This is a genomic window from Archaeoglobaceae archaeon (assembly GCA_038734275.1).
In the GTDB taxonomy this organism is placed as follows: domain Archaea; phylum Halobacteriota; class Archaeoglobi; order Archaeoglobales; family Archaeoglobaceae; genus WYZ-LMO2.
This window is the reverse complement of the sequence record JAVYOO010000003.1, coordinates 1-55,595: the sequence shown is the minus strand read 5'-3', so window position 1 is coordinate 55,595 and position 55,595 is coordinate 1. Positions and strand designations below refer to the sequence as shown.

The window sequence follows — 55,595 nt, the reverse complement described above, 5'->3', positions numbered from 1 at the left end:
AATTAATATCCTTGGGGGCCATAACTGGCGATAGCAGAGTTCCTGAAGGGTTTTACACTGAAGAAAGGCAGAGAGCAACAATTGTGCCAAACAGAAATATGATTCTGCTTTCCATAGCGGTTGGCTACGCTGTTAAAATTGGAGCAAAAGAAGTTCACTATGCTGCACACAAGAGCGATTACAGCGTTTATCCTGACTGCAGAAAAGAATTTGTAAAGGCGATGGACACCGCAATCTATCTGGGCAATCTATGGAACGAAGTTGAGCTCAGAGCACCTTTTATTGACATGAGTAAAGCTGAAATCGTAGCACTGGGTTTAAAGCTTGGAGTGCCGTATGAGCTCACTTGGAGCTGTTATCGTGGCGAAGCCCGACCATGCTTGAGCTGTGGAACCTGCGTTGAGAGAACTGAAGCCTTTTTGCTAAATGGAGCCAGAGACCCCTTGCTAAGCGAAGAAGAATGGAAGAAGGCTGTTGAGATTTACAGAAGCTTTAAAGAAAATGTGCCTCGGGAGTAACACCGTCATTCACCGCAAGCAAACGCTCGCTCATGACGTTTGACCCCCCGAGGGCTGTCCCATGTTCGGGTTGCCCCAGAATCATTGCAAGCATTTTTGCTCGCTCTTCAGGGGACCTATCAACATGGCATGTTCCCCCGAGCTCGCAGAAAGGCTTCATCGCAAGCTCCGCTTCCTCCGCCTCTTCCCCGTTCGGGGGCTAAAAATAGTCTGCAAGAGATATTAAATCTTATTCTATTTTCTTCATAATATAGAAAAGATGCTTAATTCTGTCTACACGTTTAAAGAAAACCGCAGGAAATTCCGATTTCGTCACAACAATTCTGCTCGTCTCAAAAGTTCTTTTTCCATCAACAACCGCAATTCCGCCTGCTTTGGCTTCAAGCTCAACAACCCTATCAATTTTAATCACTACTGGCTTCCAGCCAAATCTGAAGGGAGCAATGGGCACTATGAGCATCGAGCTGTGATAAGGTTCCACAACAGGACCGCCAGCGGAGAATGAGTAAGCGGTTGAGCCTATTTGCGTTGCCACTATTATTCCATCACATCTGAGCCTGTCAACCTCAACGGAATCAATCTTAATCGAGAATTCTGTAAGCTTTGCCCTTTCTTTGCCAAGAAAGGCAATTTCATTTAAAGCTAAGCATTCCCCATTATCGCAGGAGCATTTTATTCTGTCAAACTTCTCAGTCTCGAATTTTACAAGTGCATTTCTAAGCTTTTCTTCAAAGTCCGCCGAATTTGAGTGTGTCAAGAACCCAATTCTCCCAGAATTTATGCCAAAGATTGGAGGGCATTTCCTGACTTCTTGAAGAATTGAGAGAATTGTGCCATCACCACCTATGCTGACTATGAAGTCAAAGTTCTCAAGCGATTTTGAGGGCTTTGAAAAGCTTTTAACTTCGTGACCAAGCTCCAAAATGACCTTTTCAACCTTTTCAAGGATTTCGGGTGACTTGTAAACTATTGCGGACTTCATACAACCAGCTCCAGCAATTGCCTATACAGCTTTTTGTTCGTGGCAATAACATTTACTCTCTCCGCGATTTCAAACTTCTTTTTCTCCAATGAATTGCCCTTCTCATCTACAGCAATTCCTCCAGCCTTTTCAAGAATATATACCCCACCAGCGATGTCAAAGATCCTCAACATTCCCCTCAGATCTATGAAGCAGTCGAAAATACCCTCAGCAACAAAGCAGGTTTCAAGTGCTGCACTGCCAAGGGCTCTTATCCTCTTAAATGGCAACATGCGATCTGGGTAATAGACGATTGCATTCAGCTCTTCTAATTTCTCCTTCTCTCCTACCTTTATCTCCTTTTCGTTTTTGTAAGCCTTCGAGTCAGCATAATATTCATCGCAACTGCATAGATTGAAAACATAGCCAAAGAAAGAATCGCCAAATTTTTCCGAATCAGAGAAGCATAAACTTACCGAATAAATTGGAATCCCGCGAACTGCATTAAAAGTTCCGTCAAGAGGATCAAGAGCTACAAAAACGTCCCCTTCACCAACATATCCGCATTCTTCGCTTAAAATTCTAAGCTTTTCTTTTTTTAGAACTTCCAAAGCTGCATTTTCGGCAACCTTATCAACAAGCTTTGTTACCCCGCTTTTACCAATCTCATAAAATTCTCCTCTTCTTCCTGCGGGAATGCTGTTAATAGCTTTGAGGACATTCTTTGCAACCTCTCTTGAAAGACTAAGTGCGAGCTTTTCGTCCATGCTAAAATTTCAACTGCGAGGACAAGATATACTTTACTGAATGATCAGCGATGGCTGTCAAAAGCGGGACGGAAAAATTGTCCTGAAGGTAAATTCCGTTAATTTTTCTAATTCTCTCAACCACAGTCCCGCAAAGAACCGCAATTAATGCAGAAATTTGAAGCAATTCCAGAAGAGCTAAAGCGATTGTTGAGGATAAAAACATCGTCAAGCTTGCAAAATTGTCTTTTCCAGAAATTTTTCTTGCTATCCCCGCAGTCCCATCTCCCACAATTGCGGTGATAAGAGCCACAAAACAGGAATCTTTCGGAAAGAGAGCTGTAACAGTCAAAATTGCAATAAGAAAATACATGTAAGCACCGAGCTTCTTTTTTTCATATTCTCGCGCTAAAAAGCGAAAGTAGCCCCTCTTAAGCCTGAGGAATTCAATCGGTAAAAGGATCGCTATTACGAAAATCAAGGACAAGATTAAAAGCTCTTTGCCAAGAAAAAGATATGCGGGTATGTATATAAGCCCGGAAAAATGGATTGATTTTCTGAGGAGCTCTTTTCTAAGCTCACTCAACAGAAATCCTCTCTAACTGGCTCGCAAGGTTCCAGATCATTGTTCTAACGTGCATTGGAATATTTGGATCCGAAGATATGTCTTCCAAGACCGTTATTGCCGAGGCAGCTTCCACCGAGACTTTTTTGCTGGAGAGCAGTTTTTCCTTAATTTCACTTGCAACTCTCCTGACACTTCTCGGGACAGTATCGTCCTGTATAAGTCTGTCTAACGTATCTAAAACACTCTCAGGCACCTTTTTCGCCATCCCCATCACCTCAGAATGGCAACTTTTTAATATTCTCTGGGACACTGAATATCGTGAGTAATAAAAAAATTTCGGATGAGAGCATAATTGACGCGGCTCAGCTCTTACGCAAGGGAGCAAAGATGTTATCCTACTACTGCCCCGAATGTAAGTTCCCACTTTTTGAGGCAGAAAATAAAATATTTTGTCCAAATTGTGAGAGAGAAGTAAAAATAGAGAAAAAAGAGGAGACTTCTGGTGAAATCATTGAGAAAGGAGAGAGGAAAATTCTTGATGAGAAATCAGGATTAATTTTCACCAAACTTGAATCCGCAATTAGCAAAGTTTGCGATTTGATTCTGCAGGCAAACTCCGCAGGAGACGTAAAAGCTCTTTCAGAATCACTTGAAAAGCTCGTGAGCATTCTCGAAAGAGTCAAAAAGCTTTAAAAATTTTACAATATGAAATATATTATTTTTCTATATTTTGTGTCGAACTTATCCCTAATCGGGCAGAAAAGCTTATATCTTTTGGGATTTACTTTTTCTTAGATGATAGTAGTTGGGGAAGGTGAAGATCAAGAACCGCCAGACGATTTTCTTAGAAAGAGCGTCAGGGATACGGTTTTAAATCTGCTTGGAGATTACCGATATCTTTCAAAAGGGTATTATGTTTCTCTGCATGCCGAAGAGAATGGTTGCGTTGTTTATCCAAGCGTTAAAAACGCTTTGGACATCTACAGAGCTCCAGTTTTTGTTGAGAGATTAAAAAAGGCAGGTATTGAAACTCCAGAGGTTTTTGCACTCAGAGATCCAAACCCGGAAAGATGTGTTCTCGTTCCACTCAACCCCTTCTCGAGAAACTCTGCAAAGATTATCAGGAGCGAAAGTCAGTACGTCAAATACTTCAGGAGCCTTAGTATGGATTACCATTACCCAGTTGTTCAAGTTCGTGCTAAAGGAAATGTGGAGGAATTCGAATTCTATATGGGTAGAACCAAGGGGTATGATAACTGGGTTTTCCGAAGAATTTTCGAAGTTTTTGGAGTTCCGCTGGGGAAAGTGCTTGTTGAGAGAATTGGAAATAAAATCCGACCATTCTATTTTATGCCTATAATGAAAAATGAAATCGACTTTAACTTTTTGAAAGAGGTGTTGAATGAGAATTGCATGCTTTGTAGAAAGTTATAACTTTACGCAAAAGCAAGAAGTCCAAGCACTGCAGATTTTCTCTGAGACTGCAAAAAAAATGGGTCACGATTTTGAATTACTTGGAAAGGAGATTCTGGAAAGGATAGATAGATTTGACTCAGTCTTCATCAGAGCTACAACTGATCCGCTCTTTACAGCTTATACAGTCTCAAGACTTGCAGAAGAGATGGAAAAAAGAGTGATAGATGACTCGGAAAGCATCAGAATTTGCTCAAACAAGATTGCAGTTTATTACAAGCTCAAAAAGGCAAATATCCCAATGCCAGAAACGAGAATAGTTTACAGTCTCGACGAGCTTGAATACACTGCGGAAGAACTCGGATATCCGCTTGTCGTAAAGAGCCCGAATTCGAGGTTTTCGCTATACGTCGAGAAGGCAAACAACTTTTCAGAACTATCAACTATTGTAAGACGCTTCATGCGCAGAAGCAAAGCGGTTCTGCTTCAGGAGTTCATGCCAACTCCCTTTGACTGGCGTATTGGAGTTCTTGGGGGCGAGGCGATTTACTCTTGCAAATACCTCATTCCAAAGGGTGGCTGGAGAATCAGGGATTACGTTGGCAACAAGAAAGTCTGGGGAGATGTTATTGCGATAAAGCTCGATAATATCCCAAGAAAACTAAGGAAACTCGCTGAAGACTCTGCCAAATGCATTGGCGACGGTCTTTATGGCATAGATATTAAGGAGTTCAATGGCAAATACTACGTGATCGAAGTGAACGACAATCCAACGATCATGCACGGTTGTGAAGATACCAAGAACCCTGAGCTTTACGAAAAGATCATCGAAGCTCTTTCAAATTAACCTCAAATATTTTTTCTGTCTCCGGCTCTTCAATTTTCAGGATCTCTTCAAGCTCTCCCTTTTCAAGTTCCCTTATCAAATCGAGTATTTTCTCAAGGGCTATGTTCATGTGCTCCTTTAAAACGTCCTCATTCTCTTTCAGGAATTTTACGAGTGGGCAAATGGTCTCTTTTTTTATGTAGAGTTCGAGCTTTCCTTCTCTAATGTCAAAAGTTATTGGACCAGCGACGCATGTTTCAGGCTTAATTCCGTGAATTTTGCACTTCCCGTTATCGAAGAAAACACAATAACCGTCATTTTTCAGCTTTAAATGTTTGTATTTACCAAATTCTACAAAATCAGAGCTTATTCCATTTTCAAGCAGAATTTTAAGCCTTTTATTCGAGATCGGCGGTTTTGCTTCGAAACAGCATTTCCCCCCGCATTTTGAACAGATCTCAATGAAGTCCATAAATCGAATCGCTCACCGATTTTTAAATTTGTTTCTAAAAAACAAAAGATTAGATCTCAAAACTCATGTTTTCAAGGCTTTCAAGCTCTGAGAGGATATCTTCCATCTCTTTCAGGTCTTCTTCAATGTCATTGATCCCGAGATCTTCCGTGCTACCAGAAATTGGTGTGGTCTGGCTTGGGATAGCAGGAGTTTGAGTCTGGGTTTCGGGGATTGGAGTCTGAAGTGGGGTTGTTTTGGGTGTCTCAGTGCTCTGCTCAGGAGCGGAACAGCCCATTAAAAGAAAGCAAAAGAGCAAAAAAATTGGGAGTAATTTCATGTCGTGCACCCGAATTCTATCGTTACGCTATCGTTAAAGCTCCCAGTCGTGAACTTATCGTTAACGCACTTCTTGTATGCGTAGCTTCCGTTTCCATCCATAATGAGAGTTCCGTTGCCGTGTGCTATGATCTTGAAGCTTCCCTCGCCTTGAACTTCTGCATTTCCTCTGACTACAATTGCAACGGTTGTGCCATTTGCCTGACTAACCGCACTTTCAGGATTTACGCTAACATTTCCGCTTCCCTTGATCAGTGCATTCAGGTTCCCACTAAGAGTAAATGTCCCGTTAACGTTCGCATTCACAAACCCATTGGTTGGCTTTGGCTTGTATTCTTTTGCAAGCTTCTTAGCTTCGTTAAATGCAAGATCGATCTTCTTCTTCAGTTCTTTCAAGTCTTTGAAGACGTCCTCGCCGTTGGCAAGCTTTTCCTCGATCATTGCAAGCGTTGAATTTGCATCATTTATGGCATTTCTTAACTGAGTCGTATCGAGTCCATAGCTTTCAAATCGATCCGCAAGCTCTTCAAGCTTTGCGATCACATTCTCCATCTGTGATATCGCATGCTCATAAGCAATAAGTCTCATTTCCTTGGACATGTTGATCCATAACTTCCCGGTTTCCTTCATCGCACCCCTGAGCTCATCGTAGTCCTTTGCATTCGAGATCTGAATTCTTATCTGCTCCATTTTCTGATCTAAATTTCTTATTCGATCTTGAATTCTGAGCTTCGATTCCTCACCGAGATTCGATGCGTTCACTTTTTCTCGCATTCTCTCTATCCATTTCTCGCAGTTCTGAACCCAGTTCATCATTCTTTCCTTGTTCTCATTGAATATTCTCTCTCTCCAATCTGGAGCTTTGTCAGTCAGTGGTTTACCATCCATTCCCTTATTTGGAGGCGTCGCTACCGCCAATCCCGCCGCCGAGATCAACATAGCGAGCAACACCAAACTCATTATGAGCCATCCCGCCCTCATCTTTATCACCAACATTGAGTCGACTTCTTTAAATATAAGGAAACTTTTCAATCAAGTGGATTGAGTTCTATTTAAAATCTTCCGAAGTTTTACAAAACTTTAAGAAACTTCATTTTGCTTTTTAGATGATTCTAATTACTCTTCCAACTGGCATAAAACTTTAAGAGTCTTCAGACCATCATTTGTAAGCATGTATTTTCCCTCTGGCTCCTCCTTAGCAACGTAGCCCGCTTTAATCAGGGTTCGAAGATGAAATTGCAAGTGTCCGCCCTTAATGGATGTTATGCGTTCCAATTCAGCGTAGCTCTTTTTACCTTTCGCCAAAGCCTTAAGGATTCGAATCCTGAGAGGGTTTGAAACCGAAGATAGCTTTTCTGCAAGCCCTTCACTAAGCAACGAAGGGTCTAATTTCTGAATTATTTCCTTTCTCAAATTCAACGCTTCTCTCTCTTTCATGGATCTTTCAAGAATTCTTTCAAGAGCTTTGAAAACTTCTATCGCATTTTCCATACAGCTCTCATCCTTGCAAACCTCTCTGTATTTTTCAACAGCTTGAAGCTGTTTTCTAATCTCCTTGAGCCCGTCTTCAACTCCATTCTTCGCTATTATTTGCAGAATTCTGAAGGAGACTTTTTCCATCCTTTTGGTGCAGATCTCCTTTAAATTGCAACCCTTCGAGCTTTCAGCTTTGAATTTGTCGAGTTTTTCGTTTATTTCAGCTGTAACACTGTATATAAGCTCTCTTTCATTCATCTTCATGCTTGTTGCTTCAATAACTGCGTTTAACTGCAAAATTGCATCTTGAAGTAAGTTTACGGCTTTAAGTATCTCATCAAGCTTTTTCGCAATTTCTTCGATCTTATACTCAAGGATGCTCTTCATAACTCCAGTCGTTTACGACTATATAAAACTATAGCAAATGCGATAAATCTATATAATATCCAATCAAATTGCTTCGAGGTGAGAAAATGCATCACTCGCACCATTTGGAGATTTACGAAAAACTCAGGGAAAAGCTTGACAAAGCTCCGGTGGGGATGCCTAAAACTGTAAGTGGAGTTGAAAAAGAGATTTTGAGCGTTCTGTTCAGCGAAGAAGAAGCAAAGATTGCTTTGCAAATGCCATTTATTCCATTCACTGCTGAACAGCTTGCTGAAAAAACAGGGAAGAGTTTGGATTACATCGAAAGAATTCTGAACGAGATGGCGAAAAAAGGCACGGTATGGAAAGGCGAAAGGAAAGGCAGAGTGGAGTATAGGCTCTTCCCAACTGTTGTAGGACTTTTTGAGATGCAATTTTTGCCTGGGCCAAGAAATGAAGAGATGCAAAGAAAACTTGCTCCGCTTTTCTGGAAATACCATAGAGAAGGATTTTTACATGAGCTCGGTGATAGAAATCATGCGGTAATGAGAGCCTTGCCTGAGAGAGACACGATTTCCGAGAAAACTGAGATTTTGCCTTATGAAGATGCAGTAAGGCTTGTAAAAGATCGTGACTACCATGCGGTTGGCTATTGTGCGTGCAGAATCATCTCAAAGTTCCATGGCGAGGGTTGCAGGCATTCCTTGGAGAACTGCCTTCATTTTGGCTCACTTGCAAAATACATGGTCGAACATGGCTACGCGAGGAAAATAACCGCAGATGAGGCAATTGCAATTTTAAAGCATGCGAACCGCGAGGGGCTTGTGCACACCACTGAGAGAAGCCAGGGACCAATAAGCACGATCTGCAACTGCTGTAGCGATTGCTGTGCCTTCTTTAGAGCGGTGCATGAAGCGAAGCATCCAAAAACTATAGCACATTCAAGCTACATTGCAAGCGTCGATCTTGGCAAATGTCTTGCTTGCGGTATTTGCATGCTCCGCTGTCCGATGAAGGCGGTCAGGGTTAAGATAAATCGAGAACCTGCGAGCATCGATGCTGAGAAATGCCTTGGTTGCGGGGTTTGCGTTCCAACTTGCCCAGTTGAGGCTATAGAGCTCGTTTTAAGAGAAGAAAAGCCAGATATTCCAGATCACAGAACCTACATTCAGCAACTATTGGAAGACAGGGGGAAAGACTTTTCAGCTTTGCTTTAAAATCTCAGCATATTTTAGAGAGTTTCTAAAAACTCTTTAATTTTGTCAATAGATTTAATTTTCGAAGTTAATTTTGAAAAATCCTCTCTAAGTCCGTATTTTTTCTTGTAGTGTTTGATTAATGCATTGAACTTTTGGGGATCAGTTATAAAAGTGCAGTCGATTACATGGAGCAAAATATACCGATTCGTTTCAGTTTTGAGTTCTTCATCCTTATCAGGAGTTATAAATATTATTTTCGTATTTTCGGTTCTATCAGATTTTTCGAGTTCTCGCTTCCAAAAGGCTGTTTCTGTAAGTCTCTCCCTTAAACTTGTTTTGCAGGAAATAATTGCTTTGACCCGTTTGGTCTCCTTTCTCAGAACAAGTATATCAGCATCAGGCAAAATTTCGTTCCAGTTCTTAATCGCTATTTGCTCTCTATATTGAGCAAGAGCTTCATCCCCGGTTGCAATTTCAAACCTATCTCTAAGATTAGTATCATTTTGTATTACCTGATTCAAACATTAAATACCGCATATTCGTAAAGCGTTCCTTTGCAGGTTTTCCATGCTTGGTCTAAACTCCTGGAAGTATTGTAGAACGGATTGAGATATCTACGCAATTCTTTCTCGGTAATATCGTCAAATTTCTGAACAGCAGTTAAATAGTCCCCAAAAAACTCCCTCACAACAATCTTATTGTATTCCTCAATCAAAACTTTCAGAATTTCTTCTTTACACTTAAACCCACGTCTCATATCTATTCTTCCAATTGAGTCTCTATCAATTTTTTCTGGTGGATTCTTCCTTCGCTTATCAATCTTTTTTTGGCAATCTCACAGTATTTTCTGTCGATTTCAACTCCAATGCCAATGCGATTTGTTAGGGCACAGGCTATCAGTGTAGTTCCACTACCCAAAAATGGATCAAGCACAACGTCGTCAACAAAGCTGAAAAGTTTGATGCATCTCATGGGGAGCTCGAGCGGGAATGGAGCCGGATGTCCAATCCTCTTTCTATTCTCCCCCGGAAAGCTCCACAGACCATTTGTCCATTCTATGAATTCCTCTCTGCTTACATCGGATTTTCCTTGTTTTGCTTTTTTCCATTTTTCTTTATAAAGCAAAACTATGACTTCCACTGGAGCTATAACGTAAGGAGCGCTTGCACTAAGCCAAGAACCCCATGCGGTTCTTCGCGATATGTTGCTTTCATTCCATATTATCGTGCTGAAGTATTTCCAACCTACTTTTTTTGCAATTTCCAAGATGTCAGCGTAAACGCTCTGAAATCCCTCCTCCTCACGACCTTTACTTTTGTCGAGCGGTATGTTCAGGCACATTCTTCCGTCTGGTTTTATTAAGTCCAAAGCTTTTCTCAGCCACTTCTCCGTGAACTCAAGGTAATTTTCGTATGGAATGTTGTCTTTAAAGGAGTCGTAATGGATATCGACGTTATAGGGAGGAGAAGTAACAATGAGATCAACAGAGTTTGATGGAATCAAAGCAGTTGTAAGGAAATCGTCGTTCAGAATTACAATTCGTCCATCTTCACTTTGAAAGTATACTCTTTTATCATCCTTCTTTAGATATTCTTGTGTAGCTTCCACAACCATGGCGATATAATCTGATATAAAAATACTTTCTTAAACTGGTCAAAAAGCCTATCAAGGTATTTTACAGTTCTTTGACCATCCTAACCCATTTTCCGAGTTTTCCCGCTTCTTTAAAATCCTTGCCAATGTAGAACTTTTTAGCCTCGTAATTCGTTTCGCCAACCCATAACTCTGCTAAGCTTCTTCCACGCTCAATTGCGTAGCTTAAAGCAGAACTGAGAAGCTTTGAGCCTATTCCCAAACGTCTGTATTCAGGCAGAACAAAGATTTCATGAATCTCGCCCACTCTCTTAAGCTCAAAGATGCTTATCCAGTTTGTATCGCATGCGACGAAGCCAACCGCTTTTCCGTCTATTTCAGCAACCATGAATCCACCATGGTCTCTTGCAAAGAGCCATTTGAAGTAGCCCTTAATGATTTTCCTGCTTTTGTAAGCGTATCTTTCCAGTCCACGGTAGCTTTCGGTGTATACCTTCACAAAACTCTCAAGATCTTCTTTGGTAACTCGCCTTATTTCCACCAACAGTAAAGCTTTAATTTCTGTTTTTAAACTCTTTTGAGTGTTGCTGAAAAAGCTTGTAGAGATTCAATCGGTTAGCGGACATGAAAAAGAGCTCAAGAACTTTGTGAGGGATTTTCTTGAAGAACACGGTTATGAGATTTTCGAGCACGAGCTTTTCATTGTGGCAAACCCAAAAAGCGATCTGATTGTGGCGACCCATTTGGACACTGTAAGCATTAAATCTGAATTCAGAACTGACGGAATAAAAGCCTATGGGACTGGCGTCGCTGATGCGAAGGCGAGCATTTCCGCAATGCTTCAAGCAGCTTCGAAAGGTGTAGACTTTACGCTTGCATTTTTCTGCGATGAAGAGGTTAACGGAAGCGGCTCAAAGGCTTTTATCGAGCTCTGGAATCGTGGAAAGTTTGCAGTAGTTATGGAACCCACCAGCCTCAAGATAGCGAAAAAACACCTTGGATGCATAGAAGCAGACCTGACTTTCAAGGGCTATCCCTGCCACGCTTCAATGCCAGAAAGCGGTGTTAATGCAATTCATAGGGCTCTCAATGCTTATCAAAAGCTTTCTGAAAAGTTCAGAGTGAGCATTTTGAAAATAGACGGTGGAAGCTGGGAATATGTCATTCCAGAGCATTGCTTCATGAGGCTTGACTTTCTGCTTGAACCCGGAGAACTAAATGAAGCTCTTGAGGAACTAAAAAAAGTTGATGCAGAATTAAAAATTCTCGAGTCTGCAGAGGGTTTTTACAGCGGAAAAGTCGTAGAACTTTTGGCTAAAGCGATGGAGCTTTCTGGTTTAAAGCCAGAATTCAGCGTTATGCCATCATGGACTGATGCCATAAATCTTGCCAAGAAGTTCGATGTCGTTGTCTGGGGACCTGGAGAACTAAAGGATTGTCACACAAACAGAGAGTTCGTCGATTTGATTGAAATCGAGCTGGCTAAAAATGTTCTGCTAAAGCTTAATGAGATTTACAAAAGCCTATAGAAATCCAAAGTTCAGCTCACGATCTTGAATGTAGTTCTTTCCAAGTCTCAAAGCGATTTCAGCCTTCATGAGCTCTCTGCCCAGATAGCCAGCGTGGTCAAGCCTTGAAACCAGACCAAGCTTTAAAACTGTGTCGAGTATTTCTTTGGCAGTTTTTCCAGCAATTATCGCCTTTTCGTGCTTGCAAAAGATCTTCCCGTCTGCGATGAAGATTATAAAGTCCCCGCATGGATCTCGAATGAACTCATCGCTTTTCTTTGCTTCAAGGAATTCTTTTGACTTTTCGGCAGTCTCATACTTCACTTTTTCTTTCAAAACAAGCATCGAAATTCCAGCGTCTTTTGGTGGAGAACTTCTTATTTTTGCAATCTTTGCCAAATAGCTCGCTCTCTTAAGCTCTTTAACGCTTCCAGTAGTCTTTGGGCTCGCTTCTGTTGTGAAGAGCAGATTACAACCGATCTCTTCTGCAATGAAGGCAAGCAAAGCGTTAATACCAACGCTGTCCGCATCACTGAGCTCTGTAACATTGCCAACACCAAAGAGCAGTGGAGTTGCTTTGTCGAGTTTTCTAAACTCCAAATACCTTTCTATAGACTCTGCAACCTTAAGTGGAGGATCGAGTATCGGATCAGCGATCACCTTTTCAGTCTTTGCTCTTGCAAGCTCAATTAGTCTAAAGAGTTTCTCAAGATCCCTCTCAGCAACTACAACCGCCTGATCTTCAATCAAGTCAAGTATTTCAGTATTGGAGCTCGAAAGACTCATGATCATGTCGACTCCATGCTTCACCGCGATCTCAATGGCTTTGGGGCTAAAGGTGTCAACGCTTATCGGCACTTTTGAATGATCCACTGCAATCTTGATTGCCTTGCTTACAAGTTCACTCTCAAATACAATTGGAATTCCGAGATCCACGATGTCTGCACCACTTTCAACGTAGTAATCAATTCTCTCCCTGAGATCTTCAAGTTTCAGCCTGTGGATCTCAGCAACGATCTTCATTCTGCTGTTTCCACCAATCTTCACATTACCTATTTTGAAAGTATGATCTTTTTCGAGCTCATCAACCGCCTTGATTGCTTCTTCAGCCCTCTTGCCCTCAATTAGTCTGCAGGCGGGAATTTTATGCGAGAACTCGATTTTATCAACGTAATTCACCACCTCTCGCAGATCGTATGCATGCAGGGGACCAAGACGAACTTTAACGCCTTTTCTACGCTCAAATTCCGCCCAGTTGCAGTCTGCAGTCAGTCCAGGAACTAAAACAAGATCGTAGCCCTCAAGTGGTGCCTTTTCAAGTAGCTCTGGGGTTATGAATGCTGCAACGTCTATGTCGCAAATGTAAACATCAGTATTTGGCGAAGAACTGCGAACGAGGCTTTCAGCAAGTTTTCCAGTAACAACAAGCACATTCATAATATCCCATTGAATAAAAAGCAGAGAATTTTCTCCAACTCTTCACGTCGAAAATTTCTGCTAATCCTTATAAAATTGCCATCAAAAGCGATGGAGCCATTCTTGAACCTATAGGCATTCTTAAATGGATAGATCTTACACTTTTGCCCGCCCAATTTTTCAAGGTCTTTGGTTGGAATCTTAAAATCCAGTTTTAGTGTGAACGACAGATCGTCGCCAACCGCAACAACCCCTTCAAATTCTCTTCTCAAAACACTTTGAAGCTCCCAAGGCTTCCATTTTTTCGAATTTGCTAAATCGTATAGCTTTAAGATTAAATCTTTCGTAGTTTTTTCACCTCTTCAACGATTTTCGGCAAAATTTCTCCAACTTTTCCTTTTATGATATAGTCCGAAACACCTTCGTGAGTGAGCGGTGTTTCTTCGAAGTTCACTTCTATAACCTTTGCTCCATGCCTTTTAGCAACCCGCGGAAGCTCTGCAGCGGGATAAACGACCGCAGAAGTTCCGCAGACGAGCATTAAATCGCATTTCATCGCTTCTTCAAAGCTAAGCTCGTAAACATCTCTTGGAATTGGCTCAGTGAAGTAAACGACGTCCATTTTTAGCGGGCTTCCGCATTCTTTGCACATCGGGATTCTTCTATCTTCGAGATCTTTTGAAAATTCTTCTCTTGGAAATCTACAACCACAGTAAATGCATCTCAACTTTGAAATGCTACCATGGAATTCTAAAACTTTTTTGCTTCCTGCCTTCTGGTGAAGCCCATCGATATTCTGCGTTATCACAGCCTTAATTAGCCCCATTTCTTCGAGTTCAGCCAAGGCGTAATGAGCGGGATTTGGCTGGGCTTTTTCGAGAATGCTGTAAAAAGGAGATCTGAGAGCTTCATCCCAGTATTCCTTTGGGCTTCTCAGAAATTTGCCAAAGATCTCATAGGATCTCCTTTCCGCCTCAGGATCTCTTGTCCAGATCCCAGAAGGTCCTCTGAAGTCAGGAATACCGCTCTCAGTCGATATCCCAGCTCCGGTGAATGCAATAGCATATTTAGCATTGACAAGATCTTCTGCGGCTCTCTTTATCAGATCCATATTTACTTCTCGAAGATCAAATTTATTACTTTAACGCATAGTAGACATAATGATCTGCAAAAGATGCGCCGAAAGGCTAAAAATTTTTCCAGCAGGAAGCGAAAGCTGTTCATTTTGTGGTGGTATTTTTGAGAAAATCGACGATATCTCAGAGGAGATCTCAAAAAAGCTTGATTTCGAGTTTGAAAGCTTTCAAGTCGGTATAAGGAGTGAAGGTAGCTTTAGAGCTTTGCAGGAATTTTTTGAGCTTATAGGAATTGATTACGACCTCAAATCGGAGATAAAGAATGAACTGCAGTCAAAACTAAAGTCGATAACTGGTAAAAGGCTCTCTATTGATCCTGACGTTCTTATAATTTTCAATCCAGAAGATTTAAGCTTTCAAATAAATATTAAGCCAATATATATTTACGGGAGATATATAAAGAGGATAAGAAACATTTCTCAGACAAGATGGCTTTGTGGAAAATGCAAAGGCGTGGGATGCGAGATCTGCAATTATACAGGCAAAAGATATCTTTATTCCGTTGAAGAATTAATTTCAACTCCCGCAATTGAGCTCTTCGATGCAAGAGATGCGGTTCTTCATGGATCTGGCAGAGAAGACGTGGACGCAAGAATGCTTGGCAATGGAAGACCTTTTGTTCTTGAGATCATCGAACCAAAGAAGAGAAGGGTTGATTTGAGCGAGCTGGAGAGAAGAATAAACGAGTTCTCAAAAGGAAAGGTTGGAGTTAAGCAATTGAGCTATGCAAATTCTGAAGACGTTGAAAGAGTTAAGGAAGAAAGATTTAGGAAAGTCTATAGAGCAAAAGTCGTTTTTGATAGAGAAGTGAGCAAAGAAGAGCTTGAGAGAGCACTTAATGAGCTTATTGGTGAAATAAGGCAAAAAACTCCAGAGAGAGTTCTTCATAGAAGAGCGGACAAACTAAGAATCAGAAGGCTTTATAAGGCTGAAATTTTAGCCCATTTTGGCAAAATTGCAGTTCTAAAATTCGAAGCTGAGGCAGGACTTTATATAAAGGAGCTCGTAAGCGGAGATTCTGGCAGGACTGAGCCAAGCCTGTCAAAGAATTTCAAGGCTTTTGTTGAAAAACTCGACGTGATCGATGTTTTGGAGTCGGAAAAATAAGAAGATATATATGCTCAAAATAGGGATAATTTGATGCAAAATAAAACCGATAATAATATCCTCATCACGCTAATTGGACTATGGATTGCTATTTTAGGGATTTGGGCTTTTATATACTTTTCACGCCCCAACATGAATTTTGATGTTGAAGATGTCTTTATTGAGGGGCTTCTGTTCATACTCGCACTTTTTCTGCTTTTCTTAATTCGGAATTTCAAGCCATTAATTCTTGGCTGGGGGATTTTCACTCTTGCACTTGGCATCGACTTGCTTGATGAGTTCATTCTTGATCCAGAATTTTTTGGAACTTTCGTTGAGGGCATTCTTAAGGCATCTGGCTTAATACTGCTATTTGCTGGAGGAATTAAATTCGTTGGTAAACTTCAGGAAAGAGGGGCTACTGCGGAAGAGAACCTTGAATGGTTCAGAAAGCTTGTCGATCTAACACCTGTGCCTTGTATCGTTTACACCGAAGGAAAATTTGTTTACGTTAACAAAGCTGTGGAAGAAGCAACAGGCTACACGAAGGATGAACTTTTGCGCGGAATTTTCTGGGAGCTCTTTGATGAAGAAGAAAAGGAAAAGATGAGAGAAGTAATGAGAAAAAGGCTATCTGGAGAGCCAGTCGAGCCATATTTGCTCAGAGTGAAGCGAAAAGATGGAAGTTACCGAATACTAAAAGCCTTTGGAGTCTCGGATATCTGGCAAGGAAAAAGATTCGGAATTGTAGCATTTGCAGACGTTACACAACTTGAAGAAGAGAGAAAGAGAAACGAAGAGCTTTCAAGAATGATCTCGCTCATAAATAGAATTCTTCGCCATGACACGCTGAATGCTCTCACGACCGCTCTTACATACATGGAAATTTACAAAGACACGGGAGAAGAGACGTTCTGCCATAATGTAAGATCACAGATCGAAAGGGCGGTTAATATCGTAAAGAACCTTAAAAACTTTGAAGAAGTCGTTAAATTGGGAGAACTCAAGATAATGAGCGTTAAAAGCGTGGCTGAAGAAGTGGCGAAAGGTTTTGGCATTCCGATCAGCATTGAAGGGGACTGTGAAGTCGTCGCAGATGATGGTCTTAGAGTGATATTCGAGAACATTTTCCAGAATGCGGTTCAGCATGCTGAGACAGAGCGAGTGGAAGTGAAAATAAAGAAGTCTGGAACTTACGCTGAGATCAGAATTGCAGACTTTGGCAAGGGTATTCCAGATGAAGTCAAGCCTCGAATTTTTGAAGAGGGCTTTACCTATGGTGAAAAAGCCTCCACAGGCTTGGGGCTTTACATAGTCAAGAGACTTGTTGAAAGATATTCTGGAGAGATCAAGGTTGAAGATAATAAGCCAAAAGGAACAGTTTTTGTTATAAGGCTAAGGGCGGTTGAAAAATAAGCAAACCAAAACTTTGATAAATCGAAAGTCCAAAGACTTTTGAAGCCCCGTGGGGTAGCGGTCAATCCTGCGGGACTCTGGATTCCGCGACGCCGGTTCGAATCCGGCCGGGGCTACTTATTTGATTTTTTGGAACTTTGGCAAGAGTCTACTACTAACCAAAATCGTGGTGATTTTCTTGAGAACTAAATAAAACCATTCTCCCTATACCAATCAACAGTCTCTTTCAATCCAGTCTTTAAATCGTATTTTGGTCTGTATCCAAGCTCTCTTTTTGCCTTCTCTATCGAGTAAGCTCTATCTTTGGTTATGGAATCCACAGTTTTTACATGCCACATGAAGTTCTCTCTTCCAAGAATTCTGTTTGCCAATTCGACTGGGAAGATCATAGCCTTCGCCATAAAAACTGGTATATGGAATTTCGGTGCCTCTCTTCCTAAAATTTCTGCAAGGATCCTGTAAACTTGGTTGTAGGTGTAAGCTTTATCCTCGCTTATAATATAAGTCTGATTTACCGAATTTTGTTTTTCAATTGCTAATAGGAAGCCATTTACGACATCGGAAACATGAACAAACTGAATTAAATTCTCACCGCTCGAGACGATGAACTTTGTTGCGAGAGAATTTTTTGCAAACGATGTTATGAACCAGTAGGAAACGTCATCGACATTGTATGGACCATATATTCCAGAAGGTCTTAGAATTGTAAACTCAATGCCCTTGCTTGCATAACTCCTCACAAGTTGCTCTGCTTTTAGCTTTGACTTCCCATATTCGTATTCTGGATTGGGTGGCATGCTCTCATCTGCTGGAGGATTTTTTACGGGTCCTATGACTTCGGTAGTGCTACAGTAAATAAAGCGTTTAACTCCATTTTTTAGCACCGCTTCAAGCAAATTCTTCGTCCCCTCAACGTTTATCTTCTGGTAAAGCTCCTTTTTGCCATAGAAGGTGTAGTATGCTCCAAGATGAATTACTATATCGACGCCTTTGGTAGCTTCTTTCAGAGATTCGTAGTCCAACAAATCCGCATATCTCTTATCAATTCCCTCAAGTCGCGACGTATCGCTGGTTTTTCGAACCATGGCAAAAACATTGTATCCTTCATCAGCCAATTTTCTCGTTAGATGTCCACCAAGAAATCCAGAAGCCCCAGTAACGAGAATTTTCTCCATAAAGCTACACCATTGTCTTTTCTCTATAATAAACAGGCTTTGTAAAGGCTCGGGGAAATAGAATACCATCGTATGGCTCTAATGGACTTCTCATGAACATGTCCTCTATTGGAACTATTCGATGAACCGAGCTTGCAAGCTCCTCTAATAGGGAATTTTTAACTTCAGGTTTAACCGCAATACCAACTGTCTGGACTCCATCAACGCCACTGTAGGATCGAAGTTTTGGTATTTTCCTCACCCATTCCACAATTTCGAAATAATCGTCAAGAAGGACCATTTCAATGAATCTTCTACGCACAAATATAGAGAATTCCGGATATAAATCGAAGTGATCTTCAAAAAGACTCGTTTTCTTTGATAAAACTACAGTCCAAGGGTTTTCTGGGGTTTTTGAAGATTCCAAAAATGCCCCCTTGAAAATTAACGCCCTTTTTACTTTTTGAAGCAGGTAGATATATGAGTCACTTGCCTTCATAGGCAACTCCATGCCGATTCTGTCGAGATTTTTAGCCAGAAGCCTTAAAAAGTCTTTTGCATTTTCGTATTTTCCTACAAGAAAAGCAACTGTTGGAGAACTGCAAAGTTGCTGATCGTATAACACCACATTTTTAGCCAAAGCTTCTGCAGTTTTTTCATTGAAGTTGTCTTCATCAATCACAGCAACTCCCGTCAATGGACCGTTTATGAGAATCTCTGGACGATTTGGATTTTTTGCTACAAGCTGACAGATCTGGTCTCTCGCCTCCCCCGCGCCCCAAAAGTTAACCACTCCTAACTTAGCCTCAGTTAGGAGATAATTCAAAGACTCGCTGTTGTGCGTGAAATAGCTCAAAACAAATGCTTGGAGCATTTTGCTTGCAAATTCTGTCTCTAATTCTTTCAAATAGGAAAAAACGGAGAAAATCACTTCATAGTTAACAACCGACGGTTTCAGGATTGTAAAATTACCCGTTAGAAGGGAAATCACTGTGGGTATTAAGGCGGGAATCGAGGAGTTTCCAGATCCAATTATAAAGACTGGTCCTTTTGGTAAATATCGAATGTATTCCCCATCTTCTATTTGAAAAAAGGATTCAAGAGCCTTTAATTCGGTGCCAAAAGATGCTTCAATATTCTTTTTTAGCGCCTTATAATCAAAAACTGAGGGAATTAAGGAGAACTCAAATTCCACCATTTTCTCGCTGTATCCCGTTAGAGCGGAAGTTCTGCTTATCAGAGGTTTCAAAGAGCCTTGCTCAAGTTTTTCAAGCCAAATTTTTCCCAACTCAGAAATCGTTCTAAGCCTATCCTCTATTGGAGTTCTGGATAGCAAATTTTGGATTTTCCCGCTCCCAGAAATCAAACTTTGCAGAGCTTTTTTGCTTACTTCCAATGTCTTTGCTCCATTTACCTCTTTCTCTATAAAATCAGAATTCTCTGGAACAAGTGGCTTCAACATTTTACTCCCTCTTCATCATCTCTTCCAGTGTTCCGCCACATGCTCTCTGCAAACTCCAGCCTTCCTCAACCGTTAGTCTTCTTACGTAAACAAATTCCTTGCCATAGTAGCAATTCGAATCATGTGTCCTCATTATATCTCCTGGATAAAATACCTCAAGCCAAGAAGTTACAAATGGATTGAATATTCCCAAAATGCCCTCTTTTCTATCCTCTTCCATGTAATCGTAAGTTTTCGGGTCGAGCAAGAATACTTGCGAGAGAGGGTGAGGAACTTTGTCCATATATCCGAATCTGTCTATCAAAGCGGTTAAAGTCTCCGTCATGCCCAATACATCCATGAACGGGGTTGGCACATCCTTTCCATCTCTATCTTTGGCTTTGAAGAATTTTCTTGAAACTTCCACTATTTCTCCATAAGGAGGTAGTTCATAGCCCTTAGATCCACCGCCCGTGACAATCACTCCGCCCTTTCCAAGATTGGCGGGTGGTGCACCAGATAAAAGCTTATAAACAATTCTGCGGAGAACTCCCATGTTTTGGAATCTCTGAGAGAGGAGGTAAACTCCTGCTGGGGCTGTGAAAAACAATTTTGGCTCTTCTTTGCTTTTTAAGAATTTCAATATATTTTCCCTATCTGGTTCGAGCTTCTGCCATGCACTTTCGCTTCCATCGATCAATTTCATTCCGTAAAAAAGCGGTATTTTCTTGTTTTCGAGAGTCAAATCGACGAAAGCGACAAAGCTGAGCCTATCTCTAAGCTCTGGAGAAGCAAGAAATAATGCTACACCCTTTCCTTCTTCCAAAACATCTCCATATACATACTCAAAAAGATCCGTGTTGGCTTTTATCATTATAGCCAAATCCAATGGGCTTCTGTAGATCTTAACTGGGTTGCTTTTGGTGGTGCCACTCGAGAAGAAGTATTTGCCCCCGCTCTCGACGTCTTTGATCAGGAATTGCTTTTGTCCCTCTCCACGGAGGATGTCTGAAGGAACCGCAAGTTTAGCTAAATCTTGAAATTCAGCATTCTTTGGATTTAGATCGAGGCGTTCAAAAAGCTGGGCATAGTAATCGCTATGCCTACTAAAGAAGTCTAAGCATTCTCGAAGTAATTTTCTTCGAAGCTCAAGAAGTGCGTCTGGGGATTTTTTAAACAGAGAAGTGTCATCTATTAGCTTCCATATTTTCGAAACGTAAGGATCGTCGAGAAGTTTTGATTTACTTGCTAACTTGAGTATATCCGAACATTTCATGATCTCTCCTCAGAAGGGGCACGCCATATGACTTAAAAAAGTTACGTGAAAGACTTTATTACCACTCATAACCGAAAAACTTCGTGCTCGAAGATCTTTTCTGTCCCAAGTGCAAGAGGCTCAAGAAGAGGTGTATTTGCGGAGGCACGGTGAGGGACAGAAATCTGGAATTGCTGAAGAGGAATTATAAGGAATTTTTGAAGCCAATTTTTGATTGCAATGATCCGATCGTTTTTTACGATGTTTTCCAGCCATTCGACGAAGTCCCAACTGAACCCATTGAGTTTTTACCGATAGCATTGCAGAAAGCACTCAAGAGCAGGGGAATTGAAAAGCTTTATCCTTTCCAGAAAAAAGCTATAGAACTGCTCAGAAATGGTAAAAATGTCGTAATCACCGCTCCAACTGGTTTCGGAAAAACTGAAGCCTTCACGATTCCGATGCTTGAAAGAGTTTCTGAAGGCAAGGCAATGGTCTTTTATCCTACAAAAGCCCTTGCCAGGGATCAGGAGCTGAAGATAAAACACTACGCAGAAAGCGTTGGACTGAAGGCTGTGCGATTCGACGGAGACTCAACTCCAGAAGAGAGAAGAGCGGTTCTCAGCGGTTCAGCTGACATCGTGCTTACAAATCCTGACATGGTTGATTTTCATCTCCGCAACACTCCCGCATTTCGCTCCTTTGCAAGGCAAATTGTATTCGTTGCGGTTGACGAGCTTCACGTCTACACAGGCTTTTTTGGCTCAAACATGCATTATTTGATTAAAAGGCTGTCAAGATTTGCAGATTTTCAGATTGCCTGCGCTTCTGCAACGCTTTCCAATGCAAAAGAATTTGCAGAAGAGCTTTTTGAGAGGGAATTCATTCATGTTCATGGAGAGCACAGAAAAACTCCATTGAACTTCATAATGCGGGAATGCGGTAGCGTATATTCCGCAATTCTCGATATAGTTCGTTCTTATCCTCATAAGAAGATTTTGATCTTTGGAAACAGCTACAAGACTGTGGAGACAATAAACTGGATGCTGAGAAAAGCGGGAATCAACTCAGCGGTTCATAAAAGTGGTTTAACGAAAGATGCCCGAGACAATGTCGAGAAAGATTTTAGGGATGGGAAGCTAAAGGTGGTTGTTGCAACGCCAACGCTTGAGCTTGGCATAGACATTGGAGATGTCGATATTGTGCTTTCAGAACTCGTCCCTTATGCTCAATTTTTGCAGAGAATTGGTAGGGCGGGGAGAAGGGGGCAGGAAAGCATCGGAGTGCTTTTGCTACGCTCAGATGATCCGATTTCGAGTTTTTACAAAAGTAATCCTAAGGACTACTTCCTAAATGAGGCAAATGGCTACGTTGAGAAGAAGAACGAGGAGGTTATGAAGTTTCAGACTCTCTCGATGATCGTAGAGAAGCCAACTAAAGCTGAAGAGATCGATCAAACCCTATTGAAATATCTGATCTCTGAAGGCTATGTTAAGCTTGGAAATTATCTTTCGGTAACAGAAAAAGGTCATAGCTTCATTCGAAGTTTTTCAATGCGTGGAATTGGCGATAGGGTGAAGATGATCTGCGAGGGCAAAGATCTTGGCGAGAGGGTTTTGCCAATAGCGATCAAAGAACTTTATCCAAATGCACTCATAATCCACGATGGCAGAAAGTATAGATCAAAGTCTCTGAACTTGGCAGAGCTTTACGCTGAGCTTGAGCCTGCTGAAGGCGAAGAAATAACGGATCCACTTTACAACTCGATTCCGAGAATTATTCAGATCGAAGAAAGCATAAAAGAGCCTGTAAACGCTATCTATACGACACTTGAAGTAACGATCTCTGTTTACGGATACATAAAGCGTGATCTGTTCAAAGAGAAAAAGAGCGTTTATTACCTTGATGAGCCGGTGGAGTATTCCTATAGGACGAAAGGTTTCGTCTTTTCATGTCCCTTCCCGGAATTCGAAGAGCAAGAAGATTTCTTCGCGGGGAGCTTTCATGCTCTTGAGCACGTGCTCATTGAGTCAAGCAACGCTTTAACGGGAGGCGGTAGCAGAGAAATGGGTGGCATTTCAACTCCAGAAGGGGATATTTTTGTCTATGATGCCACCATTGGAGGCAATGGACTGAGCAAACTCCTATTCAGAAAGCTTAAAAGGGGTTTTGAGATTGCACTTCAGATTCTCGAGAATTGTGAGTGCAAACGTGTTGATGGATGCCCAAGATGCACCTATAGCTACCAGTGCGGTAATAACAACAAGCCTTTGAACAAAAATGGTGCTAAAGAGGCGATCAAGCTTATACTCAGCGGAGAGAGAAGGGAAACAAACTGGAAAAAATATATGGAATCTGCGGATTTTCGCTACTTCCCCTAATGTTCTGCAATCGCAATTCCCTTAACCGCCTGACAAACTCTTTCAAGTTCTTCTTCTCTGCCAATAGCTTTCATTATGCCATAGCAGAGCTTCATTATGGCATCTCTATGCTCAACCTTCTGCCTGAAAATCTGCACGGGCAGGATTTTCATCGAATCGTATTCGTGGAAATACTCGTTTTCGATGCCAACCGACTCGAAAAACTTTTTTATCTGAAACAGAAGAAGATGGAGATGCACAATCTCTTCCTTTCCAAATTGCCCGGACATATTGTGATGTCTATTTTTAATATATAAAACTATCGTTTGATAAGTTTTTAAAAAGCTTTTTAAGCCGAACAAAGGAATCTAAACTATTAATTCGAGCTATTGGAGCGCTAAAATGGCTAAGATTCCCAAAATTAGCACTATAACTGGTTTTAGTAATATCAAGTAACACTTATACATGTCAGCTTTAAAAAATTGAACCGTAAGGGCAAAGCAGAGATGAAAAGGCGAAAGTATAACACCTACGAATCCGCCAAGAACTAAAAGCATTAGATTGCTCGGCTCTCCAACTGATCCAAGAAAAACTGGCAAAACAATCGAAGAATAACTTAGCTCTATGCCAGTTGAAAAGCCCACGAGAAAAGCCAACAAGAACAGGATTATGGGAGTTGGTAAATTCGACAACTCATTGGAGATCTGCTGGGCGAGATTGCTAATTTCTATTATGTTTTTGTATCCCATAACCGCAAAAACAAGGATTATGAGTCTCAGATCGAGTGCTTTGGCAACGAACATTTTTAGATCCGAAAAATCTGGTCTTTTATCGAGTAAAAGCAGTGCAATTGCCAATGCAACTCCGAGAATAAGATTTCTCGTGGCTAAATAAATCGCTATTAGGGTCAGAATTGGGTATAGCGCTAAAATACCGTCTCTCAAATTTTTCGGTTTGAATGAAACTTTGAGCCCGTTTAAAAGTATAAATCCCGCAAAAAACGAAAAAAGAGAGATTGGAAAAACAATAGAAGCATAGTAGCCGTAATCCTTTCCCAAAACTGCCAATGTTATAATGACTGATGGATACAGTGGCCATATAGTAGTCCAGACGTGCCTAAACCAGTAATTGATAACTGTGAGCCTTTCTGCAGAAATTTTATCACTTTTTAGCATCGGTAAAAGCATCGTTGCTGAGACAAGAGCTCCAGCGGGCATAGGAATCAGTCCCACGATAAGAGGGATCAAAGCCAAGCTCAGGGCACCGAAAGAGGAGCTGAATGAGTTAGATAATCTCTCCAGAAAGCCAAAATGATCCATCGATTGAGCCAAAAAGTATGTTAGGATTAGCAAAATCAGGACTTCAAAGCTTTGGAGCTGAAAGTAACTCTGAAACAGGTCTATCGATAACCCAACAGTCGAGAAGCCAAGAAAAAGCGAAGCAACTAACAATGCAGAACCTATTCCAAGTTTTCTCGCAAGAATCAAGGCTATTAAAACCGAGAATAAGAGTGTGATTAGCATCCAAAAAATCAGACGAGAAATCTAACCATTCCAGTTCTCCAAACTTTCTCAGCGTCATCCAGATCGCACGAAAAGCTTCCAAAGTCAAGCTTATTCCCTTCACTGTAGCCCAAGTGCTCTGCTTTAAGCCCTTTACCCCTTAGAAAATCAAGATAGCTTTCCAGATCTTTTTCGTCGATCTCAACAAGCCATCTCGTGTTTGACTCCGAGAAAAGCTCAATGAAGTTTAGTTTCCTGATGGCTTTAAATCCGATCCCCAGTCCAAAGCTCATCTCTGCAATAGCAACCGCAATTCCTCCTTCAGAAACATCATGGCAGGCTTTAACGTCGAATTTATTGAAGGAGTCGAGCAGAGCGTTTGAGTAAGCTTTCAAGCTCTCAGGTGAAGTTTTCGGAACATTGTAGCTCTCGAATCCCATAACTTTTGAATAAAGGCTTCCTCCAAACTCTTTCTTTGTTTCACCCACAAGAACAACCGCTCCACCCTTGAAGAAGCTATCCTTAACCTTTCTAATGTCATCAACTATTCCCACACCTAAAAGCGTTGGAGTAGGAGGAATTGCTGAAAACTTGGTTTCGTTGTAAAAACTCACATTTCCGCTAACGCATGGCAATCCAAAATTCTTTGCCATCCATCCCAAGGCTTTGACGCTCTCAACAAATTCCCACATCCTGTCTGGCTTTTCTGGGTTTCCAAAGTTCAGACAATCAACGTAGCTGTGCGGTTTTGAATTTACTGCAACAAGGTTTCTTATGAGCTCGTCAAATGCACTCGCTGTGCCCCAGTAAGGATCTGCTTTTGTCAGCCATGGGTTTATCGCTACCGCAATCGAGAGGCCGCGGTTCGACTTCGTTGGCTTCATGACTGCAGCATCTCCATGGGTTTCAAAGTTAACTCTGCCCTGCAAAGGCTTAAGCACTGTGCAAGCCCGAACTTCGTGATCGTATTGCCTTATAATCCAGTCCTTGCACGCTACATTCGGATGTGAGAGCATTTTTATAAAAACACTACGATAGTCCCTTGGTTCAGGAATTTCTGGCTCGATCTTTGGCATAGGCTTTGCAGTGTGAGTTCTGCAATACTCCACAGCCCCTACGATGAATTCGATCTCCATCTCGTAGATCTTGTAACCCTTGTAGAATATGCGAAGCATTTTATCTTCAGTAGTTTTTCCTATGACCGATGCAGGTAGATCCCACTTCTGAAATACGTAGAGCACTTCATCGACCTTCTCTGGTTTTACCGTGAGCATCATTCTTTCTTGGCTTTCAGAAACCCATATTTCCCAAGGAGCCATGCCCTCTTCTTTAAGCGGAACCTTATCAAGATGGATCTCTGCACCGAATCCAGCTGAAAAAGCCATTTCTCCGACTACACAACTCAATCCTCCGCCACCAAGATCCTTCAGCCCAGTTATAAGCCCCTTCTCAACGACTTCGAGACAGGCATGGATCAAAGGCTCTTTAATTATCGGATTACCAAGCTGAACCGCACTTCTTTCCTCCTCGCTTTCTTCGCTAAGCTCTGCTGAGGCAAAGGTGACGCCATGGATTCCATCTCTACCTGTTTTTCCACCAACAAGAACAAAAAGATCTCCAACATTTCCCGCTTTGCTTGGAACAATTTTGTCCTTTTTAGCAATGCCAACACAGCCCACATTTACGATGCAGTTGGTTAAATATGCCTCATCAAAGAAAACCATTCCTGAAACCGTGGGAATGCCAACCCGGTTTCCGTAATCCCTTATACCAGAAACAACCCCGCTGAGCAGATACTGTGGGTGTCTTACACCTTTGGGCAGTTTCTCGTATGGTGTATCGAGATTAGCAAAGAACAGCGGATCAATCAAGGCTATTGGCTGTGCACCCATACAAAGAACATCTCTAATTATACCACCAATCCCAGTAGCAGCACCTCCATATGGCTCTATAGCTGAGGGATGATTATGACTTTCGATCTTTATCACATAGGCATACTCTTCGTCGAATTCAACAACTCCCGCATCTTCCTTGATTGCAGAAATCACGTATGGATAACGTGAGTAATCGTCGACCAAAAACTGCTTCAGGAAATACTTTGAGCTTTTATAACAGCAATGCTCACTCCATGCCTGCCCAAGAGATTGCAATTCGATATCATAAGGATTTCTGCCCTTTCTTTTAAAGTATTCTCTGATGAGCTTCATTTCCTCCAGATTCAGCCCTAAACCCATCTTTTCGCTTATCTCAACAAGCTCTTCATCCTTTGCCTTGATTAATTCAACCTCGTAAAGCTCAAATGGAACATCGACTTTTTTAAACATCAAATCACCCGATCCAGTTAATCCTGAACTTCTGGATTACGGGATTTGCAAGGAGCTTTTCGCACATTTCTCTTATTTCCTTTTCAGCTTCTTCCTTATTTTTTGCATCGATCTCTATTCGAAACACCTTTACGGTTGAAACCTTTTTAACCCTCTTAAATCCGAGCAATCGCAAAGCTTTGAGAGTTGATTCGCCTTCTGGATCTGCAACACCTTCTTTCAGCTCGATGTAAACGTCAGCAATCATAGAATTGCATTCAGCTCTCAGATTAAAAACTTAGTGAAAAATGAAATTTCAGGCTTTTGTGTTTCGTGAGTCCACTGCTACTTTAGGGTTAGGAAATCTCATTGCTATCGTATCTGAATCGATAAGTTCAACTCTGCCACGATACTTTTCCACGAGTTTTTTCACTATGAATAGTCCAACCCCCGAACCTCCTTCTGTGTAAATTTCCTTGAATACCTTCTCTCTTACAGTCTTCGAAAAACCTTTACCGTTGTCGCAAACCTCTATTAAGATTTCATCATTTTTTAAAACCTCTACAACAACTTTGCTGGCTTTTCCATGTCTTATCGCATTCTCAATCAAATTGCTAAAAACCACATAGATGCCCTCATCAGCTAATACTTCAGCATCACCCCTTGTTTCAATCTGGATCGGGAATTTGTCCCGTAATTTTTCGATAACCTCTCCGATGCGCATCGCCTTCAATTCTCCGCCTTCAAGCTTTTTTATAATACTAATAATATCCATCGCTCTATCAAGCTGTTTTTCTGCTCTTTCGAGGTTCTCCAAGCTCATCTCGGTTTTGCAAGCGTCAATATGCATACTCAAAGTTGTAAGAATGTTTGCGAGATCGTGCCTCAGAATCCTGAGTAAGAATCTGATCTCTTCCTCATCCTTTGCAACTCTCTGTAGCATAGAGGTTATACTTTCAGCAAGATTTTCCAGTTCTTCAACCCCTTTCAACTCAATCTTATCTCCTGGTTTGGCACTGCTAACAAATTTATCGAGTTTTAAAATTCTCGATATCAGAGATCTGTCCACAGCAAAGATTGCGATTAGATAAAAAGAGAAAGTAATAACAGAGAAGGAGAAAATAAAAAGAAGGATGTTTTGAATATGAGCCGAGTAGTATGGATTTAGTGTTTCGATTTCGAGATCTATCTCTCTTCCGAGTATATCTCTAAGTGTAAATTTTGCAGTGATAACCTTTCCATAGCTTTCGGGAATATTTTGCCCGATAAGGACTCGTGCATTAAGAACTCCTCCGATTTCGCTCATCCATTTTTCGTCAAATATTCTACCCACTAAAAGATAGCCTCTTGGTTCTCCACTTAAGTCGCTCTTTAAAATTGGTTTCGAGGATATGGCAACGATACTGCCATCAAATTCTAAAAAACCCGTTTTGTTTATCAATTCACGGCTAAAAAACAATCGAGGAATTTCCTTTTCTTCCCAGTTTGCATCGTAGAACTTTGAATAAACAACACTTCCATTATCATCGAAAAAGACCATTAGATTTATTCTCGAGTTTCTAAAACCGCTTTCACCAAGGTTGGAGATTATATACTCTTGATCTTTGCTCTTAATGAATTCATACGTATCGTCCCAAAAAGCCCAGTCCATGTCAAGAATTTTATTTAAAATTTCTATTTTTTCTTTTGCATAAATTTTTGCAAGATTTTCCGTTGAATCTCTCTATTGAAATTGTGGAATAGCTCAGAACCAGAAACAACAACAGAGCGACTGGAATCGCGATGATGAATAGTTTCTCCCTCGCTTTCATAAAGACTAACTTCTTGGTAACTCAAGAGTAAAAAATTTTGCTAAAAAGAACGATTACTTATCTAAGTGATTTGATCTTCTATGATTGCATACGGGACAAAAAGGATGAGGCTCGAGCGAACACCTGAAATAGAGTTTATTTAATACTCTAAAACCCAAATCCTGGTTTTTAGATACTAAAAATGATACTGAGTTTAAGAATGTCGAATTGCTAAACTGCTAAACTCGAAAGTATTTTTAACCCCAAGACAGCAAGACAGCATGTCGGGCCGGTAGCTCAGCTGGTAGAGCGCCGTCTTGGCATGGCGGAGGCCTGGGGTTCAAATCCCCACCGGTCCATGATTCGTGGCATTCCGATATTTTCGAACGACAAACGTTAAAAACTACATTATTCCGGCCTTCTCAAAGCATCCTCAATTCTTGAAATCCTCGAATTTATTTCCTTAAGGTTTGTTTCCAGATAATCCCTGAAATCAGATCTCAGTATTTCAAGCTTCTCATTCGTCTCATCGAGCTTCTTTCCGAGTTCCTCCCTTGTCTGATCCACTTTCCTTCCCACTTCCTCTATTTTCCTTCCGAGTTCCTCTCTTGTCTGATCAACTTTCTTTCCAACTTCCTCTATTTTCTTAATCGTCTCGTCCTGTTTTTGCAGCATCAAATCCTGCCTTTCAAGCATCTTAACTCCAACCTGGACAATCTTCGAAAGCTGCGAAGTGTTGAAGCTCGCTCTGCACTTCTCAATGTCTCTAACTCTGCCTTTGAACTCCTCAACGCTTATCTCCTCTACCACAGCCATTTCTGGTTTATTGCTTTTCACGAATTCAACGAACTGCTCCAGCTGCTCCTTTTCGCCGTCAATGAGAACGATTAAAGCTTCTTTCCCATCGATTTTAACATTTCTTACATCGAAGCATGGGATGAAAAGCGAATCGGCTTCTTCAAGAAGAAACAGGCGATAGCCAACGTCGTGAACCCTGCCCCTGATTGTGATCCTGATCGCCATAAAAGAATTTTTTATAAGTCTTTAAAACTCTTTCCATGAATATTTTAATTACCCGTGAAGATCATGGAACCGATCTTATGGTTAAACGTATTCCGTTCGCTTTCTTCATAACAGAACTTCACAAGCCAAGGATCTTTGTTGAACTGAGTCCACAAAGGAAAGTCCTTTTCCGGTTTCTGTCAAGCTCTGGCTTCCTACTTGTAGTAAAAGACAAGGCTTTCAGGTGTAAAGACATGGGTCTTATATACAATCGTATAAATGAATATGTAAGAGAAAGGTCGTTCCGGTATCTCTTCCCAGAGGGCTTGTAAGGTAGACAGAATCTTTTCTTCGAGAAGCCCTGAGATATAGAGCTGGACTGGTTGCTCTATTCGAGGATCATCAACTTGCTGGAGGGTGTATGGTTTTGGTTCGGTGGAGCCGTGAAGCTATAAAGATGATGCCGGATCCGATCTTTCAATGGCCTTTATATTGCGCCACCAGAAGGTTTGCCTTCTGAATTTAACCTCGCCTTTAGAATTAACCCAATCGTTCCTAAATCCTCTAATAGGTTCGCTTCTAAGGAGCCCTTGCTATTCAAGCTTACTCTACCTTTTCCTAACAGCATTGTAACATAGGCTTGGTTAAAGATTCTTTTAAGTTATCCAGAATAGTCTGAAATGCTAGGTCCCAATCCTCTAAGTTTCGCTCTCAAAGCAATCTAAGGGATTACTGTGACGAAAGTGAATTTGCGCTGATATCCCTGGGCGAGGAGGAGATAAAGTCGATGCCTAAAGGGTCAATATCAGCAATTCTGGAGCTTTTAGATCGAAAAGCGTAGAAAGTGTTCCAGTTCTCAAATACTTCACAGAAGATCTTTTGCCTGTAAAAAGCGACAGGAAGATAAAAGAGCTGCTTGAGATAAAACTTGAAAGTCTACGAGTATAGATTGAAAGCAAAAATGAGACGAGATTTTAACTACGACACACAATAGATTAATCCAAAAATAAACGAATTATTTAGCTCAAAAACTTCAGCAATATCGCCTTTTGCATATGCAATCTGTTCTCAGCTTGTTCGTAGATCACTGAATTTTTGCTTTCTATGACTTCATCCATGATCTCTTCTCCTCTGTGCACGGGCATGCAGTGCATAATTATGGGATCATTTGCTAATTTAACGATCTCCATCGAGATTTCGTAGCCCCTGAAATCCTTAAGTCTCTTCTCCTTCTCCGCTTCCTGCCCCATTGAAACCCATACGTCAGTGTAAAGGACATCAGCATTCTCAACAGCCTTTTTGGGATCTCTCTCGATCCTCACTTTACCGCCGATTTCCAGCGCTTTAGAGAGCAACGCGGGTTCATAGCCCTTTGGACATGCTACGACCATTTCAAGCCCAAGAATTGCTGAAAGCAGAATCAAAGAGTTGCAGACGTTGTTTCCATCTCCGAGCCAAGTGATCTTTGCGTTCAGACCTTTATGCTCATAAATCGTTAGCAAATCAGCAAGAACTTGACAAGGATGCTCCAAATTGCTCAAACCGTTTATTACGGGTATAGAAGAGAATTTAGCCAATTCAACAATTGTTTCATGCCTTCTTGCCCTGATCATGATCCCGTGGACATATCTGCTCATAACCCTTGCAGTGTCCTTTATCGGCTCCCCTCTGCCAAGCTGTAGATCATTCCAGTTCAAATAAAGCGCATTTCCGCCAAGTTCGAGCATTGCAACCTCAAAAGAGATCCTTGTCCTCGTTGATGGCAACTCAAAGAGCATTGCAAGAGTCTTGTTCTTCAGCTTCTCATCAAAAATCCCCTTCTTTCGATCATTCTTTAGCTTCACTGCAAGCTTCAGCAATTCAAGAATTTCCTCTTTGCTCAGATCTGCAATGGAGATCAAATGCCTCATGCCGAAACTTGGCTATTTGCTAATTAAACTTTCCGTTAGTGTAGGAACTGTGGCAGAGATAATTGCCAAAAAACTTTTGGCATTTGGAATTTAGTTCATTACTTGCTTAGGCTCAAAGTTTATCCTAAAGCTCAAAAAAGAATTTATAAAGCTACTCTATACCAGCAACGAGAGATATGGATGCGATGCTGATTCAGATTGTTTCGATTACTGGTCAGATCTTTGCGGTTCTGAACCCAGTAGGCGTAATTCCGACTTTTCTATCACTAACCGAAGGTATGAACCCCGCAAAAAGGCACCAGATCGTTAGAAGATCTATGTTGACAGTTTTAATGCTTGCGATCGTTCTTGCCATTGGTGGAAGCCTGATTCTCGATTTCTTCAGAGTCAGCATTTTTAGCCTGCAAATCGGTGGTGGAATTCTTTTAATGGTAATTGCAATAGATATGCTCAGTGGATTGCCAAGAACCAAAGCTGTAGAGAGCGAACAAGAGATTGCAATTGTGCCGATTGCAACACCGCTTCTCTTAGGCCCGGGAACGATGACAACTATTATCGTGCTATCAAAAACAGTTTCGATGCTCTCTCTGATTATAAGCGTCTTTATCGTTGTTTTGCTGGCTTATTTACTGCTTAGATACTCAGAACTTCTGATAAAAATCCTTGGAATAAACGGAATAAGAGCAATAAGTAGATTTATGACAATAATAATCGCCGCATTCGCAGCTCAGCTTCTCTATGGTGGTTTCACGGGCTGGATGAGTTCTTGGGGTCTTATTTAAGGGTGAACAGAACTTATCTACCAAAATCTTTCTTTTTTGTTTTCTCCTCATCTTTCTCCAACTTTTTTTCTTCCAGCATCTCTCTGTATTCGCCCTCGGTCATTTCAAGGATAAAACTTCCAATATAACCGCATTTCCTACAGCGGTATTTTCCAGTGTAGCCTCCAGTGTCGAGATCGATTTCGTTGGAATTACATATCGGGCAAACAAGCATTTTCTTCATGAGTAAACTTAACCCATGGGAAGATAAACCTAATCCCGAAATTATCCTTTCTAATCAGCATTTCTCCGCGGGTAGATCGTTCAGATCTCTTAAAAAAGTGCTATAGGTGAGAAAATTACGTATTTTAGGGTTCCATTCCTGAAAAGCTAATCACTCGAATTCAGAACCTTTATGCCTTTGACGATCAGCTTCAATGACTGCAAGCTCCGGAATTGCAGTCTTTACGGAAAGCTCAATCTTTTCCCATCCTCCTTCTTTCAGCAGAATCATTGCAAGTGCTGAAGCGTCAAGAACGGTCACGATCTTCCCTCACAGAAGATGCAGAAAAGCCCCGCTCAACTCCTTTTCTGTTGCTCAAAATCTCCATTGCCTCCTTTATGCTCTTTTCTCTTTCAAATTCGTTTATTCTCTGCATTATGAACTCCCTTATTTCCTAACTCCAGTTCATGTCCACACTTTTTACAATTTCTTTTCGAGTATTTAAAACGTTAAACTTTGCTTCCGTGCATCTAACCTTCGAAAATATGCCGGGGGCGGGATTCGAACCCGCGACCTACAGATTATGAGTCTGTCGCCCCAACCAGCTAGGCTACCCCGGCTTAAGTAAGCATGGACTTTCAACTTATAAAGATTTTTGATTTTACGGGATCTTAGGGAGACGATTTAAAGCAAAAAAGGAGTTCTAAAGAAGTTAAGCTATGTCCGAACAAATTTTATATTCCGCCCTTAAACTCCACTCATGGCTCGAAAACTTGAGAAGAGATCTGCAAGGATCCTTGCGTTAATACTCGCATTCATCATGCTCGGCTCTGTTTTCGCATACATGTCTGGCGGTTCAAAGGTTGAAAAAAGAGAAGTCAAGCTTTATATGGCGGATTTTAGGGAATGGGCTGATTTCGCCCCTGAAGGGGGGCTTTTTTACTACTTCAATCTTACCGAGTTAAACAATCTCATGAAGAAGCTTGGAAAAAATGATCCGCTTGTTAATTTCACTGAGATGGGTGCAAGTGATGCCCTCAGCACTGGTTACCTTCACAGCAGTATAGTTCAGTTCACGCATCCAATAAAGGAATTCGTTTATGCAAGCTATGGTGGTTATCCAGTTTATTTTATTGATGAGAATACCTCAAAGGTTTATTTTGCAAGTTCGGGTGAATACACCATCGGGAATTATAAAATGCAGGTTTCAAAATTCGGTGTGGCTATTATCACTGAAATCTCGCCACTTATAGTTGGGCATTATTCTCTCGTAGCAGAAATAGCAGAAAATGCCACAACAGGCAATAAAACTGGAATCAGCAATTACCTCTCAAAGCTCAACGAGACCTATGCCTTTGCATTCTTCACCCATGGAGACCTTGCTGGACAGATTTTCAGGATGAATCAGACAAACGAGAGCATTGTAGACTTCTTCTTCCAGGGCTTCAGATATAACTTCACATCACAGCAATACGAGAAGGTCTGGGGAGCGCACTTCACCCAGAACTACTTCTTTACCGAGATTAACGAGACTGAAAAGGACTTCGAGTATTACTACTTCGAGAACTTCGAAGATGGTTTCAGCATCGCCATAATGGGGGACAAGAACTTTACGAAGGTTCTCGATGCGAAGCCAAACGTTATGGGGCTCATCATAAAAGAAGTCGAAAGTCCTGAGTAAGTTCAAACTTTCGACATCTCAACCCTAATCCACGAGAAGGCAAAAATAGCTGATATAGCATCTCCAAACACTACGCCAAGCAAAACTCCCTCGAATCCGATTCCAAACTCCAAGGCAAGAAAATAAGCCAATAAAACCTGAATTGAGACCCTAAGAAGTGTTAAAGCTAAAGCTTTCTCTCCCTTGCCCATTCCCTGAAAAGTCGAGCTTGTTGCGATGCCAATCGGAGCGAAGAGAAGTATGAAGGCTAAAATTCTCAGCGAACTCACAAGACCATCGTAGATCAAAAGGCTCTCTTCAGTATAGGCAAAAACGTAGGAAATTTGCGGAGCGAAGAGTAACAGGAATGCAAGTATTAAGGTGTTTATCCTTATAGTGAGCTTCAAGGCATAGTAATAGGCTTTTCTGAGATTTATCGCATTCCTTGCTCCATAAGAAGCACCTGAAACCGCTGTTAGGGCGCCAGAGATTCCAAAAAGAGGAATAAAACCGATCTGCATGAGTCTCCAGACAGCGGTGTAGATCGCAATCCCTTCTTCGCCTCCAGTTGCAAGAATTATCCGATTTATGAAAATGAGCGACGCTGACATTACAATCATGCCAATCGACGCGGGAATTCCAACTCTGAACAAATCAAAAGCCATCTTCCAGTTCCATCTACCAAAAGAGGGTTTAATATGGCTCTTACCATTGTAAAACCAGTAAATGAATACAAGCGAGGAAACGAAGAGCGAGATGACGCTTGCATACGCAGCGCCAGCAACTCCAAGCGAAAGAACGTAGATGAGAACTGGATCGAGAACTATGTTCAGCGTTGAACCCATGACATTTGCAATCATTGCCCTTTTTGCATTCCCCTCGCCATTAAGCAAGCCAGCGCTTACGCTGTTGAAAACAAGCAAAAAGGAACCGAGAACCATTATGCTTCCGTATTCAATCGATAGCCTCAGAACCTCTTCTTCCGCTCCAAGAATTCTTAGAGCAGATTCAAGATTGAAGATTAGGCTCATTATCAACACTGAGACGAATACAGCCATTGCAAATGCGTGCATTGCAACCATTCTTGCCCCCTGTAGATCCTGAGCGCCGATTTTTCTTGAAATAGCAGAACTTGAAGCGACGCTTAACCCGAAAGATAGGGCAATAAAGATCATGAAAAGTGGGAAAAAGATCCCGAGGGCTGCAAGCGCATTCGCTCCAAGTCCCGCAACCCAGATCCCGTCTGCGATGTTGTAAAGTGTGAAAACTACGTTGTTGACTATCATCGGTGCGGAAAGCTTAAGCAAAGCCCTTCTTGGGCTTGCAGTGAGAATCTCAATCCCTTCTCTTTCCTTCACTCCAGAAATCGCATCAGCCCTTGTTTAAAAAAGTTGCCAATTATTTCTGCTTTTAAGCTTATAGAGTTCATTCAGCCTTTTCCTCCTCTACTGCTATTCCTGACTGCCTTAAAGCTTCCTTAACCTTATCTTCAAGCTCGGATTTGCTCAACTCGCCATCGCTTGCTTTGAGCGAAACTTCAATCTCAAAAGAACTGAATTTTCCCTTCAGAAAGTATACGAGCTTTACCACATCGGAAATCTTCGTTGGAGGGACTTTTAATCTGTATTCAATGGATTTTATTGTTTCTTCACGGATTTCTTTCTTAACAGGTTCCCTCTCTTCTTTTTCTTTCTCTTCCCTAGGCTTTTCTGTTATCTTTTGTTCCTTTTGTTCAACAAAGAGCTCGGGCTTAATTATAATCTCCTCTTCTCTCAGCTCCACCTTCGGCTCCTTCTTAATCGCTACGAACTCAAGCTTTTCGCCCGTTAGATAGCCAAAGCCAAAAAGCCCCGCTTTAACGCCCTCTTTGACACCTTCGATGAATCCTTCTTTCGTTAAAATCCTGAGCTCTCCTGGTGTCGTAAGAAACGCTCTGTAAAGCTTTGAAATTTCAAGATAATCTCCCCTAAGAAATCTGTCCTTCAAAAGCTTTGCTGAGATTTTCTCGATGATCTCTCCTTCCCCCTTCAACCTCTCAAAGATTTCGCTTTCAAGTTCCTTCTCGCCGTATGACGGTATTCCGAGATCTATCTCCCTGAATCCATCCTTCTTTGGCAGATACAAACGCCTATACAACCGCCTTAGTTCCTCATAAATTCTGTTCTCGAAATCCTTCAGCTTCTCCTGTAAAACTTTTCTCTGCGAATCTGTAAGCCTTAGCATTCTATCATCCTTCAAAGACCTTAGAGCAATTAAAGTCCTCAAAAATCTTGAAAAATGCTCTTCGTAGCCTTTATCTCTGCAAAGGAATATAAGAGTGTTCCTGTAAACTCTCGGAGTCTCACCATTTCTTTCCACAAACTCTTGCTCGGGTTTTTCTTCCTTTAGGATTACAAGCTTGAGATCCTCAGTATCGGGAATATCGCGGGAAGATTTAGGATGGATTATAATTTTGAACCTGCTTGCCTTTTTTAGAGCATCTTTTAAGATTTTGAGCTCTTCTTCATAGATCTTCTCTTCAGTGACATTTTCTTCTCTCGTTACGATTATGCGATTCAGGTTTGGCTGGTTAGTGAAGTAAAAGCCCTCATCGGACAAATAGAACAGCTTTTCTCTAATACCATTTATTACGGTGTCCACCACGTTGCTTGGAAACTCAGGATAGCAGACACTCAGCTTTATTTCACGAACATTAACTCCTTTTTCACCTCTTCCAGAAAATGAGGTCATGAATATCGTTGTTGCAACCGCAGTTCCAAGTCTGTAAGCCGAGTAAGAAGCTCCAAGGCTCTTATCGACTTTTTTTGATCCTGAATCGTTTGAAGTTATGTCCTGAGCAACTACACTGTCCCACTCTTGTCCTATATGCTTGATCAGCTCCCTCCTTACTTCGTTGTTGTTTAGATCGAAATCCGCAAGACGAATGAAGGGAACATTTTTGTCAACAAGGTTATGGATCACAAGCGACAACAGCCTTAAAACTCCTCTTGTCCTCTGAAAGGTTGGAAATGAGCCCCATCTTTTGTAAAGAACGTCTATTACTTCGGGTTTGAATGGAAAGCTTTTCAAAAATCTTTCCCTGTAAGCTGAAATCTCGTCGTTTGTGAGCAAATTTTCCCTCTTTGCGTAGTCTATGAACTCCTCTACAGCAATTCCGACTTCTTTTTCATCAACCCAGCTGAATAGTCTTGCTCTAACAACCTGCTCGATTTCGTCGTCTTCAACCGGATTGTAGATCTTTTCCATCCTTCCTGCGATTTTCTGTAGCTGTTGGAAAGCCCTTTCCGCATTTTCATCGTAGTGCTCAAGAACGCTTGATGGCAAAGTTATCACAAGCATCGCATTACCTACGCTTGCAACTGCAGACATCAGCTCTTGCAAAAAGGCAAGTGTTTGAGCTCCAAGATTTGAATCTCCCACTTTAATAGCGGATGCTTTTGTTATGTATTGCAGCACTTCATCCATAAGGATTAACAGTGGTGAGTTTTCGGAAATGAGTTTTATCAGCTTTTCCTTGCCCGGTGGTGCTTCTCCTCTTGCTATATCGATCTTTCCAGTTAACTGCCTTTCAAATTCTTCCCAAAGTCTAACTTCAGCGCTAAGCGCGGTTCCATCAAATACCAGAACTTTTGCATTCCACTCCCTTGCCCTGTGATATAAAGCTATAAGAGCATGTGTTTTTCCTCCGCCAAAAGGAGTTTGAAGCTGAACAACCGCATCCCCTGTTTTGCCAAGAAGCCTGTTTTTAGCAACTTCTATCAGATTCTTAAGCCCTTTTGTTAGATAAGTTTTCCTGAAGAAAAGTTCAGGATTTCGATACTCTGGCGGAGCGTTACCAAATGCAACCTGCCAGAGATCTGCTGCAAAAACATCCATTGTAAGCCTTCCTTCAAGAATGTCATCATGAGGTCTTACAATCTGCGTGAAGGGTTTCATGAGCTTCACCTTCCCTCCCTGGATCAAAAATTTTTAATTTCCTACTTTATAAAGTTTTCATTCAAATAGCTTCTTCTGCCTTGTTTTCACATCCCCGGCTTTCTCCTTCATGTCACTTATCAGCCTCTCTTTACCGCTCAGAAATCCATCGAGAAGCTTTTTCTCTGCACTTTCCAGTGGCAAAATTTCACTTATTGCCTGAGCAACCCGATAAAAAGCTTCCTTTAGCCCATATCCGCTCTCGCTAAGCACCTCCTTCATCTCATCCTTTCTTCCAGTTTTCCAGAGCAAAAGGACTTTGTGAAGAACATCTATGAGCTCATTACTCCTTATTTCGTCAATCTTCCTATCCTGTGGCCCAAGAACTCTTATAAATTCCTTTTCTTTCTTTATAAATCCCCTGTTCCATTCCCTTTCAAGATCTACTCCTACACTCTGAGCAAGCTTCCTCGCATCGTCAAAGTGAATTTTAGCTTCACCAAAGCTCCAGCGATAAAGAAGATAGAACCTCGTGAGCGATGAAAGCTCTCCTGCGATTCCATTATGTATAATTTGTCTAAACACATAATCCGTAACGATTTCCCGCACGATCTCAATCATCTTCCCCGCTGAGACTTCATTTCCTTCGTAGTCCATGATCTTGCGATATTTTCCAAAAACCTCTATTGATGAGCCAATAGCAGAAATAAAGAAGTCAGATCCGCTTATTCCTTCCTTCCAAAGCTCTTCGAGCTTTTTTGGCAATCTTTTGTTCAGTTCTTCCTTAACTTCGCTCAACCATCCAACTTCTTCCCTTTTCATTTTCCTGCAGACGAAGTAGATAGAAGATGCGAGAGCTGCAGATTCTCTTGCAATAAGTCTCGCTTGCATTTCTGTATCGATTGGCCAAGTCGCTGTGGGAACGAGATCTGAATCGAGCAGTGAATTTATCAGAGTCTCCCAGCCGGCTGTGGATTTATGAGTGTAAACGATCACCGCTATTCCGTTTGGTTTTAGAACCCTTGAAATCTCTTTAAACGCTTTTTTGAGCATATCTTCAAAGAACTTCTTTCCCTCTTCGTAACCACCCTGATGAGAGTAGGCAACGATTTCTTTCGACTTCGGAGTTAAAGGAGTTGCAAAAAGCTCTGGATAAAGGTCTCCAATCGTTCTTTTTAGCCAAACGTAAAAGAAATCCGAGAGATACGAATATGGAACGTTGTCGTAGTATGGCGGATCCGTAAAGACTGCATCAAAGTAGTCGTCAGGAAAAGGTAACTCGGTTGCGGAAGCCTGAAGCACGCTCGGAATTCTTATCGCCTTCATGATCTTTCAACCTCCCGTTTTATTTCCACAAATCCGGCTTGAAAAGCTCCATTAAGATTTGCCCTGATCTTTTCAACGATTACCACCTGATTTAACATCAAGTTGGAATCGCTTAGCATGTTAATATCGCTTTGCGTTTTAAACTTATTCCCACATGATGTGTTAAAACTTAAATATGTGGATTCACACAAATATTATGCCAAACATCACTTTGTCCATCCCGCCCGAAGTTTATGAGAGGATGAAAAAGTTCAGAGAAGTGAAATGGAGCGAGGTTGCAAGGAGGGCGATAATCGAATACCTTGAAAAACTCGAAAAGGGGACGATTTCAGGGGAAGAAATAACGAGAATGCTCGGAAAAGAATTCAGGGATGCGGTTGAAAAAACGGGGCTTGAGAAATACGAAGAATACTATGAGAAGTCAAGGGTGTTAGAATGGGAGAGGATGCGATCCTTTACGACACGAACGAAATGATAAAAGCAATGAAAGAGGGTAGAAAACTAAAAGGTTTCACTACTATAATCAATCTGATCGAATTTCCAAAGGGGGTTATGCTTGATCTGAGCATCATTGTCCCCTCGCTCAAGGATTACGCGCTCGCTCTTGAAATCTCGCAAAAGATGGTAGAAAACGGTAGTCCCATTCCTGCTTCTGACCTGATCATTGCAGCTGTTGCTCTAAACAACAATCTAACCCTGAAAACAGGGGATAAGCATTTTCTTGCTGTCCAGAAAAGCTATCCTTCGATAAAACTCGAAATTGGCTGAAAACTCATAGGGGCTTATAGGTTCGACAATTTTCTGTAATTAAGCTGTTCAGAGGCTCAAAATAGTGGCTTTTACTTCTCAAAAGCTCTAAAGTCGCAAATTCCTTATTAACTTCGCTTTAATGCCAGTTAGGTTGAATTTTTTTGCTCTCTCCGCAAATTTCCTCCTCGCTTAGAACTACATTGCCTTTTCCAAGTTTTTCGGCAAATTCCTTGAGCTCCCTGTCTCTTGTAAGCAGTTTAATTCCGTTTTCATCCGCTGTGAGAAGCAAAAGCAGGTCAATGAAATCTCTGAACTCACTTTTTAGCTTCAAAGCCATTAAATAAGCTTTAATGCCCGCCTTAGCTTCTTTAAGATTTTCAAAAATGGATTGCAAACCCAGAGCAACGACTTCTTCATCGTAATTCATCTTTGCTACTTTTGCAATTATTTCGAGGATGCTGAATTCAGAATAGTAAAACTCAGCCTTTTTCGATTTTCTCAGCCATTCAAGGGTCTCAAGAATTTTTTCTGAATTACTAACAGAAACTCCAACAGCAGGCAGAAGGTAAGTGGAATCAAGAAGAATTTTCACCAAAGATCTCCTCCTGGAACTTCTCCGATTCTCTTTCAAATTCCTCGAATGTAGTTTCAGCAAACTTCTTTCCCTTCAAACCAAGAGCAAAAGGACTTTCAATAATTTCTGCAACAAGCTTTCCCTTCTCAACCCTCAGCCTTAGCCAGCTCCCCTCCTCTATTCCGAGCTTTTCTGTTATCTCTTTTGGCAAATAGATCGTCCTTTTCTTTGTTACCCGGACTCTCGCTTCCATAAACTAACTCAGATTCAATCTTTAAGAATTTTTCTGGGATTCAGTAGATTTAAATAATACTTAAGTAAACTTTAATTATGGGCGTGTTGACGATAGTGCTTGACGATGAGACTGAAAAAGAGCTAAGAAAGCTTTTGAGAGATAAGTTTGGAAAGGAGAAAGGAGAAATCTCTAAATTTGTCGAAATTGCAGTCAAAAATTACATTCAGGAGCTAAAGAGAGAAGACAAAATATACTTTGCCTTTAAGGGCGAAGAGAAGGTTGCGGAAGCTAAAAGTCTTGAGGAGCTCGTTAAAACGCTGAAAGAGAAGGGTCTCGATTTTAGAGGTCTTAGAATTTTGCGCTCAGATTTCAAACAGGAGGCGAGGTTTGGAGTTAGACTCAAAAAACTATGAAGTTCTTTCCACTCGTTGAGTTTCCCTGTCTTGGGGATAAAAGTCGAGAATGCATTTACAGGCAAAAGGTATCCCGAAAGTGGAGAAGTGGTCGCAATAATTGACACTGGCTATGAGGGTTTTTTAATGCTCCCCGAAGACATCTTCACCGAACTCGAGTTCTCAAAGCTCTCGATGAGCGAAAGAACACTTCTAATGCCCGATGGAAGGATTTTAAAGACGAAAGGCACTTATGGCTTTGTAATTGTAAACGATTATCGAGTCGACGGATTTATTGAAACTTCCGAAATTGGCGAGGTCATTCTTGGCTTGGAGTTCCTTTCAAACTTCCGCATCACCTTTGACTTTTGCCTAAAAAGGCTCGAAATTGATACTTGCTGAAAATTTATATCGAGATTTTTGCACGAACTTTGGCTCTGCTAAAAATAACAATAAATTTTATAAAATCGTTTTGAGATTTTTCAATCCTTTACGGGTTTATGCTTGTAAGGTGCTCGAGAATTTTGGTGTAATAGTAATCATGTATCCTCTCTAAACTTCCTGATCCACCGCTAAAGGGATTGGGTTCAACAAAATCCCAGATCATCGGGAGCGCTTGACGCGAGAAAACATCTGCAATTAACTCCCTTGTAGTTTCCCACCTGCCCAAAGTATTACAGGAAGCTACAACCATATCCACAGCAAGAGCTAAATAACTCACGACAGCTTTAGCAAACTCCTCATCCATGCCTTCAGCAATCATTTTGCTGTAAGCATTTCTGACCTTCTCAGCAAAGGTTATCAAAGCAAGCTTCTGGCGTGAGTTGAAAAGGTCTCCCCATTTTAGAATACCATATCTTTGAACGCGAAAACCCAAGGTTTCCTTTGGTGGCATAGGTTCATCAGGCACGGGGTCTATTCCCCATTCCTCCATGAGCTTTGCCCTCTTCTCCTTGAGGTATTCTTCCGCTTTTCTGTAGGCATCGATGTCTTTTTGTGTTGCAATCCTGTAAATTTTTCCTTTTTTGCTGTTAAGCACAACCGCTATCATTCTCTGCCCGCTTTTTCCCTGCTGGAAAAGCTTTCTGACTGTTTTGTCGTCAACAGTTGAACCGCAAACCAAGCAATTCGCAACCGCTCTCGCAACAGTCCCTTTCTCCGGATTGAAATTTGCAGGCATCTCTTCGTAGCCATCGCCAACGATCTTGAACTTCACTTCTCCGCCTTCAACGAAGGGCATTAAGGCAATTTTCTTCTTATCCTTCTTTGCAAGCCAGAATTGACGCATTAAAGGAATCTCCGCGTTGCAAGAAGGATTCTGGCATGGAATCGTTCTCGCCCATATGTAGCCAACTGGAGCCATCTTTTCCTTTTTGTTCTCCATTTCAAGCGACAAAGCGTTGCTTTCAAGCTCATCTTCAGGATAAAAATCCTTCAGCTCCTTTCTCGCCTCTTCAAGAACCCATTCTCCCCATTTCTTGACTTCATCAACGAGCTTTTTCCCAAACTTCTGCGGATACTCAAGAGTGCACTTAAGAATCAACACCGCAACTGGATTGTATTCCACTGCAAAAACCTCGCACCCAAGCCTCAAAGCTTCAAGCGGAATCGAACCACCACCAGCAAAAGCATCTAAGACTTTCGGAGCCTTTCCATTTGCCTCAACTATGTCTTTTCTCGCCTTCTCAATTATATGCTTATTCAGAGAGTTCTCCCACTTCGCAAGCTCTATAATGAACTGCTTTCTCTTCTCCCACTCTTCAACGTCTCCAACCGCAGGAATCAGCGCCGCATAACTCGTCGCCCTTGAAGCTGCCAGAGGTCGCCTTGCCCACCAGATGTGCAAAGTCGAGATATGCCCATGGCGAATGTTCTTCTCCTTCCTTGAGATCTCGCTCACTTCTTTTATTGGAAAACTCTCCTCAATGAATGCCCTCATAAAATCCCTTCTTCAGGCTTTTTGCTTTTCACAAATTCAAGAAATTGCTCAACCTGTTCTTTTTCATTTCTTGCATTAAAGCATGGAATTAAAAGCGAGTCAGCTTCTTTAAGTAAAAACAAGCGATAGCCAACGTTGCAAACCTTGCCCCTGATCCCCATACTGAAAGCCATGACCAATCTTTACTTGGATTCTTAAAAAAATTTTCTGTGAAAAGCTGTTTTTTGAGATTTCATCTTTCAGAAAATCCAAGCATCCCCGCGGACTTCCACTGCTCCTTCGGAACTATGAATCTAACTATGCCCACGACTTCCTGAACTTTCAGGTTTTCCGCAGGATTCCTTATCAGGTAAAGCTTAGGAGCTGTTAATGCGTTGGCGACGATGTAGAGCCAGTAATCGTTGCCAAACCTCTTAGCCTTGAACCATTCGTTCGGAGTCAATGCTACATCGCCCTCATCAGCCCTTGCCTTGACTTCAATGTATCTTATTTCATCCGCTCCCTTAGACCTTATATCGAAGCCAAGATTCAAAGCTGAGACATCTTCCGGCTCCCTGCCACTCCTTCTTTCAAATTCCATCGCAATTTCCATACCAATTCTCTCAACCTCTTCACTCGCAACAACTTCACTTTTCTCTGGCAAAACCCTTATAACTGTCAGAAGTTCAGGAGTTCTTATCGACAAATTCCTTTCGAGCTCTATTTCATCAGCAAGTTTTTTTATTGCCTCCTCATATCTTCTTTTCTGTTCTTCCTTGTTCCTTATCGGCAAATCAACCTTTTCTCCTCTTGCCTGCCTCTCGTATAGCTCAGAAAGCTCAACGTCAAGCTGTCCAATCAAATAATCGAGTGATTTCAGACCATACTTTTTCTTTACTTCCGCCTGTCTTTCCCTTTCCATCGAAATCTCTGCCTTGTATTTTTCGAGAACGTCCAAAACATATGGCAATAGCTTCTTTTCATCTTTCAATGCCTCAAAATTTCCGCTTTCAGGCTTTAAATCCCAGATAATCGCGGGATTTATCTCCTCAATCCTTTCTCCTTCGTAGATCGCAATTATCATCCTCCCAGCAATTTCTCCCTTTCCATCGAGAACCTCGCCAATGTAGAAGTGAATGAAGCCATTTAGCCTTCCAGAAGGATCCTTGAAAACCGCTCCTCTCTTCACTTCCTCGCCATGCTTTCTGATCACCCATTCAAGCAACGCCTCAAACAACGGATGCCCAAAAGAGATGAATTCAGCATCCGGATTCTTAAAAGCAACTTCCTTGTCAAATGTAGCCTTTGGATACCTCCTCATTAGAATGCCATACCTGTTCTTAAACTCCACGCTTTCAGCTATATCCCTGAGCTCTGGAGGAATAGAATCAATTTCAATGAAGCCATCTTTTCGCCTCACTTTTCCACCAGCCTTCGTAAAGGCTCTCACAAAGAACTCCTCAACGTATTCAGGGATCAGCCTGTATTCCCTTGCTTTTTCAGTCATTTCCCTTATCCTCGTATAGTCGATAAACTTTGTTGCCAAACTCTCGCCGAGGATCTGCTTTATCCTTGAGATATACTCCTCATCGGGCTTTATATCGAGTTCACTCAGAATTTCGTCAAGCGTTTTAGCATTCGTCACAGCTTCAACGATCAGCGTATACAAATCCTTGCCTTCAAAGATTTCGCCAATTATGTCAAAAACTTTATCGCTTCCAAGCTTCTCCCTTATCTCTTCAAGTTTTTCAAGTAGTTTTGCTAAAACTTTTCCCTCTCTTGTATCCACAGCGACGAGGTTGAAGATGTAGACGTCCTTTAGCTGTCCATATCTGTGAATTCTCCCCATTCTCTGCTCGAGACGGTTTGGATTCCATGGGATGTCGTAGTTTATCATTATGTGACAGAACTGTAGATTTATTCCCTCCCCCGCAGCCTCAGTCGCAACCATTATTTCCGTTTCATCCTTAAAAACCTTCTCAGCCCTAATCCTTTCATCGATGCTCATTCCGCCGTGTATGAAGTTAACCTTGTATCCCCAGCTTCTGATCTTCTTTACAAGGTATTCGAGCGTATCCCTCGACTCTGTAAAAATCAAAATCTTTGGATTGCCTTCGATTTCTTTTATCTTCGCAAATCCCTCCTCAATTGCCTTTTTAAGCTCTTTCAGCTTAACTTCTTCGTCGCTATTCACGATTCTTTTCGCCTTCTCAATCAGTTCCTCAATTCTCCTTATTTCTCGCTTAAGCTCCTCAAAATCCTTCGCAACAGTTATAGCTTCCCATTCTTCTTCTCTTTTCCACCTCTCGCTCTCTTCCTCTTCCTCAATTTCTTCAATTTCAAATTCTATGGGCTCTCTTCTTTTCTCCTCTCCCTTTAATATCTTTTCAAGTCTTTCCTTTCTTCTCTCGAGCGATCTGAGTAATGCGAAGGTGCTTGATGCCATTCTTCTTTGCAAAATCAGCAAAGCAAATGCCACATTTCTCTTCTTCTCACTTTGCAAAGCCTTGTTGTATTGCTCAACCACGTATCTTGAGACTTCGTTGTAAAGCTCCTTTTCCTCCTCGGACAACCAGAACTTGATCGTCTTCGGAAATCTCCTTGTAAAGATTGGTTTTCCTTCGAAGTCCTTAAGATCTTCCTTCAGCCTTCTTATAAAAAGTGGATTGTCTTTATTAGCAAGCGATTCCTGAACCATTTCCTGCGTTGCAAAGAAGCCAGGAATAAGCAAATCCAAAAACAATCTGAAGTTCTCAGGATCTCCCTTGTGCGGGGTTGCGGTTAGGAATAGTAGATGAGTGGAATTCCTCGAAAGAACTTCTCCAAGCCTGTATCGCTGGGTCCTTGAAACTTTTTCGCCATATTTGTAAGCAGCCATTTTGTGTGCCTCGTCTACAATTACAAGATCCCAGTGCACGGATGAAAGCGAGGCTAATATGTCGTCTTGCTTTGCAAAATCTATCGAAGTTATGATTTGATCGTTCTTCTCCCAAGGATTCTCGCCATAGTGAGCGTTGAACGTGTTTCTGTCGAGAACAACAAAGCTTTCCTTGAATTTCTCATTCAGCTCCCTTCTCCACTGATCCTTCAAATGCCCCGGAACAACGATCAAAGTTCTTTTCGCAAGTCCTCGTAACTTCATTTCCTTTATAACGAGCCCCGCCATTATCGTCTTCCCCGCTCCCGGATCGTCAGCGAGCAAAAATCTAATTCTTGGTTGTTTTAAGATGTAGCCATACACAGCTTCGATTTGAAATGGTAGCGGATCTATTTTCGAAACGTTGACGGCAAGCAGTGGATCGAAAAGCGATGCATTTCTAAACCTTATCGCCTCGAGGAAATAGAAAGCATTCTCGGAATTTGCAGAAAAATCTAATCCTGGCTTCAGAATCTTAACCCTTTCCAGATCTTCCTTTTTAAGAATACGATCGACGAACTGCTTTGAATTGATCGTGTAACCTACGATCCTAATACGATCCCCAATTGGCTCAACCTTCTCAACCCTCACAGCCTCGCCCCAAAAAGGGCCACTGATTATACTGCCCTCTCTGAGCTCCATATTTTTATTAAGTCAGATAAAATTAAAACTTTGCTATTTGTCCATTCACTTTGACAGATCGAAGAAAATTTTTTGAACACTACTCAAAAGCTTTGAAAAATGATCGCTCCAAAGGGTTGCACAGTTCTCGCAAAGGGAAAAGTGGCAATAGAAGGCAATGCGGAAGTTATTGGGTCCAATAAGATAAAGAGTTTCGAGAGTGAAAAATTTGTCCCGATTTACTGCCTTGAGGAATGCAAAATTGAGTTGAATGGAGACTACAAGCTCTTGAATGAGTCCACAATTCCCGAAAGCTGGGAAAAACTTGCAAAGAAAGACTGGGAGACGGTTTTTCTTTACGGCGGAGTTGACAGCGGAAAAAGCACTCTTGCAACTTATTTGGCGAACAAAGTTGGCGGAGCTTACGTGCTTGATCTTGACATCGGGCAGGCAGACGTAGCTCATGCGGGAGCAATGGGCTATGGATTTGCGTGCGACGTGGTTAACCTTTCGCAAGTCCAAATGCTTAACGGGTTCTTCGTAGGTAGCATTACTCCGCAAGGCAGAGAGTTAAAGTGTTTGCGTGGAGTAGCGAGGCTCTGGAAAGAGCTAAAGAAACTTGAAGGCAGAAAAATCGTTGACACAACTGGCTGGGTAAAAGGCAGAAGAGCGAGAGAATACAAGCTTGCAAAGCTCGAGATCATTGAGCCCGATCTTGTTGTATCGTTTGAAGGTAAGATATTCGATGATTGGGAAGTTTTCGAAGTCGAGAACAGCTTTGTCATGAAAAGAGACAAAATTGAAAGAGCAAAGGCAAGATGCGAGAGCTATAAGAAATTCCTGAGGAATGCGATAGTAGTGGAAGTAAAAAGAGAGAATGTTATGCTCAAACCTGACATTCTAAGAGGTAAAGACGTATCAGAATTTGTTGAAACCGTTCTTGGTGTCAAGTTATCTTTTGCAAAGCTTGGAGACGAATTTCTTGCGATTTGCACCAAAGAAAACTGCTATCCAGATCACACAATTCTCAGAGAACTAAAAGAGCTTTACGAAGTCGATGATGTCTTCATTTTCTCTGAAGCCGAGTTTAAAAACATAATCGTTGGACTTTACAAAGGCAAAAAATACCTTGGAATGGGTTTGCTCAAGGCTGTAAACGATAAACTGCTCATTGAGTCCGCCTTCTCAGACTTCGATCTTGTTGAGCTGGGCGAAATTAGGTTTGATGATGGAAAAGAGTGTTTTATAAAACACTTTTAGATTTTTGTTGTATTTGCCTTATCCTTAGCTTATTAAAAAGGTAAGGTAAATATTATAATACCAAAGACAACAAAAACTGTGGCACATGGTGAAGATCATGTGCAAAGAGTGGTTAAACTTGCAAAATTCATAGCAATAAGAGAAGGGGCAAATCTTGAAATAGTTCTAAAAGCTGCCGAACTTCATGACTCTGCAAGAGACAAAGAAAACCACGCAATCGAGTCTGCAAAGCTTGCAAGAAAAATTCTAAAAGTTCAAGGCTACAGTGATGATTTTGTTGAGGCGGTGGCTCATGCAATTGAATCACATTCATTTTCCGCAGGAATTGAGCCTAAAACTCTCGAAGCAAAGGTTTTAAGCGATGCAGATAAGCTCGATGCAATTGGTGCAATTGGAGTTGCAAGGGCTTTTATGGTTGCAGGCGAGAAAGGGCGAGGGGTTCAGGAAACGCTCAGACATTTCGAAGAGAAGCTTTTAAAGCTTAAAGATTTGCTCTACACCGACACCGCAAAAAGTCTTGCTAAAAGAAGACATGAATTCCTTGCCCAGTTTTACGAGCAAATTAAAAGAGAGCTTGGTTTTGGAGAAGATTGATGAGCTCAATCGACGACGAAAGTATTAAAAGTTTCAAATCGTCCTGAAATTATGGTTGTCGGAGTTACCCTTGTAAACGTTGTTGCGGGGAAAGAAAAGGAAGTATACGTGAAAATTAAGGATATAAAAAAGGTAAAAGATGTCTACCACGTCTTTGGCGAGTTTGATTTTGTCGTCATAATCCACGCAGACAGCCTTTCCGAGCTGAACAAGACCGTGGACGAGATCAGGAAAATTAATGGGGTCACGAAAACTCAGACAGTTGTTGGCGCTGAAATATGAGTGAATTGAAAGAAATAAGCATAGCAGAATTTTTTGAGAAAAATAAACACATTCTTGGCTACACAAATCCCGCAAGAGCTCTTATAACTGTAGTGAAGGAGGCTGTGGACAACTCTCTTGACGCCTGCGAGGATGCGGGAATTCTACCGGACATATTCGTAAGAATTTCGAAAGCTGGGGAAAATTTTAGGGTGGTTGTGGAAGATAACGGACCAGGAATAAAGAAAGAACTTGTAGCAAGGGCATTTGGAAAATTGCTATACGGCTCGAGATTTCATGAGATAAGGCAAAGCAGAGGTCAGCAGGGCATAGGAATTTCTGCAGCAGTGCTTTATGCACAGCTAACAACTGGAAAGCCTGCTGTGATAGTTACAAAGCCCATTGGAGCAGAGAAGGCATACAAGATCGCATTATACATAGATACGAAGAAGAACGAACCAATCATCGAAAGTGAAGGTGAAGAGGACTGGTATCTGCCCCATGGCACGAGAGTAGAATTCGAAATAGCGGGTAGCTACGTAAAAGACCGAAAGCAGAGCGTTTTCGAATACCTAAAAGAGACTTCAGTTGTGAATCCGCATGCAAAAATTACCTTCGTTGATCCTGATGGAGCCATTTACGAATTCAAAAGGTCCTCCAACGAGATGCCAAAACCAGCAAAGTCAATAAAACCCCATCCGCATGGTATTGAGCTTGGAAAGCTGATGAACATGCTGAAATTCACAAACACTCCTACGCTGAGAAAATTCCTTAAAGAGGAGTTTGTTAGAGTCGGAGATAAGATTGCAGACGAGATTTTAGCAAAAGCAAATTTTTCGGGGGAGGAGGATCCAAAAAAACTTGGAAGAGAAGAAGCTGTTAGGTTGCTTGAAGCTTTCAAAAACGTTGAACTCCTTCCGCCACCAGTTGACTGCCTTTCGCCAATCGGCGAAGAGCTTTTAATGCGTAGCCTGATCTCCGAGTATTCTCCGGAATTCGTTTATGCTGTCACGAGAAAGCCGAAAGTTTACTCGGGACATCCATTTCTCGTTGAGGCTGCGATTGCCTACGGTGGTGAAATAAAAACCGAAAAAGTTATACTTCTTAGATTTGCAAACAAAATACCGCTTCTTTATCAGCAAGGAGGTTGTGCTCTTACAAAAGTTGTCGAAACCATCAACTGGAAAAACTATGGACTTGAACAGACGAAAGAAGAGCTTCCATATGGAAATGCGGTGATCTTGATCCATCTTGCTTCGACGAATATCCCATACACTTCTGAGTCGAAGGAGGCGATCTCTCCAATTCCGGAGATCATGGAAGAAGCAAGGCTCGCTCTTCAAGAGGTTGGAAGGAAACTAAAGGAATACATTGACAGAAAAGGGAAACAAGAGGCTAAAAAGAAAAAAGAGGAAGTTATAGCAAAGATCCTGCCTCTGATAGCCAAAAAGGTTTGCGAAGTCCTTGAAAAAGATCCTGTGGAAGTGGACAGAATAGTTGCAAGAATAATGGGCTATTTGCATGTGGAAAGGCACATAAACGAGAGAGATGGGATGAAAGAAGTTAAACTGATCGTCTATAATTTTACCAAGGCAAAGAGAGAAATTAAAATAGTCGAGACGTGTTCTGGAGAAGTCAGGGCAGAGAATGCAAAAATCTCTGAAGGCAGATATTCAACGATCACGTGGAATCTATCCCTAAACCCCAACGAAGAAGTTGAAATCAAATATTTGCTTAAAGGAGAAGTGCTAACCAAAGCACCAATTGTTGAAGGTGTTGATAGCACTCTGCTCAGCACTGCAAACTTTAGCAATTAATATTAACCCTGCCTAACGATTTTTTTCATGAAACTTTTGGCAATAAATGGGAGCCCTAACAAAAGAAATACTTATGCCTTGCTTGAGGCTCTTGTCGAGGAGGCAAAAAAGCTTGGTGCGGAAGCGGAGATTTTAAACCTCGCGGATTACAACATAAACCCATGTAAAGGCTGTGATGCGTGCTTAAAGGGAGATTGCGTGCAAAAGGATGACATTTTCAAAGTGCTTGAAGCTATGAGAAAAGCTGACGCAATAGTAATTGGAGCCCCAACTTATTTTGGCAGTGTTCCCGGAATTGTTAAGAACCTTATTGACAGAAGCAGAATGGATCGAATGGGCGGTTTCAGGCTCAGAAATAAAGTGTTTGCCCCTGTGGTGACTTCGGGTTTAAGACATGGTGGTGCGGAGTTTGTTGCAATGAGCTTGATCGTTTACGCTCTCGGACAGGCGATGATTGTCGTTTCTACAGCTGAGAATCCGATTACCACGGGTAGCTTTCCAGTTGGAGTGATCCAAGGAGATGCGGGCTGGCGTGGTGTGAAGAAGGACGAGATTGCCCTGAATACTGCAAGAGCCCTTGCAAGAAGAATTGTCGAGGTAGCAAATGCTACGCAAAGCCTTAGAAAATGATTCTGAAGTTCAAGGTAAATTGCTACGAAGGTTCTGCAAGAACGGGAGTTGCGGAAGTTAGAGGCAAGAAATTCCGCACTCCCGCTTTTTTACCTGTTGCAACGCTTGCCAGCGTTCGAGCTTTGGATTTCAGAGACCTTAAGGAGCTTGGTGTTGAAATAATAATGGCTAACACATTCCATCTCCATTTGAAGCCCGGAGATGAGCTTATCAAAGAACTTGGCGGGCTTCACAAGTTCATGAACTTCAATGGAGTCATAGCTACAGACTCAGGAGGTTTTCAGGTTTTCTCTCTTGGCTTTGGAATGGAGCATGGAATTGGGAAGATAGCGGACAACATTTTCCTTGAAAGGCTCAGAAATGTGAGCAAAAAGGGTGAAAAGTGGATTGAAGTTGATGAAGATGGAATAAGCTTCAGAAATCCGCTCAACGGCAGTTTAATGCGTCTAACTCCAGAGAAGTCGATGAAAATTCAGTCAAATCTTGGTTCGGACATCGTTTTTGTATTTGACGAATGCACATCTCCGCTTTCAGATAAAGAGTATACAGCAAAAGCTCTCGAAAGGACGAACAGATGGATTGAAAGATGCTTGGAGTGCTATGACAGAAGCCAAGCGATTTTTGGAATAGTTCAGGGAGGTGAATACAAAGATTTGCGCCTAAAATCAGTGGAGTTTATTTTAAAGCACGAATTCGATGGTTACGGCATTGGCGGTTCGCTTGGAAAGAGTAAAGCGGACATGCTGAACATTCTTGACTGGGTTGTTCCATTGCTTCCTGAAGATAAGCCAAGACATTTGCTTGGCATAGGTGCGGTTGAGGACATCTTTAACTCCGTGGAAAAGGGCATCGACATGTTCGACTGCGTTTCTCCGACAAGATGGGCAAGAAGGGGACTTATATACGTGTCCCCGAGTGCGGGTGGGAATGTTAAGAACAAGTTCAGGGTTCACATCAAGAATGCGAAGTTCCGAAATGATTCAAAACCGCTTGACCCCGCTTGCGATTGCTTTGTATGCCAGAATTACTCCAGAGCCTATATCCATCATCTTTTTGTTTCAAACGAGCTTACCTATTTCCGTTTGGCTTCCTATCACAACGTTTACTTCTTCCTAAAGCTTATGGAAGAGATCAGGGAGGCGATAAAGGGAGGATATTTTGCTGAACTCAAGAAGGAGTGGTTGGGGGAGTAGTTTTTAAAAAGTATTTTTCTGAGTTTATGTTAAAAGCGAATTCTTTCGAAGACGATTTCATTTGTTCAATTTATTTCAATTAGGGCTTCAAGAAGCATTGTTTTGGACTCATGCTTTGCTACGAATATTCGCCAGCGTTTAGCTCAAATATTCCAAAAGCAAGTTGTCGAACTCGCATGGCTACTAACAGATTCGAATCAAAACAAAAATAAAATTAAATTTTAGCCCTATGTCGCTCCCAAACCTTGCCATATGAAGCGTAGCGAAACGTAAAGAAAAACGAAGCCAAAGAGTGCTTTTATAGTCCATGAAGGGACAAATTTGACGAGTCTTGCTCCAATCTGAGCACCAATGACCGCCCCGATGCCGATGCTTAATGCAGCAACCACATCCACGAGACCCTGATAAAGCTTGAAAGCTCCGCTAACAACCGCCATGCTTATGAATGAAGCCAGCGAAGTTCCAACCGCGATTTTAACCGCGGAGCCGAGCAAATAGATAAACGAAGGAACGAGAGCGTATCCACCACCAAGCCCTACGATTCCAGTGATTATGCCTATAAAGAACCCAATTGTGCCCTTTGAAGCTTTGCTTCCAGGAACGGTGTTACCAGTCCTTTCAGGCATCTTTCTCTTTATTATCCCCTCATAGACCATTCTTAAAGCCACGTATAGGAAAGCAAAGCCCAAAATTAAGTTCAGAAGCCAGACTTCGCTTGCGATGTAGAAGAAGATCAGCGAACCAACCATGGCGCCGATTGCTCCACTAACTGCAACGATCTTCGCAGTTGCGAAGTCAACATTTTTCATTCTTAAATGCCCAATCGCTCCCGAGCTTGCGGTCAAAATCACAGCGGTGATCGTCGTTCCAATTGCCACTGGCAAGGGATAATTGAATATGAAGCTAAGCGAGGGTAGCATTATAACGCAACCACCTATGCCGAGCAAACCGCCAAGGGTTCCCGCTATGAGGCCAGTGATGAAGAGCGATAATGCAGTTAAGGCGTCGATCATTTATCCTCACCCACAAGCCATTTTAAAGCATTTGTAGCTGTTGCAAAAATCGTAGAAGCCATTGCAAACCTCGCTGTAAGAATTGCCTCCGCAATTTCTCTATCGCTGACTCCTCTTCTTTTTGCAATCTTAACAAACACCTCAGTGCACATTTCACACTGTAAAGCAGCAGAGACCGCAATCATTATAAGATGTTTGTATTTCTCTGGAATTTCTGGAAGATCCATTACAAACTTTCTTTCCTCTATTTGCCTTGGAATCCATTCAGGGCAGATCTTGGAAAACAGAACTTGTGGCATCGGCTTTTCGCCGATCATCTCTTCCATTTTCTTAAGAATCTCTTCCATGGCGGTTTATAACTTAATCGAGATATAAACCTTTGGTTTAAAAATTAAACTCAAGTCGCTAATGCCAAGAGAGAGCCTATAAAAATGTAGAGCAGGGGATATTTTTTAGATCTCGCAATTTTCATTGATTTTGCGAAAAAGACCAAAAATTGAGTGAATCGCTGAAACTCCGGGTTGCGGTCTCAACGGATGCTGGCCATAGTTTGGCATTTTCAGAAAAAGCCTTGAAGAGCTAAAAATCTAACTCTGCTTCGCAAGCAGTAAATTTCATGGAGAATTTAAAATCTAAATTGATCTTGTTTTGTTGGTTAAATTTTTAAACTCAAAAAATTAGGGCAGTTGATGGACAAAAAAGACAGGAAGATCATTTCAATGCTCCAGAGGGCAAAACGTCCAAATCTTTCTGAGATCGGAAAAGAAGTTGGAATCTCCGCAATGGGTGCGAAAAAGAGGATAGATCGGCTTGAGAGAGAGAATAAAATCAAATCAACTGCTTTGCTCAATGTCGAAAAGCTTGGAATCATCCTTGCACTATTGGCAATGGAAGTAGAAAGCTCGGAGGCACTCCAAAATTTACTTAGAAGGTTTGAAAAGTGCCCGAGAATAATCAAATTCTTTGTGACCATTGGTGGCTACAATCTATTTGCACTTGTTTGGGCTGAAGATTTGCACTCGCTTGAAAGTATCACTCTCGAAAAATGCTCCTTAAGGGCACAACCCGGAATAAGAAGGTATGAGGTTTATCCGATAAGAGAGATTCAATATGATCCTTTTTTAGATCTTAAAGTCGTTGCAGAGAAAATCGATCCTGCTCCGTGCGGTGTAGACTGTGGAAGTTGTAGCAGATACAATGCTGAGAAATGCTTAGGATGTCCTGCAACTTCTTTCTACAGGGGAAGACTTTAGCTTAAATTTTAAACTAAAAGAAGAGTTTCAGGGAAATAAAGGTAGAAATTTAATCCAATTAGAGCTCAACTGAAGATGCGCTTGGATTTACTTGAATATGGTTTTGTTCCTGCAAACCCCCTCAGCACCTTTTCCTCAACCTTAGAATTAGCAAGAGTATTGCCAAAAGAAGGAATGCCCATCCGAGTAACCCCTGAAATATCGAAACTTCGTATCCCTTTATTGAGGCGAAGAGTAAAATTCCGTTCAAAAAAATGAATAAGCCAATGAGCAAATTTGGTGCTCCAAGCGTTTTCCACCATTTTAGTGTGATCAGTGTAATGCCGATACCCGCTAATATGAAGAAGAGCGATAGCAATTCATTCATATCTACCACCTTCCGCAACCAAGATTTTTTTGAGTTTTAAAGGTCTATATAAAAGCTCTGTAAGAGCTGTAAGACTTACAATTCCGATTAAAAGCCTGTAGAAAAAGCGAAACTCGAAAAGTAAAAGCAATGCAAAGCTAATCGCGGTAATTGCTGATAAATAAGCAAAAAGAATTTTTT

62 protein-coding genes and 3 tRNA genes (1 of these 65 running past the window's edge) are annotated in these 55,595 nt (G+C 41.5%); 24 read left to right on the top strand and 41 right to left on the bottom strand.

The annotated features are described in order from the left end of the window. A protein-coding gene (gene queC, locus QXI54_04925; GenBank protein ID MEM0302496.1) for a 7-cyano-7-deazaguanine synthase QueC crosses the window boundary here: on the top strand, positions 1-518 show its 3' portion. 208 nt of this gene lie to the left of the window's left edge; the window shows 518 of its 726 coding nt (coding positions 209-726); the start codon falls outside the window, past its left edge; it ends in the stop codon at positions 516-518. A gap of 229 nt (positions 519-747) precedes the next feature. Here queC and QXI54_04920 read toward each other — a convergent pair whose 3' ends face one another. Genes QXI54_04920 through QXI54_04905 form a run of 4 tightly spaced genes read right to left on the bottom strand, consistent with a single transcriptional unit; the run spans position 748 to position 3,058 of the window. Then, positions 748-1,500 (bottom strand): NAD(+)/NADH kinase, encoded by a 753-nt coding sequence (locus tag QXI54_04920; protein ID MEM0302495.1) that lies wholly within the window; start codon positions 1,498-1,500, stop codon positions 748-750. Next, the gene (locus tag QXI54_04915; GenBank protein ID MEM0302494.1) at positions 1,497-2,246 is read right to left on the bottom strand and encodes an inositol monophosphatase family protein; all 750 of its coding nucleotides are present in this window, start codon (positions 2,244-2,246) and stop codon (positions 1,497-1,499) included. The genes QXI54_04920 and QXI54_04915 overlap by 4 nt, the downstream gene beginning before the upstream one ends. Position 2,247: 1 nt before the next feature. Continuing rightward, positions 2,248-2,811, bottom strand: a complete 564-nt coding sequence (locus QXI54_04910; GenBank protein ID MEM0302493.1) for a hypothetical protein — start codon at positions 2,809-2,811, stop codon at positions 2,248-2,250. Continuing rightward, positions 2,804-3,058: a UPF0147 family protein gene (locus QXI54_04905; protein ID MEM0302492.1), complete on the bottom strand. Its 255-nt coding sequence runs from the start codon at positions 3,056-3,058 to the stop codon at positions 2,804-2,806. Before QXI54_04905 ends, QXI54_04910 begins: the two co-directional genes overlap by 8 nt. A 53-nt stretch (positions 3,059-3,111) precedes the next feature. Between QXI54_04905 and QXI54_04900 the strand changes: the two genes are divergently transcribed. The 3 genes from QXI54_04900 to QXI54_04890 all read left to right on the top strand — a co-directional run bounded on the left by QXI54_04900 (position 3,112) and on the right by QXI54_04890 (position 5,053). Continuing rightward, positions 3,112-3,486 (top strand): Sjogren's syndrome/scleroderma autoantigen 1 family protein, encoded by a 375-nt coding sequence (locus QXI54_04900; protein MEM0302491.1) that lies wholly within the window; start codon positions 3,112-3,114, stop codon positions 3,484-3,486. Positions 3,487-3,588: 102 nt separating this feature from the next. Beyond that, a complete protein-coding gene (locus QXI54_04895; GenBank protein ID MEM0302490.1) occupies positions 3,589-4,227 on the top strand; it encodes a RimK-like ATPgrasp N-terminal domain-containing protein in 639 nt (212 codons plus the stop codon). Continuing rightward, complete coding sequence (locus QXI54_04890; GenBank protein ID MEM0302489.1) at positions 4,196-5,053, top strand: RimK family alpha-L-glutamate ligase; 858 nt, start codon at positions 4,196-4,198, stop codon at positions 5,051-5,053. The genes QXI54_04895 and QXI54_04890 overlap by 32 nt, the downstream gene beginning before the upstream one ends. Here QXI54_04890 and QXI54_04885 read toward each other — a convergent pair. The 4 genes from QXI54_04885 to QXI54_04870 form a co-directional block, all read right to left on the bottom strand. Then, positions 5,031-5,504, bottom strand: a complete 474-nt coding sequence (locus tag QXI54_04885) for a YkgJ family cysteine cluster protein (protein ID MEM0302488.1) — start codon at positions 5,502-5,504, stop codon at positions 5,031-5,033. The two genes, QXI54_04890 and QXI54_04885, sit on opposite strands and share 23 nt — an antisense overlap. Positions 5,505-5,553: 49 nt before the next feature. Continuing rightward, on the bottom strand, positions 5,554-5,823 hold the full coding sequence (locus QXI54_04880) for a hypothetical protein (protein MEM0302487.1): 270 nt from the start codon (positions 5,821-5,823) through the stop codon (positions 5,554-5,556). After that, positions 5,820-6,818 carry a hypothetical protein gene (locus QXI54_04875; protein MEM0302486.1) on the bottom strand — a complete coding sequence of 333 codons (999 nt, stop codon included), beginning with the start codon at positions 6,816-6,818 and terminating at the stop codon, positions 5,820-5,822. Before QXI54_04875 ends, QXI54_04880 begins: the two co-directional genes overlap by 4 nt. 120 nt (positions 6,819-6,938) lie before the next feature. After that, positions 6,939-7,685 carry a winged helix-turn-helix domain-containing protein gene (locus tag QXI54_04870; protein MEM0302485.1) on the bottom strand — a complete coding sequence of 249 codons (747 nt, stop codon included), beginning with the start codon at positions 7,683-7,685 and terminating at the stop codon, positions 6,939-6,941. A gap of 86 nt (positions 7,686-7,771) precedes the next feature. Between QXI54_04870 and QXI54_04865 the strand changes: the two genes are divergently transcribed. Then, positions 7,772-8,881, top strand: coding sequence for a 4Fe-4S binding protein (locus QXI54_04865; protein MEM0302484.1), 1,110 nt, complete (start codon positions 7,772-7,774; stop codon positions 8,879-8,881). Between the two features lie 14 nt (positions 8,882-8,895). Here the strand turns inward: QXI54_04865 and QXI54_04860 are convergent, their stop codons facing one another. The 4 genes from QXI54_04860 to QXI54_04845 all read right to left on the bottom strand — a co-directional run bounded on the left by QXI54_04860 (position 8,896) and on the right by QXI54_04845 (position 10,997). Further along, entirely contained in the window at positions 8,896-9,384 is a 489-nt protein-coding gene (locus tag QXI54_04860; GenBank protein MEM0302483.1) for a BsaWI family type II restriction enzyme, read from the bottom strand. Then, positions 9,381-9,620: a hypothetical protein gene (locus QXI54_04855; GenBank protein ID MEM0302482.1), complete on the bottom strand. Its 240-nt coding sequence runs from the start codon at positions 9,618-9,620 to the stop codon at positions 9,381-9,383. The genes QXI54_04860 and QXI54_04855 overlap by 4 nt, the downstream gene beginning before the upstream one ends. A 2-nt stretch (positions 9,621-9,622) precedes the next feature. Continuing rightward, positions 9,623-10,471 carry a site-specific DNA-methyltransferase gene (locus QXI54_04850; protein ID MEM0302481.1) on the bottom strand — a complete coding sequence of 283 codons (849 nt, stop codon included), beginning with the start codon at positions 10,469-10,471 and terminating at the stop codon, positions 9,623-9,625. A 67-nt stretch (positions 10,472-10,538) separates the two neighbouring features. Further along, complete coding sequence (locus tag QXI54_04845) at positions 10,539-10,997, bottom strand: GNAT family N-acetyltransferase (protein MEM0302480.1); 459 nt, start codon at positions 10,995-10,997, stop codon at positions 10,539-10,541. A 40-nt stretch (positions 10,998-11,037) separates the two neighbouring features. On the opposite strand from QXI54_04845, the gene QXI54_04840 reads away from it, so the two are divergent. Then, positions 11,038-11,985, top strand: a complete 948-nt coding sequence (locus QXI54_04840; protein ID MEM0302479.1) for a M20/M25/M40 family metallo-hydrolase — start codon at positions 11,038-11,040, stop codon at positions 11,983-11,985. On the opposite strand, the gene QXI54_04835 is transcribed toward QXI54_04840, so the two are convergent. The 3 genes from QXI54_04835 to QXI54_04825 all read right to left on the bottom strand — a co-directional run bounded on the left by QXI54_04835 (position 11,980) and on the right by QXI54_04825 (position 14,491). Then, on the bottom strand, positions 11,980-13,401 hold the full coding sequence (locus tag QXI54_04835; protein ID MEM0302478.1) for a dihydropteroate synthase-like protein: 1,422 nt from the start codon (positions 13,399-13,401) through the stop codon (positions 11,980-11,982). The genes QXI54_04840 and QXI54_04835 overlap by 6 nt on opposite strands. Next, positions 13,398-13,652, bottom strand: a complete 255-nt coding sequence (locus QXI54_04830) for a hypothetical protein (protein MEM0302477.1) — start codon at positions 13,650-13,652, stop codon at positions 13,398-13,400. The genes QXI54_04835 and QXI54_04830 overlap by 4 nt, the downstream gene beginning before the upstream one ends. A gap of 62 nt (positions 13,653-13,714) precedes the next feature. Continuing rightward, the gene (locus QXI54_04825) at positions 13,715-14,491 is read right to left on the bottom strand and encodes an NAD-dependent deacylase (GenBank protein ID MEM0302476.1); all 777 of its coding nucleotides are present in this window, start codon (positions 14,489-14,491) and stop codon (positions 13,715-13,717) included. A 49-nt stretch (positions 14,492-14,540) separates the two neighbouring features. Between QXI54_04825 and QXI54_04820 the strand changes: the two genes are divergently transcribed. The 3 genes from QXI54_04820 to QXI54_04810 all read left to right on the top strand — a co-directional run bounded on the left by QXI54_04820 (position 14,541) and on the right by QXI54_04810 (position 17,134). Next, on the top strand, positions 14,541-15,623 hold the full coding sequence (locus QXI54_04820) for a tRNA pseudouridine(54/55) synthase Pus10 (protein ID MEM0302475.1): 1,083 nt from the start codon (positions 14,541-14,543) through the stop codon (positions 15,621-15,623). Positions 15,624-15,656: 33 nt separating this feature from the next. Further along, on the top strand, positions 15,657-17,018 hold the full coding sequence (locus QXI54_04815; protein ID MEM0302474.1) for a PAS domain-containing sensor histidine kinase: 1,362 nt from the start codon (positions 15,657-15,659) through the stop codon (positions 17,016-17,018). A gap of 43 nt (positions 17,019-17,061) precedes the next feature. Then, positions 17,062-17,134 (top strand) — tRNA-Gln (locus QXI54_04810). A 69-nt stretch (positions 17,135-17,203) separates the two neighbouring features. Here the strand turns inward: QXI54_04810 and QXI54_04805 are convergent. Genes QXI54_04805 through QXI54_04795 form a run of 3 tightly spaced genes read right to left on the bottom strand, consistent with a single transcriptional unit; the run spans position 17,204 to position 20,889 of the window. Then, positions 17,204-18,193 (bottom strand): NAD-dependent epimerase/dehydratase family protein, encoded by a 990-nt coding sequence (locus tag QXI54_04805; protein ID MEM0302473.1) that lies wholly within the window; start codon positions 18,191-18,193, stop codon positions 17,204-17,206. Between the two features lie 4 nt (positions 18,194-18,197). Then, the gene (locus QXI54_04800; GenBank protein MEM0302472.1) at positions 18,198-19,634 is read right to left on the bottom strand and encodes an aldehyde dehydrogenase family protein; all 1,437 of its coding nucleotides are present in this window, start codon (positions 19,632-19,634) and stop codon (positions 18,198-18,200) included. A 1-nt stretch (position 19,635) separates the two neighbouring features. After that, positions 19,636-20,889 (bottom strand): hypothetical protein, encoded by a 1,254-nt coding sequence (locus QXI54_04795; GenBank protein ID MEM0302471.1) that lies wholly within the window; start codon positions 20,887-20,889, stop codon positions 19,636-19,638. An 83-nt stretch (positions 20,890-20,972) separates the two neighbouring features. On the opposite strand from QXI54_04795, the gene QXI54_04790 reads away from it, so the two are divergent. Beyond that, positions 20,973-23,249, top strand: a complete 2,277-nt coding sequence (locus QXI54_04790) for a DEAD/DEAH box helicase (GenBank protein ID MEM0302470.1) — start codon at positions 20,973-20,975, stop codon at positions 23,247-23,249. Here QXI54_04790 and QXI54_04785 read toward each other — a convergent pair. The 5 genes from QXI54_04785 to QXI54_04765 all read right to left on the bottom strand — a co-directional run bounded on the left by QXI54_04785 (position 23,246) and on the right by QXI54_04765 (position 28,684). After that, entirely contained in the window at positions 23,246-23,518 is a 273-nt protein-coding gene (locus QXI54_04785) for a UPF0058 family protein (protein ID MEM0302469.1), read from the bottom strand. The two genes, QXI54_04790 and QXI54_04785, sit on opposite strands and share 4 nt — an antisense overlap. 96 nt (positions 23,519-23,614) lie before the next feature. Beyond that, positions 23,615-24,751 (bottom strand): DUF401 family protein, encoded by a 1,137-nt coding sequence (locus tag QXI54_04780; GenBank protein ID MEM0302468.1) that lies wholly within the window; start codon positions 24,749-24,751, stop codon positions 23,615-23,617. 8 nt (positions 24,752-24,759) lie between these two features. Then, positions 24,760-27,054 (bottom strand): phosphoribosylformylglycinamidine synthase subunit PurL, encoded by a 2,295-nt coding sequence (purL, locus tag QXI54_04775; protein MEM0302467.1) that lies wholly within the window; start codon positions 27,052-27,054, stop codon positions 24,760-24,762. Positions 27,055-27,058: 4 nt separating this feature from the next. Then, a complete protein-coding gene (gene purS / locus QXI54_04770) occupies positions 27,059-27,301 on the bottom strand; it encodes a phosphoribosylformylglycinamidine synthase subunit PurS (GenBank protein ID MEM0302466.1) in 243 nt (80 codons plus the stop codon). Positions 27,302-27,349: 48 nt separating this feature from the next. Continuing rightward, positions 27,350-28,684, bottom strand: a complete 1,335-nt coding sequence (locus QXI54_04765) for a CHASE4 domain-containing protein (GenBank protein ID MEM0302465.1) — start codon at positions 28,682-28,684, stop codon at positions 27,350-27,352. 425 nt (positions 28,685-29,109) lie between these two features. Between QXI54_04765 and QXI54_04760 the strand changes: the two genes are divergently transcribed. Further along, a tRNA-Ala gene (locus QXI54_04760) sits at positions 29,110-29,182 on the top strand. Between the two features lie 49 nt (positions 29,183-29,231). Here QXI54_04760 and QXI54_04755 read toward each other — a convergent pair. Both QXI54_04755 and argF read right to left on the bottom strand, forming a co-directional pair. After that, entirely contained in the window at positions 29,232-29,846 is a 615-nt protein-coding gene (locus tag QXI54_04755; GenBank protein ID MEM0302464.1) for an acylphosphatase, read from the bottom strand. 998 nt (positions 29,847-30,844) lie between these two features. Next, positions 30,845-31,735 carry an ornithine carbamoyltransferase gene (argF, locus tag QXI54_04750; GenBank protein MEM0302463.1) on the bottom strand — a complete coding sequence of 297 codons (891 nt, stop codon included), beginning with the start codon at positions 31,733-31,735 and terminating at the stop codon, positions 30,845-30,847. 176 nt (positions 31,736-31,911) lie between these two features. Between argF and QXI54_04745 the strand changes: the two genes are divergently transcribed. Then, a complete protein-coding gene (locus QXI54_04745) occupies positions 31,912-32,517 on the top strand; it encodes a MarC family protein (protein MEM0302462.1) in 606 nt (201 codons plus the stop codon). 13 nt (positions 32,518-32,530) lie between these two features. On the opposite strand, the gene QXI54_04740 is transcribed toward QXI54_04745, so the two are convergent. From QXI54_04740 to QXI54_04725, 4 genes are all read right to left on the bottom strand, one after another. Further along, positions 32,531-32,740, bottom strand: a complete 210-nt coding sequence (locus tag QXI54_04740) for a TFIIB-type zinc ribbon-containing protein (GenBank protein ID MEM0302461.1) — start codon at positions 32,738-32,740, stop codon at positions 32,531-32,533. 150 nt (positions 32,741-32,890) lie between these two features. After that, positions 32,891-33,040, bottom strand: coding sequence for a hypothetical protein (locus QXI54_04735; GenBank protein MEM0302460.1), 150 nt, complete (start codon positions 33,038-33,040; stop codon positions 32,891-32,893). After that, positions 33,027-33,155 carry a hypothetical protein gene (locus QXI54_04730; GenBank protein ID MEM0302459.1) on the bottom strand — a complete coding sequence of 43 codons (129 nt, stop codon included), beginning with the start codon at positions 33,153-33,155 and terminating at the stop codon, positions 33,027-33,029. The genes QXI54_04735 and QXI54_04730 overlap by 14 nt, the downstream gene beginning before the upstream one ends. A 110-nt stretch (positions 33,156-33,265) precedes the next feature. Then, positions 33,266-33,339, bottom strand: a tRNA-Met gene (locus QXI54_04725). 140 nt (positions 33,340-33,479) lie between these two features. Between QXI54_04725 and QXI54_04720 the strand changes: the two genes are divergently transcribed. Then, on the top strand, positions 33,480-34,400 hold the full coding sequence (locus tag QXI54_04720; GenBank protein MEM0302458.1) for a hypothetical protein: 921 nt from the start codon (positions 33,480-33,482) through the stop codon (positions 34,398-34,400). Positions 34,401-34,402: 2 nt separating this feature from the next. Here the strand turns inward: QXI54_04720 and QXI54_04715 are convergent, their stop codons facing one another. From QXI54_04715 to QXI54_04705, 3 genes are all read right to left on the bottom strand, one after another. After that, positions 34,403-35,737, bottom strand: coding sequence for an MATE family efflux transporter (locus tag QXI54_04715; protein ID MEM0302457.1), 1,335 nt, complete (start codon positions 35,735-35,737; stop codon positions 34,403-34,405). Positions 35,738-35,804: 67 nt separating this feature from the next. Beyond that, positions 35,805-38,342: a hypothetical protein gene (locus tag QXI54_04710; GenBank protein MEM0302456.1), complete on the bottom strand. Its 2,538-nt coding sequence runs from the start codon at positions 38,340-38,342 to the stop codon at positions 35,805-35,807. 30 nt (positions 38,343-38,372) lie between these two features. After that, the gene (locus QXI54_04705; GenBank protein ID MEM0302455.1) at positions 38,373-39,620 is read right to left on the bottom strand and encodes a hypothetical protein; all 1,248 of its coding nucleotides are present in this window, start codon (positions 39,618-39,620) and stop codon (positions 38,373-38,375) included. Between the two features lie 196 nt (positions 39,621-39,816). Between QXI54_04705 and QXI54_04700 the strand changes: the two genes are divergently transcribed. Both QXI54_04700 and QXI54_04695 read left to right on the top strand, forming a co-directional pair. Next, positions 39,817-40,095 (top strand): hypothetical protein, encoded by a 279-nt coding sequence (locus QXI54_04700; GenBank protein ID MEM0302454.1) that lies wholly within the window; start codon positions 39,817-39,819, stop codon positions 40,093-40,095. Further along, positions 40,056-40,388 carry a type II toxin-antitoxin system VapC family toxin gene (locus QXI54_04695; protein MEM0302453.1) on the top strand — a complete coding sequence of 111 codons (333 nt, stop codon included), beginning with the start codon at positions 40,056-40,058 and terminating at the stop codon, positions 40,386-40,388. The genes QXI54_04700 and QXI54_04695 overlap by 40 nt, the downstream gene beginning before the upstream one ends. A gap of 118 nt (positions 40,389-40,506) precedes the next feature. Here QXI54_04695 and QXI54_04690 read toward each other — a convergent pair whose 3' ends face one another. Both QXI54_04690 and QXI54_04685 read right to left on the bottom strand, forming a co-directional pair. Beyond that, positions 40,507-40,962 (bottom strand): PIN domain-containing protein, encoded by a 456-nt coding sequence (locus QXI54_04690; GenBank protein MEM0302452.1) that lies wholly within the window; start codon positions 40,960-40,962, stop codon positions 40,507-40,509. After that, entirely contained in the window at positions 40,946-41,197 is a 252-nt protein-coding gene (locus QXI54_04685; GenBank protein ID MEM0302451.1) for an AbrB/MazE/SpoVT family DNA-binding domain-containing protein, read from the bottom strand. The genes QXI54_04690 and QXI54_04685 overlap by 17 nt, the downstream gene beginning before the upstream one ends. Positions 41,198-41,274: 77 nt before the next feature. Between QXI54_04685 and QXI54_04680 the strand changes: the two genes are divergently transcribed. Further along, positions 41,275-41,592 carry a ribbon-helix-helix domain-containing protein gene (locus tag QXI54_04680; GenBank protein ID MEM0302450.1) on the top strand — a complete coding sequence of 106 codons (318 nt, stop codon included), beginning with the start codon at positions 41,275-41,277 and terminating at the stop codon, positions 41,590-41,592. A 15-nt stretch (positions 41,593-41,607) separates the two neighbouring features. Then, positions 41,608-41,973: a clan AA aspartic protease gene (locus QXI54_04675; protein MEM0302449.1), complete on the top strand. Its 366-nt coding sequence runs from the start codon at positions 41,608-41,610 to the stop codon at positions 41,971-41,973. 88 nt (positions 41,974-42,061) lie between these two features. Here the strand turns inward: QXI54_04675 and QXI54_04670 are convergent, their stop codons facing one another. From QXI54_04670 to QXI54_04660, 3 genes are read right to left on the bottom strand one after another with little or no spacing between them, the layout of a single operon-like run. After that, positions 42,062-43,510, bottom strand: a complete 1,449-nt coding sequence (locus tag QXI54_04670) for a DUF1156 domain-containing protein (protein ID MEM0302448.1) — start codon at positions 43,508-43,510, stop codon at positions 42,062-42,064. Continuing rightward, on the bottom strand, positions 43,507-43,683 hold the full coding sequence (locus QXI54_04665) for a hypothetical protein (GenBank protein MEM0302447.1): 177 nt from the start codon (positions 43,681-43,683) through the stop codon (positions 43,507-43,509). Before QXI54_04665 ends, QXI54_04670 begins: the two co-directional genes overlap by 4 nt. 59 nt (positions 43,684-43,742) lie before the next feature. After that, on the bottom strand, positions 43,743-47,048 hold the full coding sequence (locus QXI54_04660) for a helicase-related protein (GenBank protein ID MEM0302446.1): 3,306 nt from the start codon (positions 47,046-47,048) through the stop codon (positions 43,743-43,745). 99 nt (positions 47,049-47,147) lie between these two features. Between QXI54_04660 and QXI54_04655 the strand changes: the two genes are divergently transcribed. The 6 genes from QXI54_04655 to tgt all read left to right on the top strand — a co-directional run bounded on the left by QXI54_04655 (position 47,148) and on the right by tgt (position 52,782). Beyond that, positions 47,148-48,287 (top strand): Clp1/GlmU family protein, encoded by a 1,140-nt coding sequence (locus tag QXI54_04655; GenBank protein ID MEM0302445.1) that lies wholly within the window; start codon positions 47,148-47,150, stop codon positions 48,285-48,287. 78 nt (positions 48,288-48,365) lie between these two features. After that, positions 48,366-48,881, top strand: coding sequence for an HD domain-containing protein (locus tag QXI54_04650; GenBank protein ID MEM0302444.1), 516 nt, complete (start codon positions 48,366-48,368; stop codon positions 48,879-48,881). A 51-nt stretch (positions 48,882-48,932) separates the two neighbouring features. Continuing rightward, complete coding sequence (locus QXI54_04645) at positions 48,933-49,163, top strand: Lrp/AsnC ligand binding domain-containing protein (protein ID MEM0302443.1); 231 nt, start codon at positions 48,933-48,935, stop codon at positions 49,161-49,163. Beyond that, positions 49,160-50,959, top strand: coding sequence for a DNA topoisomerase VI subunit B (locus QXI54_04640; protein ID MEM0302442.1), 1,800 nt, complete (start codon positions 49,160-49,162; stop codon positions 50,957-50,959). The genes QXI54_04645 and QXI54_04640 overlap by 4 nt, the downstream gene beginning before the upstream one ends. 27 nt (positions 50,960-50,986) lie before the next feature. Then, the gene (locus QXI54_04635) at positions 50,987-51,589 is read left to right on the top strand and encodes a flavodoxin family protein (protein MEM0302441.1); all 603 of its coding nucleotides are present in this window, start codon (positions 50,987-50,989) and stop codon (positions 51,587-51,589) included. Beyond that, positions 51,586-52,782 (top strand): tRNA guanosine(34) transglycosylase Tgt, encoded by a 1,197-nt coding sequence (gene tgt, locus QXI54_04630; protein ID MEM0302440.1) that lies wholly within the window; start codon positions 51,586-51,588, stop codon positions 52,780-52,782. Before QXI54_04635 ends, tgt begins: the two co-directional genes overlap by 4 nt. Positions 52,783-53,009: 227 nt before the next feature. On the opposite strand, the gene QXI54_04625 is transcribed toward tgt, so the two are convergent. Both QXI54_04625 and QXI54_04620 read right to left on the bottom strand, forming a co-directional pair. Further along, complete coding sequence (locus QXI54_04625) at positions 53,010-53,795, bottom strand: sulfite exporter TauE/SafE family protein (GenBank protein ID MEM0302439.1); 786 nt, start codon at positions 53,793-53,795, stop codon at positions 53,010-53,012. Continuing rightward, a complete protein-coding gene (locus tag QXI54_04620; protein MEM0302438.1) occupies positions 53,792-54,142 on the bottom strand; it encodes a carboxymuconolactone decarboxylase family protein in 351 nt (116 codons plus the stop codon). The genes QXI54_04625 and QXI54_04620 overlap by 4 nt, the downstream gene beginning before the upstream one ends. Positions 54,143-54,484: 342 nt before the next feature. Between QXI54_04620 and QXI54_04615 the strand changes: the two genes are divergently transcribed. Then, positions 54,485-55,048 (top strand): Lrp/AsnC family transcriptional regulator, encoded by a 564-nt coding sequence (locus QXI54_04615; GenBank protein MEM0302437.1) that lies wholly within the window; start codon positions 54,485-54,487, stop codon positions 55,046-55,048. A 121-nt stretch (positions 55,049-55,169) separates the two neighbouring features. On the opposite strand, the gene QXI54_04610 is transcribed toward QXI54_04615, so the two are convergent. Together QXI54_04610 and QXI54_04605 are read right to left on the bottom strand one after the other, a co-directional pair. Beyond that, entirely contained in the window at positions 55,170-55,415 is a 246-nt protein-coding gene (locus QXI54_04610) for a hypothetical protein (GenBank protein MEM0302436.1), read from the bottom strand. After that, on the bottom strand, positions 55,408-55,595 hold a 188-nt coding region (locus tag QXI54_04605; protein ID MEM0302435.1), incomplete at its 5' end, for a hypothetical protein. The genes QXI54_04610 and QXI54_04605, both read right to left, overlap by 8 nt.

Coding starts and splice junctions, on each gene's coding strand:
- QXI54_04815 (MEM0302474.1), top strand. CDS start 15,657: ATGCAAAATAAAACCGATAATAATATCCTCATCACGCTAATTGGACTA.
- QXI54_04745 (MEM0302462.1), top strand. CDS start 31,912: ATGGATGCGATGCTGATTCAGATTGTTTCGATTACTGGTCAGATCTTT.
- QXI54_04640 (MEM0302442.1), top strand. CDS start 49,160: ATGAGTGAATTGAAAGAAATAAGCATAGCAGAATTTTTTGAGAAAAAT.
- QXI54_04700 (MEM0302454.1), top strand. CDS start 39,817: ATGCCAAACATCACTTTGTCCATCCCGCCCGAAGTTTATGAGAGGATG.
- QXI54_04805 (MEM0302473.1), bottom strand. CDS start 18,193: ATGGAGAAAATTCTCGTTACTGGGGCTTCTGGATTTCTTGGTGGACAT.
- QXI54_04905 (MEM0302492.1), bottom strand. CDS start 3,058: ATGGCGAAAAAGGTGCCTGAGAGTGTTTTAGATACGTTAGACAGACTT.
- QXI54_04855 (MEM0302482.1), bottom strand. CDS start 9,620: ATGAGACGTGGGTTTAAGTGTAAAGAAGAAATTCTGAAAGTTTTGATT.
- QXI54_04730 (MEM0302459.1), bottom strand. CDS start 33,155: ATGCAGAGAATAAACGAATTTGAAAGAGAAAAGAGCATAAAGGAGGCA.
- QXI54_04620 (MEM0302438.1), bottom strand. CDS start 54,142: ATGGAAGAGATTCTTAAGAAAATGGAAGAGATGATCGGCGAAAAGCCG.
- QXI54_04680 (MEM0302450.1), top strand. CDS start 41,275: ATGGGCGTGTTGACGATAGTGCTTGACGATGAGACTGAAAAAGAGCTA.
- QXI54_04920 (MEM0302495.1), bottom strand. CDS start 1,500: ATGAAGTCCGCAATAGTTTACAAGTCACCCGAAATCCTTGAAAAGGTT.
- QXI54_04865 (MEM0302484.1), top strand. CDS start 7,772: ATGCATCACTCGCACCATTTGGAGATTTACGAAAAACTCAGGGAAAAG.
- QXI54_04915 (MEM0302494.1), bottom strand. CDS start 2,246: ATGGACGAAAAGCTCGCACTTAGTCTTTCAAGAGAGGTTGCAAAGAAT.
- QXI54_04875 (MEM0302486.1), bottom strand. CDS start 6,818: ATGTTGGTGATAAAGATGAGGGCGGGATGGCTCATAATGAGTTTGGTG.
- QXI54_04645 (MEM0302443.1), top strand. CDS start 48,933: ATGGTTGTCGGAGTTACCCTTGTAAACGTTGTTGCGGGGAAAGAAAAG.
- QXI54_04705 (MEM0302455.1), bottom strand. CDS start 39,620: ATGAAGGCGATAAGAATTCCGAGCGTGCTTCAGGCTTCCGCAACCGAG.
- QXI54_04880 (MEM0302487.1), bottom strand. CDS start 5,823: ATGAAATTACTCCCAATTTTTTTGCTCTTTTGCTTTCTTTTAATGGGC.
- QXI54_04825 (MEM0302476.1), bottom strand. CDS start 14,491: ATGGATCTGATAAAGAGAGCCGCAGAAGATCTTGTCAATGCTAAATAT.
- QXI54_04800 (MEM0302472.1), bottom strand. CDS start 19,634: ATGTTGAAGCCACTTGTTCCAGAGAATTCTGATTTTATAGAGAAAGAG.
- QXI54_04670 (MEM0302448.1), bottom strand. CDS start 43,510: ATGAGGGCATTCATTGAGGAGAGTTTTCCAATAAAAGAAGTGAGCGAG.
- QXI54_04885 (MEM0302488.1), bottom strand. CDS start 5,504: ATGGACTTCATTGAGATCTGTTCAAAATGCGGGGGGAAATGCTGTTTC.
- QXI54_04780 (MEM0302468.1), bottom strand. CDS start 24,751: ATGCTAATCACACTCTTATTCTCGGTTTTAATAGCCTTGATTCTTGCG.
- QXI54_04820 (MEM0302475.1), top strand. CDS start 14,541: ATGATCTGCAAAAGATGCGCCGAAAGGCTAAAAATTTTTCCAGCAGGA.
- QXI54_04765 (MEM0302465.1), bottom strand. CDS start 28,684: ATGGACTGGGCTTTTTGGGACGATACGTATGAATTCATTAAGAGCAAA.
- QXI54_04695 (MEM0302453.1), top strand. CDS start 40,056: ATGGGAGAGGATGCGATCCTTTACGACACGAACGAAATGATAAAAGCA.
- QXI54_04755 (MEM0302464.1), bottom strand. CDS start 29,846: ATGGCGATCAGGATCACAATCAGGGGCAGGGTTCACGACGTTGGCTAT.
- tgt (MEM0302440.1), top strand. CDS start 51,586: ATGATTCTGAAGTTCAAGGTAAATTGCTACGAAGGTTCTGCAAGAACG.
- QXI54_04740 (MEM0302461.1), bottom strand. CDS start 32,740: ATGAAGAAAATGCTTGTTTGCCCGATATGTAATTCCAACGAAATCGAT.
- QXI54_04870 (MEM0302485.1), bottom strand. CDS start 7,685: ATGAAGAGCATCCTTGAGTATAAGATCGAAGAAATTGCGAAAAAGCTT.
- QXI54_04720 (MEM0302458.1), top strand. CDS start 33,480: ATGGCTCGAAAACTTGAGAAGAGATCTGCAAGGATCCTTGCGTTAATA.
- QXI54_04660 (MEM0302446.1), bottom strand. CDS start 47,048: ATGGAGCTCAGAGAGGGCAGTATAATCAGTGGCCCTTTTTGGGGCGAG.
- argF (MEM0302463.1), bottom strand. CDS start 31,735: ATGAGGCATTTGATCTCCATTGCAGATCTGAGCAAAGAGGAAATTCTT.
- QXI54_04895 (MEM0302490.1), top strand. CDS start 3,589: ATGATAGTAGTTGGGGAAGGTGAAGATCAAGAACCGCCAGACGATTTT.
- QXI54_04835 (MEM0302478.1), bottom strand. CDS start 13,401: ATGAATGTGCTTGTTGTTACTGGAAAACTTGCTGAAAGCCTCGTTCGC.
- QXI54_04665 (MEM0302447.1), bottom strand. CDS start 43,683: ATGGCTTTCAGTATGGGGATCAGGGGCAAGGTTTGCAACGTTGGCTAT.
- QXI54_04795 (MEM0302471.1), bottom strand. CDS start 20,889: ATGAAATGTTCGGATATACTCAAGTTAGCAAGTAAATCAAAACTTCTC.
- QXI54_04615 (MEM0302437.1), top strand. CDS start 54,485: ATGGACAAAAAAGACAGGAAGATCATTTCAATGCTCCAGAGGGCAAAA.
- QXI54_04625 (MEM0302439.1), bottom strand. CDS start 53,795: ATGATCGACGCCTTAACTGCATTATCGCTCTTCATCACTGGCCTCATA.
- purL (MEM0302467.1), bottom strand. CDS start 27,054: ATGTTTAAAAAAGTCGATGTTCCATTTGAGCTTTACGAGGTTGAATTA.
- QXI54_04655 (MEM0302445.1), top strand. CDS start 47,148: ATGATCGCTCCAAAGGGTTGCACAGTTCTCGCAAAGGGAAAAGTGGCA.
- QXI54_04890 (MEM0302489.1), top strand. CDS start 4,196: ATGAGAATTGCATGCTTTGTAGAAAGTTATAACTTTACGCAAAAGCAA.
- QXI54_04635 (MEM0302441.1), top strand. CDS start 50,987: ATGAAACTTTTGGCAATAAATGGGAGCCCTAACAAAAGAAATACTTAT.
- QXI54_04685 (MEM0302451.1), bottom strand. CDS start 41,197: ATGGAAGCGAGAGTCCGGGTAACAAAGAAAAGGACGATCTATTTGCCA.
- purS (MEM0302466.1), bottom strand. CDS start 27,301: ATGATTGCTGACGTTTACATCGAGCTGAAAGAAGGTGTTGCAGATCCA.
- QXI54_04785 (MEM0302469.1), bottom strand. CDS start 23,518: ATGTCCGGGCAATTTGGAAAGGAAGAGATTGTGCATCTCCATCTTCTT.
- QXI54_04610 (MEM0302436.1), bottom strand. CDS start 55,415: ATGAATGAATTGCTATCGCTCTTCTTCATATTAGCGGGTATCGGCATT.